Raw genomic sequence first — 54,649 nt, 5'->3', positions numbered from 1 at the left:
GTAGAACTCACAGAGAAAAAGCCTAAAAGAAGCCTGCAAAGCAATAAATATTTGCATGTGATTTTAGGTTACTTTGCGTGTGAGACCGGAAACACGTTGGAGTGGGTGAAGCAACAGTATTATAAAAAGCTTGTTAATCCATCCATTTTCATTCGTGAGAGAGACGACAAGTATTTGGGACGGATAAAGATATTGCGCAGCTCTGCTGATTTAGATAGTGCAGAAATGAGTACAAGTATTACCCGTTTTCGTAATTGGGCAAGTGCTGAATGCGGAATATATTTACCTTCTGCTGATGAAGATAGATTGATTCAACTAATGGAAATAGAGATTGGACGAAATAAAGATTATTTATAATGGCAGAAATATGGAAAGATGTTGTCGGATATGAAGGTTTATATCAAGTATCAGACAGGGGTAGAATTAAATCTATATGCAGTTACGTAAGACTACAAAATGGTGAATTAATGAAGAAAAAGCCGCATATCCTTAAACTACAAGATAGATGTGGATATAAATGTGTAAACCTATTCAAAGGCGGACGCTCACATACACTTAACATTCATCGTTTAGTAGCAGAGGCTTTTTTACCCAATCCTCATAGGTATTCAGTTGTAAATCATAAAGATGAAAACAAAAGCAATAACAGCTTGTCTAATTTGGAATGGTGTACTCACGCTTATAATTTGAGTTATGGTACTGCCCAAAGAAGAAGGGCCGTATCTCAAGGTAAAGTAGTTATTCAATTAGATAAGAATGGAGCTTTTATAAAGCGACATTTGACATTAATGGACGCTTGTAGAGATACCGGCATAAATTTTCAAAATATCTCACAATGTTGTAACAACAAAAGAAAAACAGCAGGTGGATATTGTTGGAAATTTGAGGAACAGCAGGAAATACAAAGAAATCAAGAATTTATTTAGTTATGATAGAAACAAGAAAAACAGAAATCAGGTATGTGACATCTGACCCGAAAAAGATGCTCAACATGTACCTTGCAAAACGTGTCCTCAAAACATGGGAGGAATCTTTCATTGATGAAGATACAGGTGAAACAGTAACCATCGAACGGAATGAAATTCTTTTTGACCGTGGCACGCTGATAGACCAAGACACTTTGGCGAAAATTCGTTTCAGTATGGAAGCTGACGGCATTAAGGAAGTGGAAGTCAGCAACCAGAACCGCTTGGCATTCGAGAACGAGAACAAATTCTTATATCCCTATCTTGCACAGGCACAAATAGGGGACAAGAAACATAAGTTCCTGCTGTATGCCACCGGATTGGAAAATTCTTGTAGTATCTTGAAAGATTACATCGAACTAAACTATATGTTCGGATTCACCTTGACAATGGTCAAGGAGTTCGATTCTTGCGTGATTCTTACTGACAATTTGAAAGAACGCAAGGTAGATGATGCCACCCTCGAAGAATTAAAAGATACATTCCTTTTAAACGATTCTGTAACGGAAGAAGATGAAGAAGAGGGAGATTCCAAGCCCAATGAAAAGAAATTCTATCAGATTGAGACGAAAATCACATTCACGGATGGGGAGAATGAAGACGAGAGAGTTCAGACTTTTGTCGTGAACACCTTCAACGTTGACAGAGCAATGATGCTTATTATCCACTATCTCAAAAACAAAGAGGAAGAATGTGAGAAACAAGCCAAAGAAAAGGGACATGAGTTCAGAAAGAGGGAAATCCATACAGCCATTGAATCTGCTAAACCTATCCCGGTCGGGCGTTTTATTCCGAAAGAGTTTTCAATGGCTTATATGGAATAACTTTGTTAACCTGCCTGCTCGGTCTGTGAAGATATGGCAGGCGAACATGGAGAAGTGACGGAATTGGTAGACGTTAATCAAGATGTGAGGTGCAAAATTCCAGGATAACCGTTAATAACCAAGCCGGCAACCTGCGAGACATCTTAGGTAGAATGATTTAAAATCATATAACCGCAAAAACACCACTCGTCCCGGTTCGAGCCCGGGCTCTCCACATAAATGTGAGCCACACATAAATGGCAAGGGTTAGTAAATAATGGTTGTGCCCCGGAGAATACGCTTCGGGGCTTTTAATGGAAAATTATGGATGAATTATTAACTGGTAAGATTTGCCCTTATTGCGGTAGGTCTACTGAATACGTGGATAGTTCTGTAATCTACGGACGCTCCTACGGTATGATTTACCTCTGCCGAGATTGTAGGGCTTATGTCGGAGTACACAAGGGTACAGACCAGGCGTTAGGGCGTTTGGCAAACGCGGAACTAAGGGAAGCCAAGAAAGAAGCCCACTTCTACTTCGACCAGGTAGCTAAGACCAATCTTATCAATAAAATTTGGAAGAAACATATCCCCAACACTTCAAACAGAAACAAAGCCTACCTGTGGCTATCCAATCAACTGGGCATACCACGTGAGCTTTGCCATATCGGAATGTTTGATGTGGAGGATTGTAAACAAGTTGTTGAACTGTGTAAACCAATAATAGAAAACTATGGAAAATAAAGCAGTAGCATTTATAAAATCAAACGAATGGTTTAAGTCCACTATGGTAGAGCATGGAACGCATAACGGATATGTGGCTGTTCCCTCTGCGAACAAATATCATGGAATGTCTTATTTTGATATTGATGATATAAGTGTACATGGAGGTATCACATTTTCAGAACCGGCAATAAGCGGTGAAGAATCTATCGGAAGCAAAAGGAAAATTAATTCCAAGTATGTCGGAAAAAGAAATCCCATATTGGATGATGTGGAATTCATTACCGATAATACGGAAATAGGTGATGACTGGTGGATATTCGGGTTTGACACATTCCATTATGGAGACAATGAATATGACTGGGACAAACAAGCCGTCGTTCAAGAGACAAGGTACTTGATGAAACAATTGGACAAATAGACAATGCCGTACTACATAAAACGAAAGGCTAAGAAGAAAGACAAGCCTTTACCTCTGTTTGATAAAGCAGGGATAACAGTAAAGAAGAAGCCGGATTTGAAAGCTAAGCTCGACAAAGAGTTTTCCCTTTTCATCCGGCTTCGTGATTGTATGCCAAACGGTTCCTTCCGATGTATATCATGTGGACAGATAAAGCCGTTTACACAAGCGGACTGCGGGCACTATTTCAGTCGTACACATTTGGCAACACGGTTTGATGAGAATAATTGCCATGCCGAATGCCGGCACTGCAACAGGTTCAAAGCCGACCATTTGGAAGGCTATCGGGTGAATCTAATTGCTAAAATCGGTCAACAGAAATTTGACTTGCTGAAAGTGAAAGCTGCCGGCACTTCCAAAATGACTGATTTTGAGTACGAACAGCTAATCAAGTATTACAAAACACTTAATAAAAAGTTACGAAAGGAGAAAGGGCTATGAGTTATGTATTACGAGATTACCAACAGAAAGCCTCTGATGCTGCCGTTTCTTTCTTCAATAACAGGGCGAAGAAGACGAATGTTATCATGGTTCTGCCTACGGGGAGTGGAAAAAGTCTTATCATAGCGGATATAGCCGCAAGGCTTGACGGTCATACATTGGTTTTTCAGCCCTCAAAAGAAATTTTAGAACAAAACTTCAAGAAACTCTGTTCATACGGTATTCTTGATTGCAGTATCTATTCAGCATCCTTTAACTCAAAGGAGATAAGCCGGATAACATTTGCCACCATCGGCAGTGTAAAGAATCATCCCGAACTGTTTACCCACTTCAAGAACATCATTGTGGATGAATGTCATCTTGTAAACCCCAAAGAGGGAATGTACAAGGATTTTTTTGATGCAGTGAAGTGTAAGGTTCTTGGACTGACAGCAACGCCATACCGTTTAAGCTCCAGTCGTGATTTCGGCTCCATGCTGAAATTTATCACTCGGACAAAACCTCATGTCTTTTCAGAGGTCATTTACCATGTACAGGTATCAACCCTATTAGATTTGGGATATTTAGCAAAACTAAATTATTATCCAATGAATCCTTCGGGATGGAACGAACTCAATTTGAAAGTAAATACCACTGGTGCCGACTACACGGATAGGTCAGTTCAGAGAGAATATGAACGGATAGACTTTTACGGCTATCTCGTTCATATTGTCCAAAGGCTGATGAATCCCAAAGCCGGAGGAAAACGGAAAGGTATTTTGGTATTTACCCGTTTTCTGAAAGAAGCGGAGCGGCTTACCTGGTCTATACCCGGAGCCGCAATCGTTTCGGGTGACACCCCAAAAGGTGAGCGCGAAAGGATACTTGAAGCGTTCAAGGCTGGTGAAATTTCGGTAGTGGCGAATGTCGGGGTATTAACCACCGGCTTTGACTATCCGGAACTTGATACGGTAGTTATGGCACGTCCTACAATGTCACTTGCCATGTGGTATCAGATAGTCGGTCGTGCCATCCGCCCGCATCCTTCTAAAGAATGTGGATGGATTGTGGATTTATGCGGTAATATCAAACGTTTCGGAGAGGTATCGGACTTACGGTTGTTTGATAGCGGAAATGGGAAATGGGCTGTATTCTCTAACGGAAGGCAATTAACTAACGTGAGATTCTAAGACTATGGACGAAGGATTTTTGAGGCTAAGCCGCAAGTTTTTCTCGAATGAAATGTGGAAAGTAGCCCGTAAGTTTTCGGAATGCGAAGCGTGGCTCGACTTGATTCAGAGCGCACGATTTGAGGCAACCGACAAGGCGTACAGCGAACTTATCGGAGGTCGGGAAATCTCTTATACAAGAGGTCAATATCCAGCATCCGTATCGTTTTTGATGAAGCGTTGGCAATGGTCTGAAAAGAAAGTGCGCTATTTCCTTGCCAAACTTAAAAAAAGAGGTATGATAACGACTTGTAATAAACAAGGTATGACCGTAATTACTTTATGTAACTATGATGAATATAATCCGGTCAAGGGCAGGCAAAGAGACGTAGATAAGGGCATAGACAACAACAAAGAAATCAGCGGATTAAATCATGCTTTGGGCGAACTAAGGGCGGAGTTAAGGGCAACCACAGAAAAAATGGCTCAAAAAATAGAAGAATTGGGGCAAGCTAAGGGCAATAATAAAAAGAAAGATGAAGAAGATAATAATATTCCCCCCACACCCCCCAAGGGGGGAGGCAAGAAAAATAAGCCTAAAGAGATTAATTCAAAAGCCCGTTTGCTATTTGAACAGCATTTTAGGGAAACCTTCGGGGCTGACTACTACTGGACAGCCAAGGATGCCGGGGCTATGTCCCAGCTCTTGAATAAGCTCAAATTCCAAAGAGAACAAAAGAAAATGGACGTTTCCGATGATTCTCTGTTGTATGCCCTTCAATACCTTCTTTCCTCGGTCAAAGAGGGGTGGATATTTGATAATTTCAGCGTAACTAATATCAATTCTAAATTTAATGAAATCGTAGCACAAGCTAAAAATGGAAACAATCGGAAACCTGATACAAAACCAGACGAAAGTTCTGCCGGTATCAAATCAATTGTCTTCGGCAAACAGAGCTAACCATAAGCAATGGAGCAGGGAGCAGGCTGACATGTATTGGCGCAACCAACTCGTAGTTTCCATGAAATCCGTTTCCCCGGCCTTTACAGTTGATGACAGCAACCGCCAACTGCTGAAAGCCCTTTATCAATGGATATGGGGAATGCCGGGAATGCTTGATTTGGATAAGGGCTTGTTATTACATGGCCCTATCGGAGTTGGCAAGTCCACTTTGTTGAAAGGATTACAGAACTATGCAGCAAAAATTGCCCGTTATTGTATTGGCGGTGCGGATGCCGGATTGACCTTTCAGTTCACCAGTGCTGCCGAGATTGCCTTGCTGTTTGCCGAGAAAGGAATTGTCGGGTTAAACCAATACACAGACAGGTCATGTATGCACAATCTTGCCATTGACGAGGTGGGTCGGGAACCTATGGATGCCAAACACTTTGGTACGGGCATCAATGCCATTCAGACCGTCTTGCAACTGCGCTATGAGCAGAGATATTGTTTCTACACCCACATGACTACCAATCTGGACCCGGACAAGGAGTTTTCTCAACGGTATGGGGATTATATTGCCGACCGGGTGAAAGAGATGTTCAATGTAATTAAAATTGAAGGTGAAAGCCGAAGATAATGGCAAAGAAAAAAGATATACCACCTGCACCCGTCCGCTGCCGCCAATGCTCATACTCCAGAGATTTCGTAGATAACTCTTGTTTATGCAAGGCCAAGGACCATAGGGTGTGCGCGTGTGACCGGTACGGGAGGATATGTGACAAATTCAAGAAGAAATAATTTTATGGACATAGAAATTGAGAAGAAAATCGAATTATTGGAGTAGCAGCGTGACAACGCACTGCGCCTCCGATGCCCGTTGGTGGCAGAGAAGTACCAGCGAATGATTGATGAACTTGCAAGAAAAAGCAGAAACAATGAAAACAAAGAATTGAATCATGCCGATAAGTGAAGTGTACAATATGGATTGTATGGAATACATGAAGGATATTCCTGACAAGTTCTTTGATTTAGCTATAGTAGATCCTCCTTATGGAATAAATGCACCCAATATGACGATGGGAACCAACTTGAACCGTAAACATGGTGGCTACAATGGCGAAAGCGTTGCGCAACGGCTGAAAAAGGGAAGATTAAATCAAGGAGCGGGCAAGCTGAAGGATCGGGCTTTGAATACCATGCGATGCGATTGGGATTTTTCCCCACCTTCCGAAAAGTATTTTGACGAGCTGTTCAGAGTCAGTCGTAATCAAGTGATATGGGGAGGCAATTACTTCCCTCTTCCACCTACACGGGGAATATTGTGTTGGGACAAGATGCAACCGTGGGAGAATTTTTCGCAGTTCGAACTTGCATGGACTTCATTTGATTGTCCTGCAGCTATCATCCATCTATCCAATACCGGAGGAGCAAACAAGGAAGCCAAGATTCACCCCCACACAGAAGCCGATAGCGCTTTATCATTGGGCCTTTAAGAAGTTTGTAAAGCCAGGAGATAAGATTCTTGACACCCACTTGGGAAGCGGAAGCTCCCGCATAGTAGCTTATAAGATGGGCATTGATTTCTATGCTACGGAGATCGACAAGGAGTATTTCGAATCGCAGGAAAAGCGATTTCTTAGAGAATGCTTTGGCGAAATAAAAACAGAGAAAGGAACATTAGTACAAACAAATCTATTTTGAAATATAATGACTACCGATACGGCAACCAGGATAATCAGCAAGCATGAGAGCCTTGTAGTCCTATGCACCTACAACATTCTGTTCACGAACGACATCTGTTGCGGGCAGATTATCGAATGCATTTATGCTATGAAACGCACACCCCACTACAAGCAGGCATTCAAACGGTATTTAAACGATGCGGACAGAGCGAGAAGGGAATACGAGCGGACCGTAAACGGTATCATCGGTTCAGACCGCAGTGAATTCTTTGCCGAATGTAATGACAAGTATGTGGAGGAAGTGAACAAGCACGTGGATATACTATACTGGCAGTTCAAGCAGACACTTGATGACAACGGAATATCCCATTCCGCAGAACTTGCAAAGTTCGAACTGGCAAGGACGTTGTGCGACTATGCTTGTGTACAGTTCGAAGAACGGATAGGAGAACTCAAGAGGAAGGATTCAAAGTTCAACGTATTCATGCTGGATTACCTTAAACTGGATAATGTGGCAAGACTGATGAACCTTGCCTCCGACAATCTCAAAATCGGCAGAACGGTGAACATGAACACTGAACGCTGTACTGCAGCATTTGAAGTTCTTGCAAGGGAACTGTCGGATGCAGATAATATCGCCAATACGATAAAGGCTGATTGATTAGACAACAATTAATAATCAGAAGAATGAGTGAAAGATTAACACATGGCTCTCTGTTCAGCGGCATTGGTGGTCCAGAAATAGCTGCTGAAATGATGGGCTGGAAAAACGTGTTCCATTGCGAGATAAACCCGTTCGGGAGAAAGATACTTGATTATTGGTTTCCAAACAGCAAAAGTTATGAAGACATCACGAAAACAGATTTTACAGAGTGGCGGGGAAAAATCAATGTCCTCACTGGAGGTTTCCCCTGCCAGCCCTTCTCTTGTGCCGGACAGCGAAAGGGAGCGGAAGATGACCGCTATCTCTGGCCGGAAATGCTACGAGCGATACGGGAGATTCAGCCCGATTGGGTTGTTGGTGAAAACGTTGCTGGAATCCTCACGATGGTACAGCCAGGCAGTGAAACTCCGTTGGGAAGCGAAGAAACTCTATTCGGAGAAGATAACAGAAAAAGAATATTGCATCGGCAGGAATATGTCGTCGAAACAGTGTGTAACGACCTTGAACGTGAAGGATATTCCGTCCAACCGGTTGTTATTCCGGCTTGTGCCGTCGGAGCACCGCACAGAAGAGACCGCGTCTTCTTTATTGCCCGCCGTGCAGACGCAGGGAATGAAGGTATGCAACGAGAATGGGAAAACAATATTCTATCCGGTGGAACTGCTCCCGACACCGACAGCCATAGATGGAGGGACGAGAAGAATCAACAAGTCACTATCGCCGAACGCAAAGGAACGGCCAACATTGGCACTTTCCGCGAAGATGGGGCTTCTTCCGACTCCCAATGCCAGGGAAGCGGACAAATATACAAAGAAGTACAATCCGAACAGTCAGATGGGCACAGCTTTGACAGCAATGGCAATAAACGGAATGTTGCCTACTCCAGCAGCGAGGGATTATCAACCCTCCGTTTCCCCACAAGCATTGAAAAGAAAAAACGGGAAAACGAGGACGGATGCTCTGTGCAACCTCCCGGTAATGTTAGGAGAACATCATTTGCAGAACGGTGGAAAAACTTCCCAACTCAATCCCCAGTTTGTAGCCGAGATGATGGGGTTTTCACCGGATTGGACGGTATTGCCTTTTCAAAGTGGCGGCAGGAATCGATAAAGGCATACGGCAATGCGATTGTCCCACAAGTAATGTATGAGATATTCCTGGCAATAGAATCTATAGAAAAAGGCAAATAGTATGAACATTCACCAGACAGTTCCCCGTTCGGATTGCACCTCCTTCGCCAAGTGCGGCAAGCACTCACTTGCCTATTGCAGGAGGTACGGTGCGTCCGAATGCGGACCATGTGAAATCGTGAGGAGGAAACCCCGTAACCGGGTGGTGGTTGACGGAGTGGAGCGTAAACTGTGTACCTGCTGTGGAAGAGCACTTCCGTTATCCAGGTTCTTCGATAGGACAGCCCGTCGTAACGGTAAGGAATACCATCTGAAAGCGTCATGGTGCAAGATGTGTATGGCAGAGGTACAGAGCGAGCGGAATAGAAAAAATAATAAAAAATATTGAATTATGAGACCAATAAGGAATATAGAAGACATTGGAAATCTAAAGACAGATGAAAAACTGATTGAATGCCTAAATGGTGAAGTGAATTATTATCGTTTTTTGTGCTTGCATCCGAGAAACGATGAATACGTGATTCTTCTGAACCATTGTGAGGAACCTAAAAGGTTTTATGTTAAAAGCATTATAGACCGATGTTATACGGACTATACAACACGTGATATAGTAACCTATAAGAGGGATTATGCTTTGGAGCAGGTCAAGTTTTGTGAGCAGGCATTATCCGAATTTGATAAGGAGGGTAAGAAATGAAACAGACAGTAGAAGAAGCAGCTAAAGAGTGCAGACGTACAACTGCCCAATCAATGGGTGTATATGCCCAATATCACTCAATAGATGAGTGCCCTAATCATGGGATTACATATGATGAAATTGCAGAAGCTGCATTTATAAAGGGTGCCGAATGGCAGGCAAAGCAATCACCGTGGATAAGCGTTAAGGAACAGTTGCCGGAAGAAAATGAGAATATCATTATCATGTGCAAGCATGGCGCAATATTTAATGGCACATACTGTAATGGAGTATGGTTCTGTATGGACGGTTATATCAATGATGTATACAAAGACAGTCCTATTTATAGTTCAATGAGCAGCATACCTCCATTATGGGAACCAGTAGCTTGGATGCCTATCCCTTCTTTCGATGAGATACTCGAAGCCAACAAGGATGTACTGAAACGGATTAATTAATTATGAGAAAGATTGTACAGTTAGACGAATACGATTATAACAAGCTTGCAGACCTTGCCAAGCTCAATGAGAAAGAAATTGAGAAACACGCCATTGACCTATGGAAAGAAAAAGGCGTGGCAGAAATAACAATCAAGATAGACACTGGAAGAGATTATAATGACTACTGTCGTATTGATTGCTCTACATATCTCTTCTATAAAGATAACAGGTTCTACATTCCAGAGAATGTACGGGAGAGATTTAGGAAAATTGTCAAAGAAAATGTAATGTGGGACATTGAAGAACGGTTTGGAGACTTAAAAGGAGCGATAAACAAATTCAATCGGGAAGCTAAATGGATTGGTTATACAAAATTTGTACTTTATATGATTGCTTTGTCCGGTTGGGCTGTAGCTGCTGTGTTGTTTCTTATGCGTTAACAGTATTTAATATGGAAAGATATAGGATTGTAAGAGAAACAAAATATAGCGGCTGTATTCCAATAACTACGTATTTTGTACAAGTCAGAAAAGAAAGCCGTCTTTCGTATGGGTGGACGAACATTAAAGGCTTTGATACCTATAAGAAAGCGAAAGAGTTGTTGGATATTCTATACGGCAATTGACATGAAAACAGACCTCATTTTCTTTATTGCGATATTCGTCATCGCAGTATTATTCATCGGGCATTTCCGGTTGACATTTTCGCCGTTCAGCATATCACTCCCTTATTGGCATAGAGCTTTAGGGGTTGTCCTTATTGTTGTAGGATGTTTGATTTACAACATAGGTGAACATATGTCCGGCTATAAGAAAGGGTTGGATAACGGTATGGAAATAGTCTTGAAACAATTGAAGAAACGGTATGAACGACCAGGTGATTAATAAAGAAAAGATATTGCCAATGGTTACAAAAAAAGGCTATCTTCCCAGACAGCCAATCTTTTTTATTAACCTTAATCTAATACTATGAAAAACACATTGCAAAGGTACGGATTTGTGGAAGTTATGCAAATTATGAGCCTTTGTTCAGCCATCTTATAACATGGTTTAGCAAGCGGATATGTATGTTAACCATTAACGTAATAGATTTATAAAATTAACAAATAGTCAATGAGTAGAAATGAAAATGTCTGGACTGATGCGAAATGTGCAGCCCTTCGAGTTGAGTTCCTTACCAGTCGTGAGGAACTCTTTTTGTATGCAAAAGCCATCTATTCCGCTATGATATGGGGTAGGGAGGTGAACGAGCAAAATCGGATTATTCAGGAAAAGAATAACTCTGTAAAATAAAAAAAAGGAGAACCAAGCGCACGACCACTCAATCCTCCCTCACACGATTATGATGCAAATATACTATTTACTTTTAAAATAATCGTGTTATGGAACTGGATTTTAACAAAATAATTCGTCTTAAAAAGATTCGTATTGAGAAATCAGAACTTTCAGAGGAAGAAAACGCCTTGACCGCCCCAATTTTGAAAGACAAAAGCCTTATCCATGAAATCTACAAGATATTCGTTGAGTTGCTGAATGAGAGAGGATGTCCACCGAATATTGACAGTGTAACCCAGCGGAAGAAGTTCATTTTCATTATCCTGTATCTGTTTTCTCCAAGCTCGCTTGCCGGTGGAAAAATGACAGCAGGGTTACGACCTGAATTAGCAAGGGTTCTTGGTGTTCAATCAGAATGTACCATTTCCGACAACTGTGCGGATGTCGTGTTTTTGTATCAGAACTATGGGGATTTCAGTGGGGATATAGAGTATCTTTACACCGAAATCGTAAATCGGTTAAGAATCAAAGGGCTAATCAATTAATGAGCCGGAGTTTAGTGCTCCGGCTTTTCTGTTCTCAAATGGTCAACAACACTTTGCAACCTATCTGCATCTTTAGGATTGAAAATAAATTCGTCAAAATCTCCATATGCACTTCGATGACCAAATATGTACTTAACAGCATGGATAATTCGTTTGAGTACATTTCTTTCGGGTTTTAAGTGTACGTTGCAATATACTTCCTTTTCATCCTCAAAATATGACATCACAATCTGATGTTCGATGCTGTTGCATTCACAAATAAAGAGTTCTTTTTTATCCATGGTTGTTTATAACATAGTTGCAACTTGCTTTTCTACGGCTGATTTAATAAAAGCGTTTATTGATATTCCAGCCTGTTGGGCGAGAATGGCAATTTTGCTATGTACCTCTGGGGAAATTCGTATGTTCAGGGAACCAGAATAACTTTTACGCGGTGTAATTCCGGCTTCCTTACAATATGCTATATAATCATCCACAGCTCCTTTAAAATCCTCTTTCAATTCAGATACAGTTTCACCTTCATACGAAATCATTGTATCTTTTGGCAAATCAAGGACTTTTCCAAATAGGCAATTATCTTCATCGCTTATCTCAATACTTCCTATGTAACCTTTGTAAGTCAATGTTTTCATATTAATTTATTTTTAGTCAGAAATTCAAATACTTGTTTCATTACATACCCTTTTACGATACTTCCTGGATGTGGCTTATGCGCAGTGTACGAGCTTTCCCCTTTTGCGAAAATGACACGTGACCCACTTGTTTTTCCTTTGTTATCTATCTTATATCCGAAAATGGAGAACAAGCGTACAAGCTCATCCCAATTAAAATCTTTTGGCTGGCTTTTAAAGCGTTCTATCAACTTCTCTTTTGTACCCATAATTTAATGGTTTATGCAAATGTAACTATTTTACAGTTGCAGAACAAGTGATTTACTGTTTTTCTTCAATCTCAGCCACAATTTTCTTTAGCTCCTCTATCGTATCGGCTTTGTAGAAGTTTTCTTTATACTGGATAAGGGCGGTGAGTTCACTATCTTCTCCTTTACAAGTGGAAGAGTTATTTGTTTCGTCTCGGAAGAAGTCAACTATATTGCAATCAATGGCGTCGGCTATCTCTTTCAACTTTTTGTAGGTGGGATTTCCTTGTAAGGTAAGAGTAAGAGTTACTCTATTTACACCCATCTTTTTTGCTACATCCTGAATGGTGTAGCCCTTTTCTTTAATGATGCTTTTTATATCCATTTCAAATGTATATTATAATAAACGGAACAAATATAATATGATAAAATCAATAATGCAATAAAAGTAGCTGTTTATTGCATCAAGAAGATTGATTTATTAATAAATATGTAATTGTATACCCTTACAATTGTGTTTTTGCTAATGTTTATTAAATAGCTACATTTTTATCTTTATTCTATTTGAAGTGTAATTATAAACCCATACATTTGCATCATCAAACAAGAAGTAATAACAATTAAAAGATATACGATTATGGCAGCATCAGTAATTAAACAAAGAACAATAGAGAAGTTCATCATGTCAGAGTTTGTACAAGGCAATTTGAACACAAAAGAACAAGTAAGCTGTATGCTCATTTTGATTCAAAAGAAGCTGGGTATGTCAGTAGAGCAAGCAAGTGACTTTATGAGAAACACAATTGGTATTAACGCTTAAATATACGATCATGGCAACAAAGAAGATTGATGAAAAGAAAACATTGAAGTATGCAGTAGCATTCTACTTCTGTACATCAGGTAAGATAAACTTCATGTTAGGCAATAAAATGTATCAGCATATAAATACTGTTTATGACCAAAGAGAAGATGGCAGAGGCTTCAATACCTGTGAAGTTGTTTATAACTACAAGGCTCAAAAGTACGAGGTTCTGAATGTAGATACAGAGATAGGCAACAAAGAGATTACGATATTATAAGTTTAACCAGCAGGGTAAAAGCCCTGCGCAATATATAAGATTATGAACGTAAATGAAGTTACAGTAGGTTTGAGATATAGAGTATCAGGTGATTTGTCTAATGGCTGTCATGCAGACGGTACGCCACGCATATCGCACGATGATGTAGTAAGAGTAATCAAGCGAATTACAGATACCCACGTGATTTTAGAGTGTGGACGTATGTTCGTCATTAACGACAATCTTAAAATAGAGAAATTCTAAGTTTAATCCGGTAGCCTTCGGGCTACCACAATATACACGATTATGAAAGCAGATTTAGTTTTAGTTATCAGCCCTGAAGCCCCACTGATGAAACAACTGGGCAAAGTGTTGGGTAAGCTATGTACGCCGTACGACTTCTCTACTATAGAGAGGGGTGAAAAGTACATCACCATACAGCATGATGAAACTGGGCTTGTAGTGGCTTATACGAGTGAAGAAAGATTGAAAGCGAAACTTTAAATATAAATGATTATGAACTCAATAAACGAAAACGGTTGCAGCGTATGCCAGCCCGGTAAAGAGAATTACACTACCTACACAACGAAGTTAGGCAGAAAGAGAATGAGAATGTATCAGTATGACTACCGTACTGAAAGCGGTGAGTTGTTTTCTTGTTGTGCACCTACCTTAGAGCAGTGCAGAGAAAGACGGGACAAATGGCTTAGTTCACAACAATAACCTGATTGTTGTGTATAACGATTGAAGATATTTCGTTATCTTTGGTTGTGGTAGTACCTTTGGGGTACTATCGCGGGGTGTAGCAGTGGTAGCTTTTCACTTTGACTTGGTGAAGGTCGGTTGTTCGATTCAGCCCCCCGCAACTATTGAGTATTAATTAAAAAAATGACACGATTATGAATGCATTAACATTACAGATTAAAAAAGATAGTTTTCAATCTATCTTAAAAGGTGAACAAGACATAGAACATAGATATGTTTACCCCTCAAATGTTACAAGATATGTATATTTTGAACACGATGGCAAAAGATACAAACGGCAAGAAGATATACCAAATGATGATAAGGATGTGGATGTAGTACCAATAAAGTATGACGCTTTGGTTCTTATAAATGGCAGACGAAAAGATGCGCCACGTCTTACGGTGGAGGTTAAGAGTGCTGAATTTATCATTTTTACAGATGAAGATGGTAACGACCAAGTATTTGAAGAAAACGGCAAAGAATATCTTGTTTGCCAAGTATGGTATCATTTGGGTAAGATACTTAGTACAGATAATGTTTGATTGTTTAATTTTAAAATTTATTAGCTGAGTCGGTAGTACAAGGAGAAGAATTAACAGAACAATGGGACCGCGCCGTAATATGAACGGTGCAGGGGCTGGTGGTAGATTGGTTGCCAGACGTGGCGGTGAAGCTGGTACAACGCAGTTAGGAAATAGAGACCAAAGACGGTATGACTTACGTGTTGCCTTTGGGGTTCGTGGAGCAAATGGTTCAAATGGTTAGCCTATGAACAAGTATGCCCTTACAATGCAGATAATACGCAGTGTTCGTGATAAAACGGACACTGCTGTGTTGTTTTATTCAGCCGGTGGTAAAGACGGTATAGCTTTATTGGATATGCTTGCAGGTGTATTTGATAAGGTTATATGCTATTATATGTACCTCATACCAAATTTAGACCATGTGCAGCCTTATATCAAATGGGCAGAAAATCATTACAAAAATGTAGAAGTACGCAAAATTAGACATTTTCAGCGTGACTATTACGATTTCTGGGGCTTTTTTCGTGAACCAGATAGTTCTATAAAGCCGAGAAAGATTGGTGAAATAGAACAATTTGTAAGAGAAGAGACAGGCGTCATGTACGGATTCAGCGGAATGAAAGGCGTAGATGGCTATATGAAACGGATGCGTTTAAAGAAGTTTGCTAAAACCGGCTATGTAACAGATAAAGGCATGGTTTATCCTCTTGCATTGTGGACAAACAAAGAAGTGCTTCAATATATTAGGCAAAGTGGATTGATACAACCTTTTATCTATGATGCAAACGCTATAAGTCAAGGATTTACTATTGATTTAAATACGATGCTATTAATGCGTAGTAAATATCCCAATGATTATAAACGCATTTTGAAAGAGTTCCCATATTCCGAAAAATTAATATTCGATTATGAAAGAGAACAAAATAACTCAACCGGAAAGTAGAGAAATACAGCGGAGTGATATAAACTTCGCTAACTACAATCCTCGCAAAATAACACAAGAAGCAAGAAAGAACCTGAAAGCAAACCTAAAGCGTGTAGGGTTGCTTGGTGGTATTGTATGGAATGAGGTTACTGGCAACCTTGTTTCTGGTCATCAACGTATTTCAGTGATAGATGAAGTAAATAAATACAATCCGGACACGAGAACTAATGATTATTTGATTCGTGTTGAAGTAGTTCACATGGACGAAAAAACTGAAAAAGAGCAGAATATCTTTATGAATAACAGAAGCGTACAAGGCGATTTTGATTCAGATATGTTAAAAGATATGCTTGATGGAATTGATTATAGCCTTGCCGGACTGAATGACTTCGATTTGAATATGCTTGGAATTGGTGACTTGGACTTTTCTATTAACGATGATATTTGGAGAAAGGAAGATATATTGGACGATTCGTTATCAGCCATAGATGAAGCTACTAAAGAAGGTAAAGAGAATAAAGACATTAACCGTTCCAATAATTTTTATGAGGATTCAAAAGAAAATCAAATTGTACGTCACAATGAAGTGCAAAAGATAAAAGACAGAATTAGCAACCAAAATAGCTTTGAAAAGGATAACGGAATGTTAAGCTATGTCGTGCTGTCTTTTAATAGCCCAACAGAAAGGGCTAATTTCATGAAGATGTTCGGTTATGGATTTGAAGAACGATACATTGATGGAAAAGAATTTATGGATAGAATAGAATTTGGGGTAGAATAATGGCGAACGAACAGAATTTAACGCAGAAAGGCAAACGCATTAGCACAGAGAGAGCGCAGGAACTCGCAAGACTTTCGGCTGAATCGAGAAGACAGAAAAAGGAACTTGTGAAAACCGCAAGAGAGTTTGCCATTGCTGCGTTGAATGCTGAAACTACAGATGATAAAGGTCGGAAATACATTGTAAAGGATGCCATGATAAAAAAACTCATAGCGAAAGCTGTGGGTGATGCAGATTTGAACGCTATAAGGTATTTATTAGAACTTATCGGTGAATCTCCTGCTGATGAAAACCAAAAGATTGCAAATGCTGATATTCCAACAGACATAGAGCATGGCATCAACATTGATTCCTGGATTAAAGACAAGCTAAAATGATAGTACCCCAAGAAATTTACCATCCATTATACGAGGATAATGAAAAATTTATAATTCTTATCACTGGTGGGCGTGGTAGCGGAAAGTCTTTCAATGCTTCTACCTTTATTGAGCGGTTGACTTTTGAAATGACTCCCGTAGAGAAGATAGTTCATCAGATTCTTTACACCCGTTACACGATGGTTTCTGCCGGTATGTCTATCATCCCCGAAATAATGGAGAAGATAGATTTGGACGGTACCACGAAATATTTCAAGACCACAAAGACGGACATAGTCAATAAGATGACTAAGAGCCGTATCATGTTCCGGGGTATCAAGACTTCTTCCGGGAACCAGACAGCAAAACTGAAATCCATTCAAGGCATTACGACTTTCGTCTGCGATGAAGCGGAAGAGTGGACAAGCGAAGATGAGTTCGACAAGATAATGCTCTCCATCCGTAAGAAAGGGATTCAGAACCGGATTATCATCATTATGAATCCTTGCGATTCCAATCACTTCATCTACAAGAAATACATTGAGAAAACTCACAAGCTGGTAGAGATTGATGGTGTGCAGGTTCAGATTTCCACTCATCCGAATGTGCTCCACATTCATACGACTTACTTTGATAATTTGGAGAATCTTTCACCGGAGTTTCTAAAAGAGGTAGAGGATATAAAGGTGAGTAATCCTGAAAAGTATGGTCATGTGGTTATCGGCCGGTGGGCTGACGTTGCAGAAGGTGCTGTGTTCAAGAAGTGGGGAATTGTGAAAGAGTTCCCGCAGGAATGCAAAAAGGTAGGAATAGGGCAGGACTTCGGCTTTACTAATGATCCTTCCGCTGCTGTAAGATGTGGCATTATTGATAACCGTTTGTATGTTGATGAACTTTTCTATGAAACGGATATGCTTTCGTCGGCTATTGCCAATAGGTTAAAGCCTTTTTCTATGAAAGTTTTTGCCGATTCGCAAGACCCTCGATTGATTCAAGAGATAAAGAACAGAGGCGTGAATATCTATCCGGTAGATAAGTTTCCCGGCTCCATCAAAGCGGGTATTGATAAGATTAAAGACATGGAGTTCTTTGTAACAGAACGCTCTTACAATATTATTACTGAACTTCGGAAATATGTTTGGGATAAAGATAAGGATGGAAACTACATCAATGAGCCAGTAGATGAATATAATCATTTGATGGATGCCATTAGATATTATGTATTGGGTTGTTTGCTTGGACGCATTTTGAAGCCGAAAGATTTAACAGGAATATTCACACATTAAAAATATAAACTATGCCATTGAATTTAGAAGAAATATTAGCATTGCCCGATATCGGGCAGAAGATAAACTACCTGAAGAAAGGTAGGAAGACTGAACTTCCCGACCGTTGCAAACTTTGGGATGATTGGAATCCGGAACGACATGAAATCATGGTTGACAAAAAGAAGTATCCGGACAGAAAAGTACTTGATAAGGAATCCGAAAAAGTTTTCGATGAAAAAACTGGTAAGACTTATGAAATCGAAGCAAAGTATAAGACTGAACCGGTGAACCGTATTTCTATTCCATTGGAACAAGATATAGTGAACATTCAAACTGCTTTCACGGTCGGCACAGAACCGTCTATGGATTGCACTCCGACTGATGATGATGAAAAGAAGCTGCTGGATGCGGTAAAGGCTGTATTTAAATCCAACAAAATCAAATATCAGAACAAGAAGGTTGTCCGTGCCTGGCTCTCCGAACAAGAAGCGGCAGAATATTGGTATGTTACCGATGATGATTCGTTTTGGGCAAAGTTTTGGAAGAAAGTTAAGACTACGTTCGGTGGCAAGGTCAAGCCCACCAAGAAACTGAAAAGCGTGTTATGGTCTCCATTCAGAGGTGATAAGCTATACCCGTTCTTTAACGACGAAGGTAAAATGATTGCTTTCTCACGTGAGTATAAAAAGAAGCTCATGGATGATTCGGAGGTCACCTGCTTTATGACTATCACGGACAAAATGGTTTATCAATGGGATTTGTCTAAAGGGTATGAAGAAAGAACGCCTTTTGCTCATGGATTCCCAAAACTACCGGTTCTCTATGCTTATCGTCCTGAACCTTACTGCAAGAAGATAAAGACCTTCCGGGTCCGGTTGGAGAAACTATTATCCAATTATGCTGATTGTATCGACTATCATTTTTTCCCCATTTTGGAATTAATTGGTGAAGTGATAGGGTTCACTGGTAAGACAAAGGATAGAATGGTAAAACTGGAAGGAGAGGGAGCTGGTGCACGATATTTAACATGGAATCAGGTGCCAGATACCGTAAAATTTGAAGCAGAAACACTCACTAATATGGCTTATGATATGTCAAACACTCCAAGAATATCCTTTGAGACGTTGAAGGGGGTAGGCAAAGCATCAGGAACCGCTTTCCGCTTTATGTTCATGGGTGCACATATGGCGGTAGAAAATCACGGTGAGGTTATCGGTGAGTTCTTGCAGCGGAGAGTAAATTTCATTGTTTCCGCTTTAGGCTCTATCAATCCAACCGAGTTTAGCAAGGCATCGCAGACCATTGACATAGAAACAGAACTGGTTCCATATATGATTGATGATTTGAATGATAAGGTGACTACTGCCGTTTCCGCTGTCAGTGGTGGAATTTGGTCAACACGTGAAGGTATCATGTTTGCCGGAAATGCTGATAGGGTAGAAGAGGAGCTTACAGAAATCAAGGAGGAACAAGGGGCAAAGAATGAGCAAATCGGAAATAAGGAACAGAAAAACGCTTCTTAGTCAGAAAAATTACGGGATTTATAATTTTTTGATAGGGAAAATAGGATAGTTAGTGGTGACTCTTTGGAGTTGCCGCTATTTTTTTGCTCTTTAAATTGTAAATATTAGAATATAATTTTGAATCATAGAATTATATATGTATTTTTGTCACACGATAATTGAGTAACCAATGAGAATATTTACCGAACAAGCATTAAAAGAATATGCAGAGAACCATCCCGATTCAAAGGTCGCTTTGCAAGAATGGACTACCATTGTGAAAAGAAGTAAGTGGACCTGTTTTGCCGATATTAAGAAAACGTTTAATAGCGTTGATAATGTAGGTAATCAACACTATGTTTTCAACATCAAAGGCAACAACTATCGTTTGGTAGTAGTGATTAAATTCACTATTCAGTTTGTGTATATTCGCTTTATTGGTACTCATAAAGAATATGATAGAATAGATTGCGCTAATATTTAGGATTATGACAAAGATAGAAAATCAAGCCCAATATGAATGGGCGGTGAAAAGAGTAGAGGAACTTCTTCCATTAGTGAAAGATGATACTCCTTTGAATGACCCAAATAGCATAGAATTGGAGCTTCTTTCTAATTTGGTTGCTGATTATTCCGAAGAACATTTTGCATTGGGAGAACCAACACTTGTGGATGTTCTTAAACTTCGTATGTACGAAATGGGGCTTAATCAAAAATCACTTGCAAAGTTAGTTGGTGTCAGCCCATCACGATTAAGTGATTATATATCTGGTAAATGTGAACCAACCTTGAAAGTTGCTCGTGAGATAAGCCGGAAGCTAAATATTGATGCAAATATAGTGTTGGGAGTATAAGTATAAGTTTTTGTCGTGATATATTTTAGGCGTGATTCATTCGGTTTCACGCCTTTTTTTATACCATTTTACGACAATCGTTTTATTGTCGTGTATCACCTATCTGATTATTTCTCACCCTCTTTATAAATAGCGAAATTTACCGTAGAAATTTATAAATCAAATTCATACGGTATGACAATCTTAGAACAAATCTTAGCAGGACTACAACAGAAATTCTCTGGGGTGGACACTGCTATCTTAACCCGAATTGCCACTAAAAAGGCAGAGGGTGTAACGGACGAGACAAAGGTAAACTCCATTGTTGAGGGTATCAGCTTTTCGGACGTGCTTAATTCCTATGGTGATTTCCGTGCAGGACAAGCGCAAACTTCGTCAATTGCGAACTATGAGAAAAGGCATGGACTGAAAGACGGAAAGCCAATCGAGACTACCAATACTACCACAACCATCAAAACGGAAGAGAATAAAGACGATGTGCCTGCATGGGCGCAAGCCTTAATTGATTCCAACAAGAGCCTTTCTGACAAGCTAACACAGTTTGAAACGGAGAAGGCTCAGGCAACACGTAGCCAGCAGATTTTGGCAAAGGCTAAGGAGTATGGTATTCCCGAAAACTACGCCAAGCGATGCGCCATCAAAGACGATGAGGACTTGGATACTTATTTCAAGGACTTGAAACAGGAGTTCGCAAATGACGGCTTCAAAGGCGTGACCCCTCCCGAATCAGCGGAAGCGAAGATTGAGAAAGAATCTGAATCTATCGCTAAGATGATTGATGAGGGAACGAAAACTATTGTTGAACAAAACAAGAATTAATTATGTCAGCAGGATTTAAGTATGACTTGGTTCCGCCCGTTGAGCAAGAGGAACGCTACGATGTCCAGACCGGTATTCGTAGACGTGGTCCGTTCAAACTCGACACGCAGAACCTGGTAGTGGGAAGTTTTCTTCCCGGATTTACACCGATTTGTGCGGACTTGAAAAACAAGTTCGCTTATGCGGTAATCAATGTGGAAGTAGTGGAAGCATACGCAACCGGTGATACTGCATTGTCCATTAAGGTAGCCAAGAACTCTTTGGCATACGCGGGTATGTTCATCGGAAGTGGTACGAAAGGTGCGGAAGTAACGGCTATTGACAAGACCAACAAAGTGTATGATGTATTGACTATCAAGGCTGCTTTTGGTGAGGACATAGCCAGAGATACGGTACTCTTTGAGGCGGTTGCGGTTGATGGCTTGAAGCAGAAGCCCGTGGCTAATTCGGCTCTGTTTAACCGTACAAAGGTTGAGGACGGAATCACATTGGTTTCATTGCTTCGTACAGCCGCAGAAATTGAACCCTCAAAATTGGTTATGCCGTTCTCCGAGAACGATAAAGCCAACATGAAGGGATGGTTTGAATTTAACGAGTAAGGAGGTAGGATATGTTTTTAACGATTCAAACATTATTCGATGACGCGAACATTGTTTCCGCTATCATCAGACGTGTGAACCAGACACGCAAGGACACAATCTATTGGCAACAGTATCTTACTTTCCGCAGAGTAACTACTCGTGTGTTCAAGGATTATATCGGTTCTGTAACCGGAGTAATGGCAGGTTCCATTAATTCGCGTTTTGGAGAGAAACCCATCCGTGAACGTCGGAACATCGGTTCCGGATATGGTGAGATTGCCTATTTGGGTGATGCTTATCAGATGTCTATTGACCGTCTTTCCGAATTGCAGGATTTGATTGACAAGTTCAATGCAGCTAAACCGGCAGACCAAAAGGCTGCAATGGAAGAGATTGTAAATTTCCTAGCGGATGATTACCGTCAGATTACCCTTGCTGCTCACAAGCGTATGGATATTATTCTTGGTGCATTGCTTATGACTGGTGAAGCTACAGTTTACAACAAGGATGCCGCAATCACTTCCGGTCAGACCAATAATAAACTGCTGGAGATTACCCTTCCGTTCAACTTTATCAAGCCGACAAGTGGAGATGTGGTTGTGGACGGAAAGAATATGTTCATCTCTTATTTGAGAGAGAAACTCCATTCCTTGGCACCGGACTATGGCGTTTATGCCAAGATGGTTATGACTCGTGCATCTTTCAACAAGTTCGTGCTTGGTTCATCCGAATTTGGTGAACAGTACAAGATGATTCTTGGTACTAATGAGATGAAGTTGAGTACGGGACTGGTTTCCTCTTCTTTGGCTTCCGAAGTGTTCACCGGCATCGGTTTGCCGCGTATTGAAATCAAGGAGGACTACGTGAAAGACCAGACGGGAAAGAATGTGCAGATTTACGCGGATAACCGTATTACTCTGTTACCTTCTGACAACATTGGTTATATGCGCCATCATACCCCGTATGAAGCGACAGACCCAGTACAAGGACGTACTTATATCCCGTCAGAGGGGCAGATGCTTATCTCTAACTACCGTGACAAAAACGGTCGCTACATGGAATATACGGCAGAGTGGATTCCGCAGATTTCCAATCCAGATTTGATAACCAATTTCGATTTGAGCGAAATTGCATCCATCCAATCAGCATAAGGGGGGGGTAGGATATGAAAGTAAAGGTTATATCAGTTTTCCGCGACAAGTTCACCGGAAAGTATTATACTCCCGGTGAAGTGATTGAAGTCGGTGAGGAAGCCCGTGTGCTGGATATGGAAAGCCGCAGACTTGCTGAACGGATTGAGGCAAAAAATACCGAAGTGAAACCCCCTGAAGAAAAGAAGGAGGTGAAAATCTCCCTCTTTGAAAAGGAGTTTGAGAAGAAGGCTTTGGTTGACGCTTTGAAGTCTATCGGTGCGCAGGCTTCCGGCAATATGAAAGAGGAAACTCTTTTGGCTAAGGTTGCAGAACTGGATGAAGAATCAACAGCCAAACTGAAAGAAGCATTAGGTATCGAGTAAAAGGATAGGGTAGTGCTTCTACCCTTCCATTGTCTAATTTTATAAATCAGAAAAGAAATGAAGAATTTTATTTTTGCCATGTGTGGCTTTTTAATGATGTCTTTGGTTTCGTTGAGCGTGCAGGCATCAAGTGTGGAATCTCCTAAGTGTGAATACGTGAATCCATCGGTTGATGTTGGTCTGCCGGATATTCAGTTTATCACTTTGGAAACGGTTCCGGCTGATTGTGTTGTACTGACCATGACACCCCCCGTCTTCTTGGTTGCAAATAACCCGGCTATGATGTGTTCGATGAAAGAGGAAGCGGCTATTCAAGGGATACGAATTAATGTTCCCAAATGTCCGTTCAGATACATCTATAAATCTAAACATTGTACGCATTATAGCTATACCGCATATAGTAAACTGATTACACCATATTGAATGATAGCAGCCATGAGTAACAAGGAGTTTGTACTAAGCGTATTTGATAAGAACACCCCGTCTAATCTTGTAGTTGAAAATATACTTTCAAGAACGGGATTGGATGGTGAAGAACCTTTTGCCGAGGAAAATCGGGCAAGATTAGAGGTCGCTTGTGCAAAGCAAATTCCGTGGATGATACAAAATCCATCTTCGGTCAGCGAAAGCGGATTTTCTGTGTCTTGGTCTAATTATGTTGATAGCCTAATGAAATTGTACTCATGGCTGTGCAAACAGTACGGTTTGAAAGACGAACTGAGTAACAAACCTAAAGTGACTTTCTTATGATATTCGCTCCCCACATATTGCAGGTTAAGGTTATCACCCCGATGGATAAGGATGAGTTCGGCAGACCTATTCCCAGCACAGGTGGTGAGAGCTGGCAGGATATATGCAGATGCCGTTGTGATGATGTGAGTGCGGAAAAGAAAGTATCTATCAATGGTGCTTTGTATGATTTCAAGTACAAGGTAGTCTTTGACAAGCCGTCAAAGGTTGAAGCAGGTGCAGAGGTTCGTTGTTTGAATGCCGATGGAAGCATAAGAGGTGAAGGAGTTGCTAAAAGCCCTTTGGAAACAAACTATTTTTCCTATAGAGTAATATGGTTGGAATAGATGCAGACTTTTCGGATGTTGACCAGTTCTTTGAGGACGGAACAAGCGAAGTCGTTGCTGGCATGAAAGAAGAGGGAGAGGCATTTGTTGAAGATGCAAAAGCTACCGGAAACTATCAAGACCACACAAAACATTTGAGAGAATCGAATGATTATGAGGTTAATGAAGATGGCTTAATTCTGAAAAACGAAGCTGATTATGCTTCATTCGTGGAATCCAAAGGATTTGAAGTTGCAGGAAGTGCAGCGATAAGGACAGAAAAAAGATTGAAAGATAGATTTGAACGATGATAGTAACCACCGACATAGGAAACATCCTCTACCGGGACTGCAAGATTTTCGGAATAGACATAGTACCAGCAGGAGAAACGCTGACGGGTGAATTGAAGTCCGAAAGGATTGTCATCCACACGAAGAAACAACAGCCGGGAACTTATTGGAAGAAATCTTTCGCAGAAGTGAATCTATGTGTACCCAATTTAAGCGAGAATGAAGCGAACACAATCCGGCTTAACGAACTTGAAAGAAAGACTGGCAAGCTGTTTGATGATGTAGTAAGCACCTATGATGGTATGACATATCGTTACTCTATTGATTCTATCGGTACAGAAGCGGACACAGCTTTGAAGTGTCATTATGTGAATGTGAGAATTTTGTTTAATGTATTAAATGTAAAATGATATGATTACAGCAGTAGAAATTGACGAACTGTATTATGCAGAACCGATTAAAACGGTTACTACTCCAGCTGCCGGATTAACAGGCGCAGAAGTAGCCACCATCTTGAAAAACGCAGCAACGAAGCGGGTCAAGAATGTGCATGGTGACACGTATCAATACGAAGAAGCAGAGGCAAGTGTAACTCGTTACAAAAACGCTTTGACTGGTGAGTACTACCGGGAAACGTCTGAACCGGGTGAGGTGAAAATCAACTTCACCATTGGTGAGTATGATTATGCTACAAAGGCTGATTTACAAGGTGGTAAAGCCACAGAAAAGAATTGGGAAAGAGGCAAGTATAAGCCTATTCATAAATGTGTGATTGGTAAAACCAAAGACGGAGTTTATGTTGTGTTTCCGAAAGCGGCTATCAATGCCCGTGGCTCTAATACCGATAAGGCTGTCGGATTGGCTGTTTCGGCCGTTCCCCTTTCCACAGGTGTAGATGGATTGGCTTCCGAAAAGTGGTTTGACGAATCGGAAGTTGTAGTGCCGGAAGGTTGATAATTTTTCAGTAAAAGGATTGTTTTCAGATGGCGGTGGGTGGTTGCTCACCGCCTTTTTAATTTAATGTTATGAATAATCAAGCAGCAAAAACGGTTTCTGATGCCCTATTAGGGCTGGATTTTAAAAATGTAGGGATAGGTGGAATCGTTTATACCATTAAACCTCCTACAATTAAAATTATCTGTCGTGCCATTCATCATTTTTCCGATATCGCCCTGAGAGGAGATAATATCATGGAGGCTATTAAAGAGCTTCCTGAAGCTACTGAAGATATGCTGAAAGGTATTTCATGCTTCATCTGCGGGAATGATAGTTTGGTCAAAGAATTGGAGAACGGCACTTTTGAAGAAGTCAAAGATGCCTTGGAAGTCTGTTTCTCTATGATGGATATATCGGCTTTTCAGTGTGTCAGCTCGATGAGGAACGTGTCGATGCTGGCAGCAAGACCGAAACAGTAGGAAACACAACGTTCTTCGGGCAGATAGCCCATTTGATTGACACGCTGCATTTGAGTTATACAGAAGTGTTTGAGGTTATCCCTTATAGGAATCTGTTGATGATGCAACGGGATAAACTTCATAGTGTCAGTGGTCAAAAGGTGAATAGAATCAGTGGTAAGGAATTGGCTAATCGTAGGAAAAAGAAATAGATATGGCGAAATTATATTTTAAGGTGGGTAGTGACTGGGAAGAAGTTGTAAGGCTTCGTAATGAAATTGCGAAGTTAAAACAAGAGTTAATGAGCATGGATGGCACACGGTCTCCTGCCGCTTTTAAGGCTTTGAATGCCCAACTTGCTGCATCCAACCAAAGATTGGATGAGTTGGTGACTAATGCAGCTAAAGCTGGAGCAGAGATGGAAACGGGATTCAAAAGGAAAATCTTCGATGCTTCTCAGGTAGTGAATGGATTCACAGAGAAGATTCTTGCTCAAAAAGCGGTAGTTAAGGATATTGAAGCGGATGTAAAACGACTTGGGGATGCTTATCGTATAGCATTGAAAAGGAATCCGTTATCAGCAAATAGTAAGTTAGAAGAATACAATGCTGCCCACAAAGCTCTTGATGAGGAAAAGGCGGCTTTATTTGGACTTACCCAACAACAAGCCGAAGCGCGTCTTTCCGTAAAGAAACTCCGGGATGAATACGCCCTTTACAATGATAGTGCTAAGGAAATCGTAGAAAGTAATAATGGTATCGCTATTTCTTGGAAAAAAGCATTGGCGGTTATTGGTGGTGCTGGAGTATTAAAGGCATTAGGTTCTGAAATGATTCGTGTTCGTGGCGAATTTCAATCCATGCAGACCGCTATTGAGACTATGGTTGGAAAGGATATGGTGGGGCGACTGATTCCGCAAATCAAGGAACTGGCTAGGATTTCTCCACTTACCATGTCAGATATGGTTGGAGCAGAAAAGATGATGCTTGGATTTAACATACAAGCAGAAGACACTATCAAATACTTGAAAGCCATTAGTGATATTTCTATGGGAGAATCCGGTAAGTTTAATTCGCTGACTTTGGCATTTTCACAGATGTCAGCAGCAGGTAAACTTATGGGGCAGGATTTGAATCAAATGATAAACGCTGGATTCAACCCGTTACAGATTATCTCCGAAAAGACCGGAAAATCTATCGCAACTTTGAAAGATGAAATGTCCAAAGGTGCTGTTTCCGCTGAAATGGTTCAACAGGCATTCATTGATGCAACTTCCGCAGGTGGTAAGTTCTATAATATGTCTGAGAATGCTTCAAAGACTATCAATGGTCAGTTGTCTATGATGCAGGATGCTTTGAATTCCGTGTTTAACGAATTGGGAACTAAGTCGGAAAGTGTTATCATGGACGGTATTCAAATGACAACTTCGTTGATTCAGAATTATGAAACAGTAGGGAAGGTCTTGGCTGGATTAGTGGTTACTTATGGTACATACCGGACCGCAGTGATGCTTGTTACTGCTGCTGAAAGTAAGCATACCCTTGTGGAGATTGGACTTACCAATGCCCGTTTATTGGCACGAAAAGCGCAGTTAGCTTTAAACGCTGCAATGCTTACTAATCCTTATGTTTTGTTGGCTACTGCCGTTATTGGGCTTGGTGCTGCAATGTGGGCTTTCCACGATTCGACAACCGCGGTGGAGAAAGCGCAAAAAAGATTTGACGAGCAAAAGAAACAGTCTATTAAAAAAGAGCAAGAACATAAACAAAGGCTTGAAGAATTGATTTCTACCCTTCAAAATGAATATACCTCTTCTATGGATAGGGTGAAGGCAATGGATGCAATAAAGAATGAATATCCCGCTCTCTTCCAAAAATACATAGATGAAAAAGGACATATTAGAGACTTGATAGCTTTATGGAAAGAATACAATGAGGAAGCTGGAAAGAGGAACGTAGAAGAGAATAAAATTAATTACAACAACTCTAAAAAACTAATTGGTGAATACGAACAGGTTATCGGATTATGGAAAAGGTTCGGAGAAGACCCGAATTTTCATAAAAACAGTTTGAATGAATCAGAGAAAGAACTTGCTGACAAATATAGGAATGAAACTTTATCTACTTTGAAATCAAAGTTGGATGAAGAAAAAAACATTTTCACAAGTTATCAAAAAGAAGTCCGCTCAGATGAACTCGCTCAATGGCAACTTGATTTAAAGAAAAATACTGATATTCAGATAAAGTCAGAACTGAATGAAATGAAGCGCCTTCAACAAGCAAGAAAGAATAATAAGTGGTATTCTTTGAATGTAGGCATTGGTTCTTTGAAAGGTGCGACTACTGAATCTGAATTGCAAAGTAGAATAGATATACTTGAATCGGAGTTAAAGTCACGTAAAACCTCAACCTACCAGCAAGACCTTGCGAAAGCCAAATCCGATTGGGAAAAGGCAAAGAAAGGTTATGAAGTTCTTTTAAAAGACCAACAAGCAACATCGGAACAGGTAAAAAAGGCCCGTGAAGATATGCTATCAAAAGAGAAAGCCTATAAAGATTTAGGTGGCATCACTGGAAGCTCGTTGACTAAGCAGGAAAATCAAGCCAAGAAAGCAGCCGCCAAGCAACTCAAACAGCAAGAACTGCTTACCGAACAACTCTTTTCCATTCGTCGGAAAAACCAGCAGGATGAAATCAACCTCATGGAGGATGGCACTGAAAAGAAGCTGGCTCAGATTGACTTGGACTATCAAAAAGAACTGGATGCTATTAAAAAACAGCGCAAGGATTGGGAAACGGAGCAAGGTGGAAAACTGACAGATAAACAAGAGGAGAAACTTGGCACATGGGCTTCTAATGCCGCTAAAAAAAGAGAAAGCGATATTGATTCAACAAGTAAAGCCAAACTTGAAGCCGACAAAAAAGCATGGCAGGAATACTTCATTGAGTACGGAAACTATCAGGAAAAGCGCAAAAATCTTATTCAGAAGTACAATGACGAGATAGCCAAACTGCAAACCGACAGCCCGGAGTACTCTTCCAAGGTAGCCCAAAAGAACAAGGCTCTTGAACAGCTTGATGAACAGTTCGGCCACTCCACAAAGGCGATGGCAGACCTCTTTGAAGATGCCGGCAATAAGTCCGTTTCCGCTATTCAGTCCATCATTGACAAATACGAAATCCTTATTAAATACATGTCCGGTACTGATAAAGACATTTCTATTGCTGATTTGAAAGGAATAGGCTTTACCGATAAAGACATTGAAAGGATAGAAAAAGGGGAAATATCCATCAAGGATGTTACAGACGCAATCAAAGGGTTAAAGGATGAACTTAAAGGAAAATCACCGTGGCAGGCTTTCGTCTCTGACTTGAAGAAAGGGATAGAAGCCATAAAAAAGGGTGGCAACGATTCCAAAAAAATCAGTCAAGGCATCACCGATGTAGGAAATACTGTGACGTCTTTTGCTCCTGCATTGAATGAGTTCGGCTCAAGTATCGCCGACATATTCGGATTTGACGATAGCAAGATAACAAGTGCCATTGATGCGCTTGGCGGCTTAGGACAAACGGCATCCGGGTTCGGGCAAATCATGTCGGGTGATATTGTCGGAGGCGCAATGAGTGCGGTTTCTGGAATTTCCTCTGTAGTGTCCGCGTTGGACGGGATGTTCGGTGCCGATTATTCCCACTATAATGAGATGGTTGAGGAATATAACAAACTCAATGAGATATGGGATGAGCTGATAGACAAGAAACTGGAATATATCGGCATTTCCTACGGTATGGAAGCGGATAAGGTCGGAGAAGAGGCGCTTGGCCTTGTTGAAAAGCAGATTGAGGCATATCGCCTGCTGGGAAAAGAGCGTCTTAATTCCGGTGCATCTGCCGGTTCCCATTCCATTGGCAAGCGGATGGCAAAGAACACCTCGTCAAGCGACTGGCAGGACATTGCCGACGCACTCGACATGTCAGTCAATGCCGCCAAAGAGCTTATCGGGACCGGAAGAATGACCGGACTGTTTGACCTCACTGTTGAGCAATTGGAGAAACTTAAATCCGAAGCTCCTGCCTTCTGGGCGAAGATGGACGGTGACGTGCAAGAATATTTGAACGGCATTATAGATGGAGAGGAAAGGATTGAGGATATTCAGAACCAGATTAGTGAACAACTGACACAGACAACGTTCGATAGCGTTTTCGACAGTTTTGTGGATACCCTCATGGATATGGGCAGTTCCGCGAAAGACTTTTCTGACAGTTTCAGCGGATATATGCAGCGTGCCGTGCTTACCACAATGGTAGGCAACAAATTTACCGAGGACCTTCAAACGTGGTACGATGCCTTTGCCCAGGCCAATAAAGACCAAGGAGGCATTACGAAGGAGGAGATGGAGGCTCTTCGGAAGCAGTATGACGCAATTGCCGGTTCCGCACTTGCCGAACGTGACAAGCTTGCGGAAATTTTCGGATGGACCAAAGAGGATACCGACAGTAGCACGGATAACTATGAGGATTTCATCGGTAGTATGCAGAGTTCTCTTACTTCCCTTGATGTGACGGCCAAGGATGTTTCTGATAATATCTATGATTACTTCCGTCAGGCAATGATTAACGCTCTGTATGAAAAGGAGTACAAGAGCAAGATGGAAGAGTTGTACAAGACCTTTGAGGGGCTTTCCAAAGACGGATTGTCCGAGAGTGACATGGCACAACTCGGCTCTCAGATTGACCAATACATTGAGCAGATGATGAAGGGCGTAGAGGACGTTAATAGTTTGTTTGCTGACAAGCTGAAGAACGCCGAAGACTTGCAGTCGTTTGTTGATAGCGTCAAGTCTGCCATGTCCTCTGTCGAAGCCACTGCCGAGGATGTGACAGACAACATCTTTGAGTACATCCGTCAGCAGATGGTTGATAAGATGTTCACTGATAGCTTCCAACCGCAGATAGAGGAGTTATACAAGAAGGTTCAGGAAGCCATGTCTGACGGTGACATAACCGGCGCTGAAAAGGATGCGTTAAGAAACGAAGCGGAGAAGTTGGCTAACGACATTACGGCCGCTAAGGATATTCTGAGTGATACTCTTGGCATTACTGAGAGCAACCTAAAGAAAGAACTTGAGGAGGAATTCAAATCATTCTCCGATGGGATATTAAGTTCCTTGTATGATACGGAAGTTACTGCTGAGACTGTTGCCAAGAATATCTCCGATTCCATGCGGAAAGAGCTTATTGAGGCAATGTACCTTGAACAGTACGAACCGCGTATCAAGGCCATCTGGGAAAAATGGAAGGAATACTCAGAGGATGGACTTGTAACCGATGAAGAGCGTACAAACATCAAGAATGACATTGACGGGTTGAGCAAGGAGGTCGCCGATGCTGCCGGGGAAATCAGTGACGCGTGGAAAGACTCTGGAGAGGAGGTAAGGAAAGCGTTCAACTCTTTCTCCGACAGTATCAAGAGTGTGCTCTATGACGCAGAAGCTACCGCCGAGGACATAGCCGACAATATCTATCAATATATGCGCAATGCCTTGGTGGATTCCATGTTTACTGCCCAGCTCCAGCCTCAGATTCAGGCCTGGTATGACAAATATACGGAATTTATGAAAGACGGTGCCATTGATACGGCCGAGCGCAAGACTCTGGACGAGATGATAGCCGAAATTCAGAAAGCCGGTGTCGACATTGTGGATGCGGCTAACAAGCTTTTCCCCACTCTTGATACGGGAGCCATCAACCGTGCGGAAGAAGCCGCCCAGGAAGCGGAGAACGCCCGTAATGAAGCTGAGCAGGAATGGGAGTCGTTCTCTGATGGTATTCTGAATTCCTTGTGCGATATAGAGGCCACAGCGGAGGATATTTCCGATGACATGAGCGAATACATGCGCAAGGCTTTGATTAAGGCCATGTATGTGGAGAACTTCAAACCGCAGATGCAGAAGTGGTACAATGAGTGGAAAAAGGCCATGGGAGATGACGACTTGACTTCCGAAGAAAAGCAGCTCCTCGACTCCATGAAACAGACGATGGTTGACGACATGAAGAAAGAAGTTGATGCCATCAACCAGTTCTTTGGAACCATGTTTTCACAGCAGGCGAGTAGTAAGGGTTTTGAAGCCATGTCACAAGATACCGGCGAAGAACTTAACGGACGTTTTACAGCTTTGCAGGTTGCCGGGGAAGAAATAAAGAACCAGTCCATTCAACAGACCGGTTTACTTTCATCCATCAATGGCAAACTTTCATTGCTCAATCTTAGAAGCGGGGATGTCCCAGCTTTGTTATCTGGAACTCCTAATTTCGCAGATAGAGCCAAAGAGACAATAGCGAGCGGCTATCAGTCGCAGGTACATGTTGTTTTCCCGACAGAGGACATAAAGGCATTGACCGATAAAGTCTCCAATATGGAAAGAATCGTAGATGAAATGAGAACATTCCAAGTAGAAGGTAACATGGACCGTAGAGATATACTTGAAAACTCTGTTATTCTTGCCAAAAATAGTCCGCGAATACTCGATAATACAAATGATATCAAGCAGGATATAAAGAATCTATAATAGTTATGGCAGAATTAATAATAAACGGAAGAGAAGCCCTAAAAGAGTGGGGTGTTAGAATGGGAGATAACTTTCTTGATGTACTGGGAGCACCGGTACCTCTGAAAGAGTTTATAGAGAATAAATCACGCTTGGAACATGGGAAACAAGTTCTTATGGATAACCCCAAGCTTGATGAGCGTGAGTTAACTCTTGTTTTTACAGTAGAAGGTGATTCTCCTGCCGATTATCAGGCAAAGAAAACAGCTTTTTATGAAGAACTTTACAAAGGTAAAATTGATATTCAGATTCCTGAGAACAGTAGTGATATTTATCATTTGCTATATTTAGGAAAGAGCGTTTCTTATGCCCAAAGCTTAGACCGGACATTTGGGAAAATATCAGCCAAATTCTGTGAGTACAATCCATCTAACCGTGTTGTAGGCTAGAAATTTACGACATTAAATTCATTGTCGTGTATGGAAGCTCTAATTTTTAGGGCTTCTTTTTTTTATGTCCGACCTTTGTTTACATGATAGATATTAAGGACATACAAGGCAATACCCGCTTTTCAACTGGTATCAATCCCGGTGCAAAAGGCAAGTTCTCTTTAATGAAAGAGGACTATGTCGTACTACCTTTTAATACTCTGTCCCCAGTCGATTTCCAAGTAGGTGATTACGTTGACTTGCGTGGGGTACTCGATGCCTCCATGGGCGGTAAATTGGCAAAAATCTATCAGATTGTAGATATTCCCTATCCGACCTACAAGAACGGAGGCTACTCCTATGAACTTCGTTTTGACGCTTACTATTTCAAGTGGAAAACAAAGATATTCAAGTACACCCCGGAGTACGGAGGACTGGAAGCGTCCTGGTCCCTTACCGCTTCACTGGATGTCCAGATGGGTGTATTCCTTCGCAATTTGAAAGCTCTTGGTTATAAATATGAGGGAAAAGACTTCGTGTTTTCCATTGACGATAGTGTCGAGAACTCCTCCAAATTGATGACCTATGACAATACCAACCTCATTGATGCTATGTTCAGCATGGCTGATAACTGGGGTTGTGATTGTTGGGTAACGGACCATGTCATCAACTTCGGACGCTGTGAGTTCTCCGACGCTGTTAAGATAGAACTGGATAAGGAAGCCAAGGACATGAGCCGGAGTGACAGCAAGGGTACTTATGCCACAAGAATCTATGCGTTCGGTTCAACAAGAAACATCCCTACCAACTATCGCCCGGTAGACCAGACCACTGTTGTCAACGGTATCGTTCAGAAGCGCCTTATGCTTCCGGCAGGCACTCCATACGTAGACGCCCGCGAGGGGTTGAGCGATTTGGAAGCTATCGAAGCAGTTGTTGTATTCGACGACATATATCCGAAACGGGTAGGGGAGATTACCGATGTAAGCTCTTATGAAAGTGAGGTGAACAACGAGGATGGCACGAATACTAAAGCTACCTTCTACCGTTTTACTGATACCGGAATAAGCTTCTCGAAGGAATACATTCTTGAGGGTCAGGAACTCAAAATCAAGTTCGAGTCCGGCAAGCTCAACGGCATGGAGTTCGGCGTAGCTTTTAATCCTCTTGGTTTGACCGAAAAGAACGACGACGGCACATGGAATCCTGATGCCCAGCTTTGGGAGATTGTACAGAATGAAGACTACGGCCGTTCCTTGCCGGATGAAGTGTTGTTCCCTTCAAAAGGTGACAAGTATGTACTGTCTGGTTGGAATGCCGAGAAGATAACCGAACTTGGGTTGGTTGCTACTGCCGAGCAGGAACTGCTTGAAGCCGCCAGGAAGTACGTGGCAAAGACCTGCATCGACGACGGCACCTATACGGCTACGCTCAACTCCATCTGGGTGCACAAAGACCAAATAAATCACAGCTTTGACATAGGACAGCGCATCAACCTTGTCAATCCTGCCTACTTCAAGGACGGGCGCTTGTCCCGTGTCATCGGCTTTGAAATCAACCTCGACAAGCCTTACGATTCCCCGCAGTATACGATTGGCGAAAGCACCGCCTATTCCCGCCTTTCCGATATTGAAACGCAAGTCGAAGAGTTGACTTTTAAGGGACAGACCTTCACCGGTTCGGGAGGAAGCAACATCTATGTCATCAAGACCAACGACGCTACGGCCGCAAGCAACTTCAATGTATTCTCTGCTTTACGTACCCTAAGAATGTTCTTGAGAAAGGATGCAAGCGACGTAGCGGAGGAGGTTATCACATTCTTAAAAGGCCTTTTGATAGGCAAGAATGGCAGTGGTATTACCGTCCGTGAAGACGGTACTTCCCAAGCTGTCGTTGACCGTCTGTATGTGAAGATAAAGGCCGTCTTTGAAGAACTGCAGGTTAAGAAAGCCACCCATGTAGGCGGTGAACAGATAATCACCCATGCCGGTATGAAGTGCATCCGCGTGGAGGAACTGGAAGATGCCTACCGCTGCTATTTCCTTGCCGAGCAGGAAGGTGAAGCGATAGCAAACGAATTTAGTGTAGGCTCGCTGGCGCAAGCAAAGGAGTGCAACATCGTCGAAGGGACTACCCTGAACGCCTCCAACCGCTACTATTGGCGTGAGGTCATGGCTGTGGGACGTGACTATATTGACTTATCCAAGGCCATCTGTGATGAAGGTAGTGATATCCCCCAAGCAGGTGACGATATTATAGGATTGGGCCACCGTACAGATGTAGACCTTCAAAGCGCAATCGTGCTATCGTCTACCAACGAGACATCCCCGTCTATAACTTTCTACACCGGCATTGACGACTTCAACCTAACGGGGAAAGATGTAATCTCCTTCGGTGTTGACAAATCCACCGGGCATGCCTACATGAAAGTGTACGGTACTTCCTATATCGGCGCCCGTGATGAGAGCACTTACATCAAGTACACACCGGAAGGTGGCGTAGAAATCAAAGGGCGATTCCTTACTATGGCCGGTGAGGACATCCTGACAATGTTCACTGTCATTGAAGGACTTATCAAGTCTGAAATCTCATCCGTGCGTGATGAAATCAATGCCCTGAACAATTACCTTAACAATGCGTCTTTTGCCGCTGACATGCAGTACTGGACCGGTAGCAGCAACATACGCATCTTCCGAGCTGGCGGCCGGCTGCTGTACTTCAACAGTAACTTCTATGCGAACAAGGAATCTTTCGCCGATATAGTAAGCGAACGCGCAAAGAATGTGCTGCGCCTTAAGAACAGCTATATCGAGCAGGCCAATTCAGACTTTTACCGTCATCCGGATTTTGAGACCTTCGACGAACTCAAGCGCCCCCGGCAGTTCACTATCTCTTTCAAGTATCTGGTGAAGCGCCCCGGCACTCTTGCCTTCCATTTCAAGAACGAGAAGGAAGAAGGTTTTGAGGAATACACCCCGATTTCCTTTTCTAAGGACTTGTATCCCGGTACCGAATTCAAGCAGATGGAGATAACCGGCAAGTGGAACGGTACCGGTAATTTCTATATGTCCTTTACCGGTGACATGTACTTGTATGCACTTACGCTAACCGATGATGCTCTTGCTGACTTGCGCGAGGAATTCAATATGCGTTTTGAACTTACAGACAAGAAGATTCAGGCGAACCTTGACGAAATCAGAAGCACGGCAGGCAAGCTTGAAGAGTATCACAGTGAATTCCTGCTTACCGCGCGCAACCTTGAAGCGAAGTTCACGGAGGACCTGACGAATACTGAGAGTCGTATAACGCAAGAATACACCTCTGCTATCGACATCTCCGCCCGTGGTCTGAAAGCAGAATTCACGTCCGGTCTTGCAGACCTTGAGACGGGAATCACCGAAGCATACAAGTCTGCCATCGGCATATCGGCCCGCGAGCTTCGTGCAGACTTCAGTGCGTCTGTCTCTGACCTGGATGGCAGGATGTCCGCCCATGCAGGCGGCTTCCATGTGACGGCCGAGAAGATAGAAAGCATGGTGAGTGCCACAAACAGCCTGAAGGGTACCGTGGAACAGCATACCTCAGCCATCAGCCAGACAGCCAGCCGTATAGACCAGTTCGTGCAGAAGATAACCTTCGATTCCAAAGGCAACATAACCAATATCAACAAAGCCGGTCTAGTTACAGAAGGCAATATTGCCACCATGTTTGCGGAAAAGGTCGACCCCAACGGTGATATCGTTAGGCGTGCTCAAATCAGCTCCTTCATAACGCAGGATGAAGCGGGGGATATCATATCCAATGCCACGATTCAGGCCGACCGGATAAACTTTACTGGCAAGACCATTATCAACGGGCGGTTTGTGGTCGATGCGGGCGGTAACCTTTTCCTCAATGACATTACCGCGAACAACCTTACTTTGAAAGGCAATATTTCAGGAATTGACGCCATACTTAATGATGTCGTGGCCAACAACCTGACATTGACGGGAATCATATCGGGCACCGATGCCATACTGAATGATATTACGGCCAGTAATCTCATATTGAAGGGTGACATATCCGGTGCGGATGCTGCCCTGAATGACATTACTGCCAATAACCTCACCTTGAAAGGGAGCATAACGGGCCGTGATGCCGTGTTGAACGACATTACCGCGAACAACCTTATTCTGAAAGGCAATATCTCCGGTACGAATGCCGTCCTTAACGACATTACTGCTAATGGTACGATAAACGCCTCCGGCGGCCGGATAGGTGACTATCTGTACCTGCACGGTAATGGCATATCCACCAATCCTAAAGCGTTCGTGACCGACCTTACCGACGGAACCACGCAGTTCGAGCTCAGCAAGAGCTACTATCTGCATGCGATAGTGTCGGACGGTGGAGTCAATACCGTCCAGATAAGGCCCTACCATTATAGTGCCGATGAAGCGGGATATGCGAGTTCCAAAGGGATAGTCACCATATCGGCAACCATCCCGGGACGCAACAGGGCACTGCATGTATCTGCCGGTGAGAGTTATTTCGGTGGCGACGTGATGGTAAGCAGAATGTACGCACCGTCCGGTATCCTGGATATAACTGGACAGGTGAGGACGCAGGGAGTCTACCGGAATACCGATATTGTCTTCTCTTCCACCACACGCTACAGTATTCGGCCCATCGACCATACCTTACTGTTTTTCGGCAACTGTGCCATAACCCTCCCTTCCTCTGCTGACGGGCATGAAATATGGGTGATGCCAAATGGAAATACCATCAGTTTTTCAGCTGGAACATTCGCCAATGCCTCAAGCCGTACAAATATCAAGGGATATGAATGGCATGTAATGAAGAGGGTTTCGGGGAACTGGTATCTGTCTTGGATGAATATCTAACAACCAATTTAAATATATTGAATATGAAAATCAACTTTAAGAAAATCGAGGCGCAGACCTCCTTCGAAGGCGGTAGACAGACCTTCGACACTGCAGAGACCGTCGGCAACGAGATGATGTACAACGGCAGCATTCTGCTGGATATCGGCTTTGAGGAACTGGCCAAGGAAATATACTACTCGACCGATGCGGTGGAGGTTCCGGAGCGATACTGCAAGGCCCTTGAACTTGTGGTGAAGAACTCCCGGCTCATAGCCGCGGTGAAACGTGCCATAATTAACCGTCTTAACTCGGTCAACCCTTAAAACTACATGGTATGGTATTGGATTCAAACCAGTTCAACCAACTTGTCGAGGAGGTCAGGAAAGCCCTCTTGGCAGATTCCCAGGGTGTCGGTGATATTGAGATAGTCAATTCTCTGGATGACATTGTGAGCCTGCCTGCACTTCGCCTTTCCGGTATGGAGGAGTCGGTCGTCGAAGCTCCCCTAGAGCTGTTGTCCGCTCCCGCCAGGGAAGCTGCCGAAGAGCTACGTAAGGCCGAGGAGGGACGTGTCTCTGCGGAAAACCTGCGTAAGGATGCGGAATCAAAGCGTGCCTCTGCTGAAAGTGCTCGCATATCGGCTGAATCCACGCGTATCAATTCGGAGAAAGACCGTGTGGCGGCTGAAGGTACTCGGAAGACAGCCGAGACAGAGCGGGGCAGGGCTGAAACTATAAGGCAGACTTCCGAAACTACCCGTATCACAGCAGAATCCGGACGTGCAGATGCAGAATCCGAGCGTGTCAGTGCCGAGGACGGACGTAAAGCTGCCGAGACTACCCGGGGTACTGCCGAGTCCGGACGCCAGGAAGCCGAAGCGGGCCGTGCCAACGCCGAAAAAGACCGTGTTACAGCAGAAAGTTCCCGTGTGACGGCTGAAAACAAGCGTGTTACTTCCGAGACTGTCCGCATTACAGCTGAGGATGCGCGTAAAAGTGCAGAGACAAGCCGCCAGATAGCCGAGACAGGACGCGTAAATGCTGAAAGCGACCGTGCCACTGCGGAAACTGCCCGTGTTACTGAATTTGCTACCCTCAAGAAAAATACGGAAACGGCCACTGCGAGTGCTACTGATACGGCAGAACATCCTACCTATATCGGTGCAGACCATTATGTATACCAATGGGATAAGGGCACTAAAAAGTACGTTAAGACGGATATCTATGTGAAAGGCAAGCCGGGAGATACATTCACCCTTCTTGGACGTTACGATACGCTTGATGCCTTAAAGACTGCTGTACCTGACGGGTCAAACATCACTGGTTTCTATTCCGTTGGAACTGCATTGCCTTATACATATTATGCCTGGTATAACGGTGATTGGCAAAGTCAAGGACAATTGCAAGGAGAAAAGGGCGATAAAGGCGAGAAGGGAGATACAGGAGCGCAAGGTCCAAAAGGCGCTACCGGTGCGACGGGCCCGCAAGGCGAGAAGGGGGCAACCGGTGCAATCGGGCCACAGGGAATACAAGGTCCCAAGGGTGATAAAGGAGATACCGGTGCAAAAGGCGCCCAAGGTGTTCAAGGTCCTGCCGGTGCAGCAGGTACAAATGCCGCCATCACTGGTGCCACTGCTACGGTAGACGCCAACATCGGTACGCCCTCCGTGACCGTTTCTCTCGGTGGTACCGCATTGGCCAGAACCTTTTCCTTTGCTTTCAAGAATCTCAAGGGGGCTGTCGGGGCTACTGGAGCTAAAGGTGCGACGGGCCCTGCCGGAGCGAGTGCAAGCATCACCGGTGCCACTGCTACGGTAGACGCCAATGTCGGCACTCCATCAGTGACCGTTACCCCTGGAGGAACAGTTCAGGCCCGTACCTTTGCCTTTGCTTTCAAGAACTTGAAGGGCGCGACGGGTGCAACCGGGCCTCAAGGCCCTGCCGGAGCTAAAGGGGCAACCGGGCCACAAGGCCCGCAAGGTGTCGGTGACCCGACAGTTACCGGTGTGAATACGGTCACGACACTGGCCTCCCTGCCAATTTCCAAGAGAAGTATCACTGCAAGGTTGGGTTCTGCCACGAACATCAGCCTTGCTTCCGGAATGTCAGTGGGCAATGACTTGTATATCCGCTGCGTCGCATCGGCGGCATTCACACAGCCGATACCCAATACCGGCGCGTTCACTTCGATGTCCGGTACTTCAATCAGTGTTTCCGCTGGAGATATCTTTGAGATTAGTATCTGGTGCTATGCAGCCGGCGCCTATTCAATATCCGTAAAAACAAGGGACTAAGGTTTATGAGTGTATTAAAAAGACGAAGCAATAATATAAAGGACGGTCAGTATGTGATTGCATTCTCCGACAGTAAAGCCTTAATAGATATTTCCAAGGATTGTGGAATGACATGGACCAGAAGACAACCTTCCGACCTTCCTAATGTAAACGAATACTTTTTCAGCAACGATAGAACGAGGATTGCCATGTCCGGAGACGGCAGGCATATCTATTGCTCGTGCTATATGGCAAATGTGGGATTATTGCGTTCTACGGATTTTCTGGAGACGGCAGAACCTTTCAAGCCTGATAATTGCTATTCCGTGTACTCGATAGCCTGCAACGGCAGGGGGAATCTGGTCGCTATTGTGTGTCGGAATAGCAATAACAAATATGATTTGATGCTTTCCGGGGATTATGGGAAGACATGGCGGGTCTCCAATGGATTAAAAGACAATACCGTGCCTCTCATGGGGGTGGAAATGTCCCATTCCGGCAGATACGTAGTGGCATATGCGTCAAATTCTCCCTATTATACTACCCATGAGCTGTTTATATCTTCCGATTATGGAGAAACTTTCAGCAGTGAAATGTTCAGGGGGCCTATCACAAAGATTGCCATTTCCGGTGACGGCAAATACATGTTGTGTTGCTGCAACAGGGAGAGTTCATCAAAGTTATACTATGCCTATTATTCCGGGGATTATGGGAAGACGTGGACTAAAATTGCCGATTCGAGTTTCTCTGCCCGTACATTGGCTGTATCCTATGACGGGAAATATATGGTTATAGAGGGAGGGTACTCTTATTCCGGTGCACGTATATCCGCCGATTACGGAAAAACCTGGGCATTGAAGCATTCCGTTATTGGCAATAGCTTTGCTTTGGGGCTTTCGTCTGACGGAAAGTATGCGATAGCACAGGAAAGTTCTTCTCCGTATCGTATGTTCAAATCTTCGGATTATCTGGGCTCATTTACTGAAATAAATACGGCACCGCTTACATCATTAGGTATTAGAGCGAATTACCGGTTTATCATAATGAATAAAAATAGGCTTTAACAACAATGCAATATATACATATTTATTCCGAGGAGAAAGTTGTCCGTCTTGATTTTGAACTGGACGAAAACTATGAAGTGGGTACAACCTATGAGGATTACCTGGATGGAGCCTGGGTACCGTTGAATGCGGAACAGGAAGCATTTTACGAAGCCCATCCGGCAGCGTCTGCAAAGGAAATTCTCGAATGTGAATTAACCCCTCCCTATGAACCGACTTTGGAGGGTGTGAAGAGCGCGAAGGTCAATGAAATTGCTGTTTACGACGGGTCTGATGCCGTGAATTCCTTTACGCTTGGCGGCAAGCGGATGTGGCTTGACAAGGATACGCGGGTAGGACTGGTAAACTCAATCACTATTGAGCAGGCTGCGGGCAAGGAGACAACCGTGCTGTGGTATGATGCCGTGAAGTATGTAATCCCCATTCCTCTTGCCTTGCAGATGCTGGCCGCACTGGAACTGTATGCCCTGGAATGCTATAATGCCACGCAGGAACATCTGGCCGCGGTTATGGGACTTGCTACGAAAGAGGAGGTCGGAGCGTATGATTACACTTCCGGTTATCCTGAAAAATTAGTGTTCAACCTTTAAATTGATAGCTTATGATTTACTTATGTTTTATGTCGCTGTTTTTGCTCACTATGTACATAATGTATGCGGTGAGAGTGTGCGGAGTGCCTTGGAGCTTGTCTGATACCTACTATCAGTTGAAGAAGCGGAATCGTCCGGCATGGCTGTTCCAGATAGCTATGATTGTTCCTGCCATGCTGCTTATGCCGGTGTGGATTGAATGCTCATCGGAGAACCTGCAATGTTTGGCATTTCTTGCTTGCGGTGGGCTGATGTTCGTCGGGACAGCCCCGCTGTTCAAGGAGGAATTTCAGAGCAAAGTACATTATGCAGGGACAGTAATAGCCGGATTAGCTACAATTCTTTGGGTTTGTCTCTCCGGTATGTGGTACTTGCCTGCGGTTGCTTTCCCGATAGCCGTTGTTATCATGTTGAGATACCGGAAATGGCTGTTCTGGGCGGAGATGGCAGCGTTTGCTTGTGCTTATGTGGGGGTGCTTATAATTTGTATCGATTGTTAAACCGGGAGAAATGGAAATGAATGATTGGATTATGTTGGTGACCGCACTCGGTGGCATCGAGGGCATCAAGCAGCTTGTTAAGTGGTGGATGTCGCGCAAGACCAATGCGCGTATTGAGGATGCCCATGCGGATGTTGAGGAGTTCAAGGCTTTACGGGAGTACAACGAGTTCCTGCAGAAGCAGCTTTCGGAGAAGGAACAGCGGTTTGTGGAGCAGACTGACCGGCTCCGTAAGGTGCAGGATGAATTGTTTACACTGAAGGAGACTAATTCTGACCTGAAACTGGAACTGGCGCTTAAACGGTGTGAGAGAAAGAAATGCGGTGACAGAGAACCGCAAAACGGATATTAATTAAAGATTAGAAGAGGAGGAAAAGAAATGAGTGTACCAAGAGGATTGAGAAACAACAATCCCGGCAACATCCGTCTGAGCAAGGACAAATGGCAGGGATTGAGAGAGAGACAGGAAGATAAAGAATTCTTCCAGTTCGTCAGCATTGAATGGGGCTACCGTGCGTTGATGCGCACGTTGCAGAACTACCGGTGGAAACACGGGATGAAAACCATTAGTGATTTTATAACCCGATGGGCACCGCATAAGGAAAACGATACCGGAGCTTATATCCGCAAAGTATGCCGTGAAATGGAGGTGCCAAACACCTATATCCCGGACATTGAGGACAAGGCAACGGTGTGCGCTTTTGCCGCTGCCATCTCGTTGGTAGAAAACGGCATCCCGGCTGTGATGGAGGACGTAGAGAAAGGATGGAAACTGTTATGAAACGGTTGCCTTGGATATTGGTTGCGCTGCTGGCGGTTGCTTGTGTGGCGGCTTGGCTTCGCCCGCATGAGCAGCCTCCGGCTGAAGTTCGTGTAGAAACGAAGATAAAGACGGTTGTCAGGGTAGATACGATGCTTATCTCTGCGCCGATGGCTGTGTTCTGGCGTTTCGTGCCGGATGATACGACACGGATAGGTGATACCTTGCTTCATCGCCGACAAGTAGTGTATTCAGACAGCTCGTATCGGGCTGTGGTGAGCGGATATGTAGACCCTCGGCTGGATAGTTTACAGGTATTTCCTAAGACGGTGTATCAGACGGTGACGAATGATATATACCATCCAGTCGCCATCAAGTCGAAGAAGAAGCGGTGGGGATTTGGCTTGCAGGCTGGGTATGGCCCGGGTGGATGGTATGTCGGTGCCGGAGTGAGTTATAATTTGTGGCAATGGTAAGATGATATAAAAAAGACTATTTTATTCATTTCTTTTTGTTTGTGTATTCAATTAATTTTGTATTACTTTGTAGTTGTTTCATTATAAATAGATATCACATGGCTTTTTTACAAGATGTATTTAAGGATTCTGGAGTTCCAACATATACTTTTGTCGAACCCAATGAATATATTAAAATTGTTGTGACTTTGAGTACTAAAGGTAGATGTTTAGTTGTAGAAGGTCCTTCTGGTATCGGTAAGACTACTTGTGTTTTAAAAGCGCTTGAATACTTAGGTATGGGAGATTCAATCCAATTGTTAACTCCTCGGAAAAAGAAAGATATATTATCAATAGAAAAAATATTGGATAATAATGAGAATATTGGAACTGTCATAATTGATGATTTTCATTTGTTATCCATAGAAAATAAGAATAGATTATCAGACTTAATGAAAACTATTGCAGATGAAGATAGAGAAGATGTAAAACTTGTCTTAATTGGAATCAATAGAGCAGGCGATAGTTTGGTTAGTTTGGCTCCCGATTTAAATAATAGAATTACAACTGTTAAGTTTGAAGTGAATCCAGATTCTAAAATATTAGAACTAATTGAAAAGGGAGAAGTGGCTCTTAATGCTAGAATAAAATATAGAGAACAAATTGTAAGAAGGTCGAATGGAAGTTTTCATATAGCTCAACTTATCTGTAAGGAACTTTGTATTATCGAAAGAGTTATAATGACGCAGGATAATAAAAAGGAGCTAAATACTGATATAAATTATGTTGTTGATAAGATAATGACTGATTTATCTCGAGTTTTTGAAGTAAAGGCTAGAGAGTTTGCAATTGGTTCTAGATTACGAAGTAGTGGTCGGGCACCTTATTTTCATCTCCTTTATTGGCTTTCTGAGTCTAAAGATTGGACAATTAGAATGGCTGATATTTATTTAAAATATCCTACTCATAAAGCTAGTATTTCTCAAGTAGCAGATAAGGGCTTTTTGTATAAGCTAATCAATAACAGTGAGAACATAAAGTCCGTTATTCATTATGATGAATATTCAAAAGTATTAACTGTTGAAGACCCTAAATTCATGTTTTATTTGCAAAATCTGGACTGGACAGATTTTGTTAAACGAATAGGCTTTAGTAAAATCAATTTTGATAAAAAATACGATTTTGCTTTATCTTTTGCTGGAGAAGTACGAAGTATTGCAGCTGAATTGGCTATATTATTATTTGAGGAACATGAGTGTTCTGTTTTTTATGATTTTAATGAGCAGCACAAAATTATTGGAGAAGATTTAACTGATTATTTTGAACCAATATATAAGTCTGATGCTGAGTTTATTATTGTTTTTCTAGATAGGAATTATCCTCGGAAACTATGGACTAATTTTGAATCGGACAAGTTCAAGGAAAGGTTCGGTGAGCATGCTGTGATTCCTATAATTTTTAAAGGATGTGAGCCTACTCAGTTCGACAAGTTGGCTAACATTGGCTATCTTTCATTTGATCCAGAAAAAGAGCAGAGTGAGCAAATAAAAAGTATTGCAGATATAATTGTTAAAAAATTAGATGAAAAAAGAAGAAATGAACCATCCTGATTCTTTTTACAACCCGGCCATTGATAGATTGTATCGGTTGAAGGAAGTAATAGAAGGGGCGGCTGAATAAGCTGCCTTTATATTCATAAGCAACAATTCATATCTATTGTGTGTGACATATCCCGGCTTTCGTCGGGATTTTTTTCATTTGGGCCCTTCCTTTTATAAAAATTCCCTCAAGTCACGTAGGGAATTTCAGAAAAGCAGTTGTCTTTATTGTAGAATCCGGTATATAGTGTTAGTATAGTCCTTCTTTCAGCCATTGCAGTTTCTTTATACTGGATTTACAGAATGTTCCAACATTGTGTGCTCTAATTGATTGTATATATTGAAAGGAACATGCTGGACCTCAGCTTTTATGCGGCTGAGGTTTTGTCGAAGATAAAAGGACGTTGTTGAACGTACGATGGAAATATGTGTTTAACCCAATTATTAGTTATGAAAAAAGTATTTTATATGGTAATTGCATTTGCTATGGCTTTAGCCGGGTTATTTATGCTTATGTTTATGTCATTTGATTAGTGAATGTCTGTTTGTTGACTGTTTTATAGAAGGGGCAGCTTATTCAGCTGCCTTGTTCCATTTCCCAGGAATTAAGTAATCCATATTGTGTAATTATTCCCCATGTGTGGTACTCAGTTCCACATATTTCCACACATAATTATTCCTTCTTGTTTTTATAATATGCTGATGTATAATGTATTATGTGCTGATGTACATCATGGCATATCGTTTGTCCTATAGTTAATACAAAAACTATATTTATTTACTTAAAACTTACGATTATGAAAAAAGTATTGGTAGCATTAGCAATGGTTATGGGATTAGGCAGTTCAGTAGCATTTGCTTACGTGGTTTCTGGAACACAGTCTGTAGAGCAAACTCAGCAAAATCCTCAGGATGAGTTCACAAAAGTGGAAGTAAAAGACTTGCCTCAGGCAGTTATGAATGTCTTGGCTAAGGACTATGAGGGGGCTGTAATAAAGGAGGCTTTCATTTCCGAGAAAGAAACCGGTAAGATTTATAAGGTTGTGTTGACCATCACCAAGGAAAATCAATCCACTGAAGAAGTGACGGTACTTCTGAATGAAAAAGGAGAAACTGTAGAATGAATGGAAACTCTGTAGTGGTTCGGCATCCATCTACAGAGATGATTTGAGATACTTTTATGTCTATCTCGTTAATACGAAAGGGGCGGCTGAATAGTCGCTCTTTTTGTTTATATTGTAATAATAGTTCGTTTCTTTTTCGTCAGAAATTCCTATTATAGAGGGTTTTTATACAAATAATGTTTATATTTGTATTCTAATCCCTATTGTATTATGAATGACAAACAACAACTTCTAATTGATTGTATTTCCCTTCTTCCCGTTATAGGCATTCTGGTTTTGATAACTGTTGCCAATGACCAGCTTGTTACTATGGTTGCTGCCTATGTGCTTTGCGGAGAACTCTTATGCGTATTGGTTAGCAGGATATTAAATTTGTACTATATTGATGTGGCTTTTGTTTGGTTGGGTGGGATTATGCTTTGGTTGTGGTATTGGCTCTGGTTGGAGTTAAGCCATGTAGTGATGGAGATTGTGGAAAAGGCAGTTGAATGAATCGCTCCTCTTTCAGTAAAAATCCCCGTAGCGGCTCAACTACGGGGATGGTGTCAAATAACAGAGTATCAATATGAGATACTAAGTGAGCCTATTCCATTACAGATAAATCATCGTCAACTTCATACTGATTACAGCCAAAAGCCGCACACATTAAAATAAAACGTTCTTTTATACCTAATCCGGTATATCTGTCTACAGCTCCGCTGCCTTTTGCATGAAGTCCTGCTGCGTATTTATCTATCTGAACTTTATTCATTAAATCTACATGAGTTTTACGGGCAAGTTTACTGCTTGCAATCTCATATATGGATTTGTACTCATTTGTTCCCAATGCCGCACTAAACATTGCCACTTTCCGGCTAATCTCACAGTATTCAAGTAGTTTTTTTATTTGATAATTGTACCCGGTTTCACCATTGCCATCAGGATAATAGGGTAACAAAGCATTGCTTGGTAGCCTACCTTTATACTTCATAATAATATTATAAGCAATACGAATGATGGGAGTTTTTATCTCAGTGCGTATAAGTCCATCCTTGTGCGTTTTTTGAGGTAAATAATGAATGTAAGGTATTCCTTCTTCAATGCTGATATTATCAAAAGTGAATCGTCTGAAATCACCTATACGGCAACCGAAACAACATTGAACAACGAATACATCTTTTACTCGCTGCAATGTTTCGGGACATTCTTTGTGGACTACTTCATTGAATTCTGTTTTGGTGAGAAAGAAAGGCTCGTCATATTGTTGCTTCATAATGGACTCTTTTTCTTTTCCTATCTTCCGGAAAGGAGATACGGGAATAACATCATTACTTTCAAGCTCCACCATAAATGCTTGTAATAATAATAGTTTCTCAGCAATTGTATTCTGGCTTCTTTCCTTTGATGGTATATTCCGCTTATTCATTTCTGCGTACAGTTCTGGAAATTTTTCAACCAGAGTGTATTCTTTGCGTAGAAAATCACGAAAATTTAGAATATGTTCCTTATTGAATTCATTGACCGGCAACCCGTCAATGCCATTGATAATGAGGAATCGAGTCAGTTCCCTTATCACTACATCGTAATGTTTCTTTCTGCCAGGACCTATTACACCTGCATTTAGCCATCCGTCAACATAGCGTTGGAACATACTACACATGGATTCCTCTTCACTGCTGATGTTATATTTTTCAGGATGTAAGTGCTGGTCTATTAAGATTTCCAGTTTTTCACTGGTTAATTCTTTGTTGCTCCCATAAATGGATAAAATTAGATTCTTCCGTTCTTCAATAGATGTATTAAATGATGTTCTTATGTCTAACTTTATAATACTTTTAGCCTTATATTTTTCAGTCTTGGCATCCCAAAGAGTAGGAGAGACCATAATATCTGATTTGTGGAATAACTGTACATTGCGTCCATCAGATAATCGAAATCTGATATTTACCTCTTTATCTTTCTTCCCAGTTCTTATAAATGCTTTTACTGTAGTCATATATTCTCTGTTATATCGGTTGTGCAAATATACATAAATTGCACAACTCAGTTCAAACATTGCACAACATAATGCAATGGTATGCAATATAATATTCTTATATAACTCTGATTTTTAATATAATATTATATGTATTGGTTTTATAGTATTTTATATTCCGAATCGCAACGGAATCACAACGATAAGGCAAGTAGTCGATAAAAAGGCTGCTTGCCTTTCGTCGTTTAGCTGGGTATCAACGATTTACTACCTTGCCAGTTTCGACAGAATTTGTGCAAAAAGTAGGTAACATAGCAGAAACACAGCTTTCCGTAGTTCCACTTTTCCGGTGGGTAGAATAATTTAGAAAACAAAAATGAGTACGGTAAGAGTCATCCAGAACAAGCAGAGATTGACCAAAGAGGGCAATGCTCCGCTATATATAACCTTTTATCTCGGTAAGGAAAAGTTAATGCTTCCTTGCAAAGTGTCTGTACCTGCTGCTAAGTTTGACGAGAAAAGCGGACTCCTCAAAGGAAACAGTAAGGAAGCAAAGGATATAAATCTTATTGTGAGTAACCTGAAAGCACGTGTCAACGATATATTGGTGAAGTTCCGGCTGAGGAACCAGGCTTTGACAAAAGATATTTTCATGCGGGAGTATAACAATCCAAGTGATTATAAGACTTTCCATGATTTCGTGAAAGAATATATGAAAACTTACAGCAGGCGTATAGAGATGGGGACATTTAAACACCATCTAAGTTGCATGAAGAAGTTCAAGGCATATAATGAACTGTTACAGTTCCGGGACCTTACTCCGGATTATCTGACTGACTACCTGATTTACATGAAAAAGGAGCTTGGAAATACGGAGATAACCGCACAACGTAATATGTCCACCATCAAGATATATGTCACTGCAGCCTACAGAAAGGGCTATATAGAAGAAAATCCTTTCCAGGAATTCCATATCAAAAGAATAAAAAGCGATGTGGACTATCTGACAGAGGAGGAGCTGATGCAGTTTGTGCAATTATACTATCAAAGAACATTGCCGGAAAAGCTTCAGCTGACCTTGGCCTTCTTCCTTTTCATGTGTTTCACGAGCATGCACATTACGGATGCACGTATGTTCTGTATCGAGCAGGTAAACAATGATGTGCTGACTTACTACCGTGTGAAGAACCGGAACTGTAAACCGGAACCGATAAAGATTCCGATGCCGGTACCTGCGGAAAAACTTCTGGAAGAATGGGCAGAGGGTAGGGAAGAAGGACGTCTGTTCAGGAACGTTCAATGTGACCAGGTCGTTAACCGACAGTTGAAGGCCATTGCCAGGGAACTGGGGATTAACAAAAAAATATCGGCCAAGACAGGAAGACATACGTTTGCAACTATTTATCTCCGGAAAACAAAAGACTTATCCAGCCTGCAAAAATTGCTTGGACATAGCAATATCCGGGAAACGATGATTTATGCGCACGTCATGGATGAGAGCAAGCGGGAAGGCATGCAATGTTTCAATAGCTTCACCCTATAATAGGGGCCAAAAGCCGTACAATCGTGCGGATGATTCATAATGTTTTATTTATCAAATAAATGCGACTGCACCGATTTGTACAAGTTCGTACAAAATGAGGTGCAGCCGCACGAATTTATGCTCTCTCGTACATCACCCAGTAGGGTTGTCCTGCCAAATATTCTACATGGTACCCTGCATCAGCCAGTTGTTTGGCCAGCGCCATCGGAGCGACATCGACAATGTTCGACAGCTCATATACCAGTTCAGCGGTGGTCTTGTAACATTTCTGTGAAGTGGTACCGATGGGTGAATAGTTCTGGCCGATGAAGTTTGCTATGGCTTTCTGCCGCTCGGCTTGTTGCTTCTCCAATTCGTCTTGTTTGTCCGGTTCTTCGTCGTTTTGATAAGAACGGAATCCTATAGGCTTTTTCATTGGGCACCTCCTTTCTGATTAGGGATAAGGCTTAAAAATTCGGTACGGGCATTATGTAATGTTGCTAAAACATCCAAAAATGTTTTTGAATTGTCATAGAAATAACCACTGTATTCAAGAAGAAAGCCGATACTATCATCCAACAATTCTGCAAGAGATGCTGCTCGATTATTTTGTTTCTGTTTTTGAAATTAATTCAAGAATATGCTTCAGTCTTTCATCTTTACACATAGCTATTCGTATTTAAAATGAATAATGTGTCAAAGATACAACAAGAGAATGAAAAGTACAATCATTTTCTATAAGAAATATGCTTGAATTCTGTCTGATAACATAAGGCTGCAAACATCAAACACTCAAAACAATTCATGTTCCTTCTGTTGAACTTGTAACAGAACTCATTCAAATAACTTTGCAAGAACTCTGACTTGACATCATGGTAAATGTCAAGCAACAACCTCTTTGCATTGCTTATCACAATATGAACCCAAGGCAATACCTTACCAACTTCCTTGGGTTCAATCACTTGTGACACATGTTCATTAACAAGGTTCTTGAAATGAACATAAGAAGAGGAAGCATCCGTAATCAAAGAGGATTCCTTCTTTATGTTGTCAACCACCTCAACATCAATCGTGGATGCTTTCAAGTTAGGGATGACAACCATCTTGATATGTCCCACCTGTTTCTTTATGTTCATCTTACTGCCTTCCACTGGTGTGCTCTCAGCCATCACAAGAACCTTCGCTTTCTTTTGACTGCCACGACCTGCTTTCAAAGGTTTGTCCTTCTCGGTTTCATCCCTTTGTGTGGAAAAGAAACCTTCGTCCAATTCGATTGAACCGCAAAGCTGATATTCAGCATCCCTTTGTCCCATTACATTGCGTAACTTGTGCATAAGTTCCCAAATAGGTTGATAACGATTGTGCCCCAATTGCCTTTGCATTTCCAATGCAGAGAATGACTTCTTTGTAGATGTAAGAAGGTGCATTGCAATGTACCAATATATAATAGGAAGTTTTGTTCCATGCATTACAGTTCCCGAAGTAAGTGTGGTTCTGTGCCCACACTTCTTGCATTGCCATTCATTCCTATTCTTTTTCCAATAGTGATGAACACAACCACACTTCGAACAAACGATTCCTTGTTTTTCTCTTTGTTCTTTGAGGTGTTGTCTGCAACTCTCTTCGTTTGGGAACTGTTTTGTAAAGCTAATCAGGTTCATATATTTCTCTGTTATTATTTGATTACAGAGCAAATATACGACCTGATTGTTAGTGTTCCAGCATTTCTGCTTAAAGTCTAGGTAAGGTTAACTGTGTCTAGCATTCTCTAGCACTTTCCCCTTGCAAGAATGGGATTTTCTTGTTATCTTATAGTTTGGGGAATTATGCGGATAGTCATTTAAAAGATTTAATAGACGACTGCCTTGCCGGGAACGAACGTAAACGGGCCATGGGTCTTAAGAAGCAATGCATGCGGGGTAAAGACATTTACGAGCTGTTGCTTGAAAAAGGCTTCCAAATCAGCTATCCGAGTGTTTGTAAATATATCGCTTCTTTTGCCAAACACAAGGAAGAAGCGGAGTCTAAGGAAGCTTTCGTTAGAGGCTATTATCCTCCGGGAGAGTCCTGTGAGTTTGACTGGGGAGAAGTTAAACTTTATCTTGATGGAAAGCTTCAACGTTTATATATCGCTGTATTTACCCTAAGCCATAGCAACGGTCGTTATGCCTGGTTGTTCCGCCATCAGAACACCCTTGCCTTCATGGAAAGCCATCGTAATTTCTTCCGTCAGGTAAAAGGTGTTCCTGCCATGATGGTTTATGATAACATGCGCGTAGCTATCAGGGAGTTCGCCGGAGTGGAAAAGAAACCTACCGATGCGCTGCTTCGCATGAGCAATTTTTACCGTTTTTGCAAAATAAATTCATCGTCTGCGCCTGCACCGGGTAGAAACGATAAATCGTTCCGTTTTTGAAGTTATTTATGTAAACACGGCAAAATCAGACTGTCAATCATACTCCAAACGGAAAATTCAACCCATTTCCGGCGTGTGTCGGTTGCAAGTATGATTACCGGGTATGATGGCTTATACAAGGTTAAAGTTCAGTGCTTTTCCTCCGTTATATATCAAGTAGTCGAAGTTCTCTCCCTACTTTTGCCCGTATGAAAGCCATTTTCCTATTATCCATGTTTTCTGTGTGTCTTTCTGCAAAAGCGCAGTTCCACACCGTTGCCAAGCATCAGCCGGTCTGTCACATAGACACAAAAAAAGACCTTTCCAAAGCGGAAAAGGTCTCCAATCCAAATAAGGAATCTGTCGCTACGGCAGGAAAATTCCCTGCCTATGAGCATAGCGAGTGGATACGGCGATACATGAGCGTGTCCTATCCGTTGAAACACATTATTGTCACCACCCTACGGTCTCCGTACCGATTCCTTCAGTAAGAAGCGCAGCCGGCACAACGGAATAGACCTGCGTGCCAAAGGCGAAGAAGCCTATGCCATGCTGTCAGGCGTGGTGGGCAGGGTGGGGCAGGACAAACGCTCGGGCAAGTTCGTCACTCTCCGTCACGGCGACTATACCGTCAGCTATTGCCACCTTTCCCAAGTATTGGTTCGGCAAGGAACTTCCGTCATGCCTGGCGAGGTGATTGCCATTACCGGCAACACAGGGCACAGTACCGGCCCTCATCTACACCTCACTTGCAAATATAAGAATCGTTATGTCAACCCGGATATTCTTTTGCAGTTCATCCGTGAAACGAAGAAGGAAGCGGTAACACAATTGGTAACCATTCTATTCTCCGCCTTGACACACATCGCAACCCAGCATATCTTTGCGCCATAACCAATTAGCAACAATGATTATGGCAAAAGAAAAAGTAAACTACCAGGAGGTGTACGACCTCTATCAGCTGTGCTGCGAAACCAAAGACCTTCGCGAGTTCTGTGCGGATTATGGAGTGAGTCACGACAAGTTCATGAACTGGCAGCGCCACCAGCTGTGGAGCGAAAAGTTGGGGAAGAGGGTCCGGGTGGAACAGCCCAAGGTAGCCAAGGTGCAGATAACCGGCAATCCCTGCAACAGTCCAACCGTGAAAATGGAAGTGAGACGGCCCGAAGGTGAAGCTCCGATAAGATGGGTAAAATTACAATTGGCATCAGGCGCAACGCTGTTCCTGAGAAACACCACAGTTCTTGACTTGAGCTTGTTGCTTAATAAAATGATAGGATGACATGCTGGGACTGAGTGCTAACCTGAACTATTACCTGTTCAACGGTAATGTTGATCTGCGGAAAGGTATTTTCCGATTATGTGAGAGTATAAGGGAAGAGATGTCACTTGACCCGAGCGATGCCTCCAACGTCTATATGTTCATGTCCCGTAACCGGAAGGTTGTGAAGATACTTCATTATGAACGCGGTTTTTATGTGCTTTACGAGAAACGTCCTGTCATGGGAAAGTTCAAGAAACCGGTATTTGATGAGGTCTCCAAATGCTACCGGATACAATGGTCAGACATGGCCTATCTTACGGAAAGTATTGTAGTTGACAAGATGTACGTTAGTTCAAAAGATTAATATTAGCGTATTGATTATCAGTAAAATAATATAAAAATAAACGATAAGAAGCTTGCGTAACTGCCTGATTTTTCGTACCTTTATATCATGATTGATGAAAGGGCATACGAGTTACTTTGCTGCCAGTTGGGTCTGGCGAATGAGGAAAAGGCAGGGCTTCGCAAACAGGTAAACGGACTGATTGCGAGGCTTAAGGCCATTGAAGATTCCAATAAAGAGAACTCCAAGGCTCTGGGTGATACAATTAGAAACTGTTTAAAAATTACACAATAATTTTGTTAAGCATGATTTTGCAGAAAGCAAGTTGAACCATAGCCTCTGCAGTATCAGCATGGAACTCGTAGTCTATCGTCAGCCTTCTGAAGTTTTCCAGCCATGCGAATGCTCTTTCAACAATCCATCGTTTCGGAATGACCTTGAACTTTGACGGGCATTCATCAGGTCTGAGAACAACTTCAAGTTCCCATTTAAATTTGTCAAATACCCAATCTGCAAGGCTTCCTCTATAGCCACCATCTGCAAGGATT

Annotated in this window: 72 protein-coding genes, 1 tRNA gene and 1 pseudogene (1 of these 74 cut by a window edge); 66 read left to right on the top strand and 8 right to left on the bottom strand. The window is 42.2% G+C overall.

Features of this window, described 5'->3' with window-relative positions; genetic code table 11:
• From M1B78_RS02690 to M1B78_RS02595, 20 genes are all read left to right on the top strand, one after another.
• A protein-coding gene (locus M1B78_RS02690) for a hypothetical protein (protein WP_227201700.1) crosses the window boundary here: on the top strand, nt 1-357 show its 3' portion. It extends 57 nt beyond the left edge of the window; 357 of the gene's 414 nt are visible here — the last part of the coding sequence; the start codon falls outside the window, past its left edge; it ends in the stop codon at nt 355-357.
• Nucleotides 357-926, top strand: a complete 570-nt coding sequence (locus M1B78_RS02685) for an NUMOD4 domain-containing protein (RefSeq protein WP_119962228.1) — start codon at nt 357-359, stop codon at nt 924-926. Before M1B78_RS02690 ends, M1B78_RS02685 begins: the two co-directional genes overlap by 1 nt.
• Before the next feature lie 2 nt (nt 927-928).
• Nucleotides 929-1,789 (top strand): RNA polymerase subunit sigma, encoded by an 861-nt coding sequence (locus tag M1B78_RS02680; protein ID WP_257939824.1) that lies wholly within the window; start codon nt 929-931, stop codon nt 1,787-1,789.
• 303 nt (nt 1,790-2,092) lie between these two features.
• Nucleotides 2,093-2,512, top strand: coding sequence for a zinc-finger-containing protein (locus M1B78_RS02675; protein ID WP_117696862.1), 420 nt, complete (start codon nt 2,093-2,095; stop codon nt 2,510-2,512).
• Entirely contained in the window at nt 2,502-2,912 is a 411-nt protein-coding gene (locus tag M1B78_RS02670) for a hypothetical protein (RefSeq protein WP_118936947.1), read from the top strand. Before M1B78_RS02675 ends, M1B78_RS02670 begins: the two co-directional genes overlap by 11 nt.
• Nucleotides 2,913-2,915: 3 nt before the next feature.
• On the top strand, nt 2,916-3,392 hold the full coding sequence (locus tag M1B78_RS02665) for a recombination protein NinG (RefSeq protein ID WP_117696865.1): 477 nt from the start codon (nt 2,916-2,918) through the stop codon (nt 3,390-3,392).
• Nucleotides 3,389-4,561: a DEAD/DEAH box helicase gene (locus M1B78_RS02660; RefSeq protein WP_257939823.1), complete on the top strand. Its 1,173-nt coding sequence runs from the start codon at nt 3,389-3,391 to the stop codon at nt 4,559-4,561. Before M1B78_RS02665 ends, M1B78_RS02660 begins: the two co-directional genes overlap by 4 nt.
• A 4-nt stretch (nt 4,562-4,565) precedes the next feature.
• On the top strand, nt 4,566-5,501 hold the full coding sequence (locus M1B78_RS02655; RefSeq protein ID WP_229095771.1) for a hypothetical protein: 936 nt from the start codon (nt 4,566-4,568) through the stop codon (nt 5,499-5,501).
• Nucleotides 5,419-6,120 carry an ATP-binding protein gene (locus M1B78_RS02650; protein WP_136009939.1) on the top strand — a complete coding sequence of 234 codons (702 nt, stop codon included), beginning with the start codon at nt 5,419-5,421 and terminating at the stop codon, nt 6,118-6,120. Before M1B78_RS02655 ends, M1B78_RS02650 begins: the two co-directional genes overlap by 83 nt.
• A gap of 319 nt (nt 6,121-6,439) precedes the next feature.
• Complete coding sequence (locus M1B78_RS02645; protein WP_257939822.1) at nt 6,440-6,976, top strand: hypothetical protein; 537 nt, start codon at nt 6,440-6,442, stop codon at nt 6,974-6,976.
• Nucleotides 6,867-7,184: a site-specific DNA-methyltransferase gene (locus tag M1B78_RS02640; protein WP_257939821.1), complete on the top strand. Its 318-nt coding sequence runs from the start codon at nt 6,867-6,869 to the stop codon at nt 7,182-7,184. The genes M1B78_RS02645 and M1B78_RS02640 overlap by 110 nt, the downstream gene beginning before the upstream one ends.
• A 6-nt stretch (nt 7,185-7,190) precedes the next feature.
• Entirely contained in the window at nt 7,191-7,826 is a 636-nt protein-coding gene (locus tag M1B78_RS02635; protein WP_257939820.1) for a hypothetical protein, read from the top strand.
• A 26-nt stretch (nt 7,827-7,852) separates the two neighbouring features.
• Nucleotides 7,853-9,019 carry a DNA (cytosine-5-)-methyltransferase gene (dcm, locus tag M1B78_RS02630; RefSeq protein WP_257939819.1) on the top strand — a complete coding sequence of 389 codons (1,167 nt, stop codon included), beginning with the start codon at nt 7,853-7,855 and terminating at the stop codon, nt 9,017-9,019.
• A 1-nt stretch (nt 9,020) separates the two neighbouring features.
• The gene (locus M1B78_RS02625; RefSeq protein ID WP_257939818.1) at nt 9,021-9,347 is read left to right on the top strand and encodes a hypothetical protein; all 327 of its coding nucleotides are present in this window, start codon (nt 9,021-9,023) and stop codon (nt 9,345-9,347) included.
• A 3-nt stretch (nt 9,348-9,350) separates the two neighbouring features.
• Complete coding sequence (locus M1B78_RS02620) at nt 9,351-9,656, top strand: hypothetical protein (protein ID WP_257939817.1); 306 nt, start codon at nt 9,351-9,353, stop codon at nt 9,654-9,656.
• Entirely contained in the window at nt 9,653-10,093 is a 441-nt protein-coding gene (locus M1B78_RS02615) for a DUF551 domain-containing protein (RefSeq protein ID WP_225982713.1), read from the top strand. Before M1B78_RS02620 ends, M1B78_RS02615 begins: the two co-directional genes overlap by 4 nt.
• A gap of 2 nt (nt 10,094-10,095) precedes the next feature.
• The gene (locus M1B78_RS02610; RefSeq protein ID WP_061412713.1) at nt 10,096-10,515 is read left to right on the top strand and encodes a hypothetical protein; all 420 of its coding nucleotides are present in this window, start codon (nt 10,096-10,098) and stop codon (nt 10,513-10,515) included.
• A 186-nt stretch (nt 10,516-10,701) separates the two neighbouring features.
• The gene (locus tag M1B78_RS02605) at nt 10,702-10,959 is read left to right on the top strand and encodes a hypothetical protein (RefSeq protein ID WP_061412776.1); all 258 of its coding nucleotides are present in this window, start codon (nt 10,702-10,704) and stop codon (nt 10,957-10,959) included.
• Between the two features lie 228 nt (nt 10,960-11,187).
• Nucleotides 11,188-11,367, top strand: coding sequence for a hypothetical protein (locus M1B78_RS02600; RefSeq protein ID WP_061412716.1), 180 nt, complete (start codon nt 11,188-11,190; stop codon nt 11,365-11,367).
• A gap of 89 nt (nt 11,368-11,456) precedes the next feature.
• Nucleotides 11,457-11,894 carry a hypothetical protein gene (locus tag M1B78_RS02595; RefSeq protein WP_061412719.1) on the top strand — a complete coding sequence of 146 codons (438 nt, stop codon included), beginning with the start codon at nt 11,457-11,459 and terminating at the stop codon, nt 11,892-11,894.
• 11 nt (nt 11,895-11,905) lie between these two features.
• On the opposite strand, the gene M1B78_RS02590 is transcribed toward M1B78_RS02595, so the two are convergent.
• The 4 genes from M1B78_RS02590 to M1B78_RS02575 are packed head-to-tail and all read right to left on the bottom strand — an operon-like array spanning nt 11,906 to nt 13,138.
• Nucleotides 11,906-12,175, bottom strand: coding sequence for a hypothetical protein (locus M1B78_RS02590; RefSeq protein WP_061412722.1), 270 nt, complete (start codon nt 12,173-12,175; stop codon nt 11,906-11,908).
• 6 nt (nt 12,176-12,181) lie between these two features.
• Nucleotides 12,182-12,526: a type II toxin-antitoxin system HicB family antitoxin gene (locus tag M1B78_RS02585; RefSeq protein WP_061412725.1), complete on the bottom strand. Its 345-nt coding sequence runs from the start codon at nt 12,524-12,526 to the stop codon at nt 12,182-12,184.
• Nucleotides 12,523-12,774 carry a type II toxin-antitoxin system HicA family toxin gene (locus M1B78_RS02580; protein ID WP_061412731.1) on the bottom strand — a complete coding sequence of 84 codons (252 nt, stop codon included), beginning with the start codon at nt 12,772-12,774 and terminating at the stop codon, nt 12,523-12,525. The genes M1B78_RS02585 and M1B78_RS02580 overlap by 4 nt, the downstream gene beginning before the upstream one ends.
• A gap of 52 nt (nt 12,775-12,826) precedes the next feature.
• Nucleotides 12,827-13,138, bottom strand: a complete 312-nt coding sequence (locus M1B78_RS02575) for a helix-turn-helix domain-containing protein (RefSeq protein WP_081106202.1) — start codon at nt 13,136-13,138, stop codon at nt 12,827-12,829.
• A 252-nt stretch (nt 13,139-13,390) separates the two neighbouring features.
• On the opposite strand from M1B78_RS02575, the gene M1B78_RS02570 reads away from it, so the two are divergent.
• The 40 genes and pseudogenes from M1B78_RS02570 (at nt 13,391) to M1B78_RS02375 (ending at nt 47,115) form a co-directional block, all read left to right on the top strand.
• Complete coding sequence (locus tag M1B78_RS02570; RefSeq protein ID WP_061412734.1) at nt 13,391-13,573, top strand: hypothetical protein; 183 nt, start codon at nt 13,391-13,393, stop codon at nt 13,571-13,573.
• Nucleotides 13,574-13,583: 10 nt separating this feature from the next.
• A complete protein-coding gene (locus tag M1B78_RS02565) occupies nt 13,584-13,832 on the top strand; it encodes a hypothetical protein (protein WP_061412738.1) in 249 nt (82 codons plus the stop codon).
• Nucleotides 13,833-13,901: 69 nt separating this feature from the next.
• The gene (locus M1B78_RS02560; protein ID WP_225982714.1) at nt 13,902-14,075 is read left to right on the top strand and encodes a hypothetical protein; all 174 of its coding nucleotides are present in this window, start codon (nt 13,902-13,904) and stop codon (nt 14,073-14,075) included.
• 42 nt (nt 14,076-14,117) lie between these two features.
• Nucleotides 14,118-14,315 (top strand): hypothetical protein, encoded by a 198-nt coding sequence (locus M1B78_RS02555; protein ID WP_061412741.1) that lies wholly within the window; start codon nt 14,118-14,120, stop codon nt 14,313-14,315.
• A gap of 12 nt (nt 14,316-14,327) precedes the next feature.
• Nucleotides 14,328-14,534: a DUF3873 family protein gene (locus M1B78_RS02550; RefSeq protein ID WP_081106205.1), complete on the top strand. Its 207-nt coding sequence runs from the start codon at nt 14,328-14,330 to the stop codon at nt 14,532-14,534.
• A 71-nt stretch (nt 14,535-14,605) separates the two neighbouring features.
• Nucleotides 14,606-14,677, top strand: a tRNA-Val gene (locus M1B78_RS02545).
• Between the two features lie 33 nt (nt 14,678-14,710).
• Nucleotides 14,711-15,100 (top strand): hypothetical protein, encoded by a 390-nt coding sequence (locus tag M1B78_RS02540; RefSeq protein WP_061412744.1) that lies wholly within the window; start codon nt 14,711-14,713, stop codon nt 15,098-15,100.
• A gap of 226 nt (nt 15,101-15,326) precedes the next feature.
• Entirely contained in the window at nt 15,327-16,025 is a 699-nt protein-coding gene (locus M1B78_RS02535; protein WP_061412747.1) for a phosphoadenosine phosphosulfate reductase family protein, read from the top strand.
• A complete protein-coding gene (locus M1B78_RS02530; RefSeq protein WP_061412749.1) occupies nt 15,991-16,788 on the top strand; it encodes a hypothetical protein in 798 nt (265 codons plus the stop codon). Before M1B78_RS02535 ends, M1B78_RS02530 begins: the two co-directional genes overlap by 35 nt.
• A complete protein-coding gene (locus tag M1B78_RS02525; protein ID WP_061412752.1) occupies nt 16,788-17,165 on the top strand; it encodes a hypothetical protein in 378 nt (125 codons plus the stop codon). The genes M1B78_RS02530 and M1B78_RS02525 overlap by 1 nt, the downstream gene beginning before the upstream one ends.
• Nucleotides 17,162-18,430 (top strand): PBSX family phage terminase large subunit, encoded by a 1,269-nt coding sequence (locus tag M1B78_RS02520; protein ID WP_257939815.1) that lies wholly within the window; start codon nt 17,162-17,164, stop codon nt 18,428-18,430. The genes M1B78_RS02525 and M1B78_RS02520 overlap by 4 nt, the downstream gene beginning before the upstream one ends.
• 11 nt (nt 18,431-18,441) lie before the next feature.
• The gene (locus tag M1B78_RS02515; RefSeq protein WP_257939814.1) at nt 18,442-19,935 is read left to right on the top strand and encodes a phage portal protein; all 1,494 of its coding nucleotides are present in this window, start codon (nt 18,442-18,444) and stop codon (nt 19,933-19,935) included.
• A gap of 169 nt (nt 19,936-20,104) precedes the next feature.
• Complete coding sequence (locus M1B78_RS02510) at nt 20,105-20,398, top strand: type II toxin-antitoxin system HigB family toxin (RefSeq protein ID WP_005847000.1); 294 nt, start codon at nt 20,105-20,107, stop codon at nt 20,396-20,398.
• A gap of 4 nt (nt 20,399-20,402) precedes the next feature.
• Nucleotides 20,403-20,768 (top strand): helix-turn-helix domain-containing protein, encoded by a 366-nt coding sequence (locus M1B78_RS02505; protein WP_005847002.1) that lies wholly within the window; start codon nt 20,403-20,405, stop codon nt 20,766-20,768.
• Between the two features lie 174 nt (nt 20,769-20,942).
• Nucleotides 20,943-21,587, top strand: coding sequence for a hypothetical protein (locus M1B78_RS02500; RefSeq protein ID WP_257939811.1), 645 nt, complete (start codon nt 20,943-20,945; stop codon nt 21,585-21,587).
• 2 nt (nt 21,588-21,589) lie between these two features.
• Nucleotides 21,590-22,186: a head fiber protein gene (locus M1B78_RS02495; protein WP_257939810.1), complete on the top strand. Its 597-nt coding sequence runs from the start codon at nt 21,590-21,592 to the stop codon at nt 22,184-22,186.
• Between the two features lie 11 nt (nt 22,187-22,197).
• The gene (locus tag M1B78_RS02490) at nt 22,198-23,319 is read left to right on the top strand and encodes a hypothetical protein (protein ID WP_176468608.1); all 1,122 of its coding nucleotides are present in this window, start codon (nt 22,198-22,200) and stop codon (nt 23,317-23,319) included.
• Nucleotides 23,320-23,333: 14 nt separating this feature from the next.
• Nucleotides 23,334-23,684 (top strand): hypothetical protein, encoded by a 351-nt coding sequence (locus tag M1B78_RS02485; protein WP_118357982.1) that lies wholly within the window; start codon nt 23,334-23,336, stop codon nt 23,682-23,684.
• 57 nt (nt 23,685-23,741) lie between these two features.
• Nucleotides 23,742-24,107: a hypothetical protein gene (locus M1B78_RS02480; RefSeq protein ID WP_118357981.1), complete on the top strand. Its 366-nt coding sequence runs from the start codon at nt 23,742-23,744 to the stop codon at nt 24,105-24,107.
• Entirely contained in the window at nt 24,108-24,434 is a 327-nt protein-coding gene (locus M1B78_RS02475) for a DUF6706 family protein (protein ID WP_118357980.1), read from the top strand.
• On the top strand, nt 24,431-24,760 hold the full coding sequence (locus M1B78_RS02470; RefSeq protein WP_257939809.1) for a hypothetical protein: 330 nt from the start codon (nt 24,431-24,433) through the stop codon (nt 24,758-24,760). The genes M1B78_RS02475 and M1B78_RS02470 overlap by 4 nt, the downstream gene beginning before the upstream one ends.
• On the top strand, nt 24,748-25,050 hold the full coding sequence (locus tag M1B78_RS02465; protein WP_005837061.1) for a hypothetical protein: 303 nt from the start codon (nt 24,748-24,750) through the stop codon (nt 25,048-25,050). The genes M1B78_RS02470 and M1B78_RS02465 overlap by 13 nt, the downstream gene beginning before the upstream one ends.
• On the top strand, nt 25,047-25,439 hold the full coding sequence (locus M1B78_RS02460) for a hypothetical protein (RefSeq protein ID WP_257939808.1): 393 nt from the start codon (nt 25,047-25,049) through the stop codon (nt 25,437-25,439). Before M1B78_RS02465 ends, M1B78_RS02460 begins: the two co-directional genes overlap by 4 nt.
• Nucleotide 25,440: 1 nt before the next feature.
• Entirely contained in the window at nt 25,441-25,983 is a 543-nt protein-coding gene (locus M1B78_RS02455) for a hypothetical protein (protein ID WP_005837065.1), read from the top strand.
• A gap of 71 nt (nt 25,984-26,054) precedes the next feature.
• The gene (locus M1B78_RS02450) at nt 26,055-26,444 is read left to right on the top strand and encodes a hypothetical protein (protein WP_257939807.1); all 390 of its coding nucleotides are present in this window, start codon (nt 26,055-26,057) and stop codon (nt 26,442-26,444) included.
• Nucleotides 26,390-26,635 carry a hypothetical protein gene (locus M1B78_RS02445; protein ID WP_257939806.1) on the top strand — a complete coding sequence of 82 codons (246 nt, stop codon included), beginning with the start codon at nt 26,390-26,392 and terminating at the stop codon, nt 26,633-26,635. The genes M1B78_RS02450 and M1B78_RS02445 overlap by 55 nt, the downstream gene beginning before the upstream one ends.
• A 2-nt stretch (nt 26,636-26,637) precedes the next feature.
• Nucleotides 26,638-29,742, top strand: a pseudogene (locus M1B78_RS18835) (tape measure protein); the annotation flags it as partial.
• A gap of 3,251 nt (nt 29,743-32,993) precedes the next feature.
• Entirely contained in the window at nt 32,994-33,416 is a 423-nt protein-coding gene (locus M1B78_RS02435; RefSeq protein ID WP_005837071.1) for a hypothetical protein, read from the top strand.
• Between the two features lie 83 nt (nt 33,417-33,499).
• Complete coding sequence (locus tag M1B78_RS02430; RefSeq protein ID WP_257939804.1) at nt 33,500-38,278, top strand: hypothetical protein; 4,779 nt, start codon at nt 33,500-33,502, stop codon at nt 38,276-38,278.
• The gene (locus M1B78_RS02425; RefSeq protein WP_257939803.1) at nt 38,221-38,583 is read left to right on the top strand and encodes a hypothetical protein; all 363 of its coding nucleotides are present in this window, start codon (nt 38,221-38,223) and stop codon (nt 38,581-38,583) included. Before M1B78_RS02430 ends, M1B78_RS02425 begins: the two co-directional genes overlap by 58 nt.
• A gap of 11 nt (nt 38,584-38,594) precedes the next feature.
• A complete protein-coding gene (locus tag M1B78_RS02420; RefSeq protein WP_257939802.1) occupies nt 38,595-40,553 on the top strand; it encodes a hypothetical protein in 1,959 nt (652 codons plus the stop codon).
• A 5-nt stretch (nt 40,554-40,558) separates the two neighbouring features.
• Entirely contained in the window at nt 40,559-41,596 is a 1,038-nt protein-coding gene (locus M1B78_RS02415; protein WP_257939801.1) for a sialidase family protein, read from the top strand.
• A 5-nt stretch (nt 41,597-41,601) separates the two neighbouring features.
• The gene (locus M1B78_RS02410; protein ID WP_257939800.1) at nt 41,602-42,186 is read left to right on the top strand and encodes a DUF4376 domain-containing protein; all 585 of its coding nucleotides are present in this window, start codon (nt 41,602-41,604) and stop codon (nt 42,184-42,186) included.
• Nucleotides 42,187-42,197: 11 nt separating this feature from the next.
• Entirely contained in the window at nt 42,198-42,686 is a 489-nt protein-coding gene (locus tag M1B78_RS02405) for a hypothetical protein (RefSeq protein ID WP_257939799.1), read from the top strand.
• Nucleotides 42,687-42,696: 10 nt separating this feature from the next.
• Complete coding sequence (locus M1B78_RS02400; protein WP_061412130.1) at nt 42,697-43,038, top strand: hypothetical protein; 342 nt, start codon at nt 42,697-42,699, stop codon at nt 43,036-43,038.
• Between the two features lie 27 nt (nt 43,039-43,065).
• Entirely contained in the window at nt 43,066-43,467 is a 402-nt protein-coding gene (locus M1B78_RS02395; protein ID WP_005825591.1) for a hypothetical protein, read from the top strand.
• Nucleotides 43,464-43,922: a DUF6808 domain-containing protein gene (locus M1B78_RS02390; protein WP_008664639.1), complete on the top strand. Its 459-nt coding sequence runs from the start codon at nt 43,464-43,466 to the stop codon at nt 43,920-43,922. Before M1B78_RS02395 ends, M1B78_RS02390 begins: the two co-directional genes overlap by 4 nt.
• Before the next feature lie 98 nt (nt 43,923-44,020).
• Nucleotides 44,021-45,511, top strand: coding sequence for a TIR domain-containing protein (locus M1B78_RS02385; RefSeq protein WP_257939798.1), 1,491 nt, complete (start codon nt 44,021-44,023; stop codon nt 45,509-45,511).
• 785 nt (nt 45,512-46,296) lie between these two features.
• The gene (locus tag M1B78_RS02380) at nt 46,297-46,623 is read left to right on the top strand and encodes a hypothetical protein (RefSeq protein WP_008664637.1); all 327 of its coding nucleotides are present in this window, start codon (nt 46,297-46,299) and stop codon (nt 46,621-46,623) included.
• Between the two features lie 210 nt (nt 46,624-46,833).
• Nucleotides 46,834-47,115: a hypothetical protein gene (locus M1B78_RS02375; RefSeq protein WP_257939797.1), complete on the top strand. Its 282-nt coding sequence runs from the start codon at nt 46,834-46,836 to the stop codon at nt 47,113-47,115.
• A gap of 91 nt (nt 47,116-47,206) precedes the next feature.
• Here M1B78_RS02375 and M1B78_RS02370 read toward each other — a convergent pair whose 3' ends face one another.
• On the bottom strand, nt 47,207-48,598 hold the full coding sequence (locus M1B78_RS02370; RefSeq protein ID WP_005825581.1) for a hypothetical protein: 1,392 nt from the start codon (nt 48,596-48,598) through the stop codon (nt 47,207-47,209).
• Nucleotides 48,599-48,953: 355 nt separating this feature from the next.
• Between M1B78_RS02370 and M1B78_RS02365 the strand changes: the two genes are divergently transcribed.
• Nucleotides 48,954-50,120, top strand: a complete 1,167-nt coding sequence (locus M1B78_RS02365; RefSeq protein ID WP_257939796.1) for a site-specific integrase — start codon at nt 48,954-48,956, stop codon at nt 50,118-50,120.
• Nucleotides 50,121-50,235: 115 nt separating this feature from the next.
• On the opposite strand, the gene M1B78_RS02360 is transcribed toward M1B78_RS02365, so the two are convergent.
• Both M1B78_RS02360 and M1B78_RS02355 read right to left on the bottom strand, forming a co-directional pair.
• Nucleotides 50,236-50,535 (bottom strand): hypothetical protein, encoded by a 300-nt coding sequence (locus M1B78_RS02360; protein WP_005829055.1) that lies wholly within the window; start codon nt 50,533-50,535, stop codon nt 50,236-50,238.
• Nucleotides 50,536-50,827: 292 nt separating this feature from the next.
• A complete protein-coding gene (locus tag M1B78_RS02355; protein ID WP_257939795.1) occupies nt 50,828-51,760 on the bottom strand; it encodes an IS1595 family transposase in 933 nt (310 codons plus the stop codon).
• Between the two features lie 230 nt (nt 51,761-51,990).
• Here M1B78_RS02355 and M1B78_RS02350 point away from each other — a divergent pair, with 230 nt between their 5' ends.
• The 5 genes from M1B78_RS02350 to tnpB all read left to right on the top strand — a co-directional run bounded on the left by M1B78_RS02350 (nt 51,991) and on the right by tnpB (nt 54,122).
• Nucleotides 51,991-52,515 carry a hypothetical protein gene (locus M1B78_RS02350; RefSeq protein WP_257939794.1) on the top strand — a complete coding sequence of 175 codons (525 nt, stop codon included), beginning with the start codon at nt 51,991-51,993 and terminating at the stop codon, nt 52,513-52,515.
• A gap of 188 nt (nt 52,516-52,703) precedes the next feature.
• On the top strand, nt 52,704-52,985 hold the full coding sequence (locus tag M1B78_RS02345) for a hypothetical protein (RefSeq protein ID WP_257939793.1): 282 nt from the start codon (nt 52,704-52,706) through the stop codon (nt 52,983-52,985).
• Nucleotides 52,945-53,388: a M23 family metallopeptidase gene (locus tag M1B78_RS02340; protein ID WP_257939792.1), complete on the top strand. Its 444-nt coding sequence runs from the start codon at nt 52,945-52,947 to the stop codon at nt 53,386-53,388. Before M1B78_RS02345 ends, M1B78_RS02340 begins: the two co-directional genes overlap by 41 nt.
• Before the next feature lie 19 nt (nt 53,389-53,407).
• Entirely contained in the window at nt 53,408-53,776 is a 369-nt protein-coding gene (locus tag M1B78_RS02335) for a hypothetical protein (protein ID WP_257939791.1), read from the top strand.
• Nucleotide 53,777: 1 nt separating this feature from the next.
• Complete coding sequence (gene tnpB / locus M1B78_RS02330; RefSeq protein ID WP_065538204.1) at nt 53,778-54,122, top strand: IS66 family insertion sequence element accessory protein TnpB; 345 nt, start codon at nt 53,778-53,780, stop codon at nt 54,120-54,122.
• Nucleotides 54,123-54,384: 262 nt separating this feature from the next.
• Here the strand turns inward: tnpB and M1B78_RS02325 are convergent.
• The coding region (locus M1B78_RS02325) for a transposase (RefSeq protein ID WP_257939790.1) at nt 54,385-54,649 on the bottom strand (265 nt) is incomplete at its 5' end.

The organism is Bacteroides muris (ex Fokt et al. 2023), from assembly GCF_024704895.1.
Lineage (GTDB): Bacteria > Bacteroidota > Bacteroidia > Bacteroidales > Bacteroidaceae > Bacteroides > Bacteroides muris.
This window is presented reverse-complemented; position numbering and strand designations above follow the sequence as displayed.

Excerpts from the sequence above, each read along its gene's own strand:
- M1B78_RS02685 (WP_119962228.1), top strand. The coding sequence starts at position 357 with ATGGCAGAAATATGGAAAGATGTTGTCGGATATGAAGGTTTATATCAA.
- M1B78_RS02680 (WP_257939824.1), top strand. The coding sequence starts at position 929 with ATGATAGAAACAAGAAAAACAGAAATCAGGTATGTGACATCTGACCCG.
- M1B78_RS02675 (WP_117696862.1), top strand. The coding sequence starts at position 2,093 with ATGGATGAATTATTAACTGGTAAGATTTGCCCTTATTGCGGTAGGTCT.
- M1B78_RS02670 (WP_118936947.1), top strand. The coding sequence starts at position 2,502 with ATGGAAAATAAAGCAGTAGCATTTATAAAATCAAACGAATGGTTTAAG.
- M1B78_RS02665 (WP_117696865.1), top strand. The coding sequence starts at position 2,916 with ATGCCGTACTACATAAAACGAAAGGCTAAGAAGAAAGACAAGCCTTTA.
- M1B78_RS02660 (WP_257939823.1), top strand. The coding sequence starts at position 3,389 with ATGAGTTATGTATTACGAGATTACCAACAGAAAGCCTCTGATGCTGCC.
- M1B78_RS02655 (WP_229095771.1), top strand. The coding sequence starts at position 4,566 with ATGGACGAAGGATTTTTGAGGCTAAGCCGCAAGTTTTTCTCGAATGAA.
- M1B78_RS02650 (WP_136009939.1), top strand. The coding sequence starts at position 5,419 with ATGGAAACAATCGGAAACCTGATACAAAACCAGACGAAAGTTCTGCCG.
- M1B78_RS02645 (WP_257939822.1), top strand. The coding sequence starts at position 6,440 with ATGCCGATAAGTGAAGTGTACAATATGGATTGTATGGAATACATGAAG.
- M1B78_RS02635 (WP_257939820.1), top strand. The coding sequence starts at position 7,191 with ATGACTACCGATACGGCAACCAGGATAATCAGCAAGCATGAGAGCCTT.
- dcm (WP_257939819.1), top strand. The coding sequence starts at position 7,853 with ATGAGTGAAAGATTAACACATGGCTCTCTGTTCAGCGGCATTGGTGGT.
- M1B78_RS02625 (WP_257939818.1), top strand. The coding sequence starts at position 9,021 with ATGAACATTCACCAGACAGTTCCCCGTTCGGATTGCACCTCCTTCGCC.
- M1B78_RS02620 (WP_257939817.1), top strand. The coding sequence starts at position 9,351 with ATGAGACCAATAAGGAATATAGAAGACATTGGAAATCTAAAGACAGAT.
- M1B78_RS02615 (WP_225982713.1), top strand. The coding sequence starts at position 9,653 with ATGAAACAGACAGTAGAAGAAGCAGCTAAAGAGTGCAGACGTACAACT.
- M1B78_RS02610 (WP_061412713.1), top strand. The coding sequence starts at position 10,096 with ATGAGAAAGATTGTACAGTTAGACGAATACGATTATAACAAGCTTGCA.
- M1B78_RS02605 (WP_061412776.1), top strand. The coding sequence starts at position 10,702 with ATGAAAACAGACCTCATTTTCTTTATTGCGATATTCGTCATCGCAGTA.
- M1B78_RS02600 (WP_061412716.1), top strand. The coding sequence starts at position 11,188 with ATGAGTAGAAATGAAAATGTCTGGACTGATGCGAAATGTGCAGCCCTT.
- M1B78_RS02595 (WP_061412719.1), top strand. The coding sequence starts at position 11,457 with ATGGAACTGGATTTTAACAAAATAATTCGTCTTAAAAAGATTCGTATT.
- M1B78_RS02590 (WP_061412722.1), bottom strand. The coding sequence starts at position 12,175 with ATGGATAAAAAAGAACTCTTTATTTGTGAATGCAACAGCATCGAACAT.
- M1B78_RS02585 (WP_061412725.1), bottom strand. The coding sequence starts at position 12,526 with ATGAAAACATTGACTTACAAAGGTTACATAGGAAGTATTGAGATAAGC.
- M1B78_RS02580 (WP_061412731.1), bottom strand. The coding sequence starts at position 12,774 with ATGGGTACAAAAGAGAAGTTGATAGAACGCTTTAAAAGCCAGCCAAAA.
- M1B78_RS02575 (WP_081106202.1), bottom strand. The coding sequence starts at position 13,138 with ATGGATATAAAAAGCATCATTAAAGAAAAGGGCTACACCATTCAGGAT.
- M1B78_RS02570 (WP_061412734.1), top strand. The coding sequence starts at position 13,391 with ATGGCAGCATCAGTAATTAAACAAAGAACAATAGAGAAGTTCATCATG.
- M1B78_RS02565 (WP_061412738.1), top strand. The coding sequence starts at position 13,584 with ATGGCAACAAAGAAGATTGATGAAAAGAAAACATTGAAGTATGCAGTA.
- M1B78_RS02555 (WP_061412741.1), top strand. The coding sequence starts at position 14,118 with ATGAAAGCAGATTTAGTTTTAGTTATCAGCCCTGAAGCCCCACTGATG.
- M1B78_RS02550 (WP_081106205.1), top strand. The coding sequence starts at position 14,328 with ATGAACTCAATAAACGAAAACGGTTGCAGCGTATGCCAGCCCGGTAAA.
- M1B78_RS02540 (WP_061412744.1), top strand. The coding sequence starts at position 14,711 with ATGAATGCATTAACATTACAGATTAAAAAAGATAGTTTTCAATCTATC.
- M1B78_RS02535 (WP_061412747.1), top strand. The coding sequence starts at position 15,327 with ATGAACAAGTATGCCCTTACAATGCAGATAATACGCAGTGTTCGTGAT.
- M1B78_RS02530 (WP_061412749.1), top strand. The coding sequence starts at position 15,991 with ATGAAAGAGAACAAAATAACTCAACCGGAAAGTAGAGAAATACAGCGG.
- M1B78_RS02525 (WP_061412752.1), top strand. The coding sequence starts at position 16,788 with ATGGCGAACGAACAGAATTTAACGCAGAAAGGCAAACGCATTAGCACA.
- M1B78_RS02520 (WP_257939815.1), top strand. The coding sequence starts at position 17,162 with ATGATAGTACCCCAAGAAATTTACCATCCATTATACGAGGATAATGAA.
- M1B78_RS02515 (WP_257939814.1), top strand. The coding sequence starts at position 18,442 with ATGCCATTGAATTTAGAAGAAATATTAGCATTGCCCGATATCGGGCAG.
- M1B78_RS02510 (WP_005847000.1), top strand. The coding sequence starts at position 20,105 with ATGAGAATATTTACCGAACAAGCATTAAAAGAATATGCAGAGAACCAT.
- M1B78_RS02505 (WP_005847002.1), top strand. The coding sequence starts at position 20,403 with ATGACAAAGATAGAAAATCAAGCCCAATATGAATGGGCGGTGAAAAGA.
- M1B78_RS02500 (WP_257939811.1), top strand. The coding sequence starts at position 20,943 with ATGACAATCTTAGAACAAATCTTAGCAGGACTACAACAGAAATTCTCT.
- M1B78_RS02495 (WP_257939810.1), top strand. The coding sequence starts at position 21,590 with ATGTCAGCAGGATTTAAGTATGACTTGGTTCCGCCCGTTGAGCAAGAG.
- M1B78_RS02490 (WP_176468608.1), top strand. The coding sequence starts at position 22,198 with ATGTTTTTAACGATTCAAACATTATTCGATGACGCGAACATTGTTTCC.
- M1B78_RS02485 (WP_118357982.1), top strand. The coding sequence starts at position 23,334 with ATGAAAGTAAAGGTTATATCAGTTTTCCGCGACAAGTTCACCGGAAAG.
- M1B78_RS02480 (WP_118357981.1), top strand. The coding sequence starts at position 23,742 with ATGAAGAATTTTATTTTTGCCATGTGTGGCTTTTTAATGATGTCTTTG.
- M1B78_RS02475 (WP_118357980.1), top strand. The coding sequence starts at position 24,108 with ATGATAGCAGCCATGAGTAACAAGGAGTTTGTACTAAGCGTATTTGAT.
- M1B78_RS02470 (WP_257939809.1), top strand. The coding sequence starts at position 24,431 with ATGATATTCGCTCCCCACATATTGCAGGTTAAGGTTATCACCCCGATG.
- M1B78_RS02465 (WP_005837061.1), top strand. The coding sequence starts at position 24,748 with ATGGTTGGAATAGATGCAGACTTTTCGGATGTTGACCAGTTCTTTGAG.
- M1B78_RS02460 (WP_257939808.1), top strand. The coding sequence starts at position 25,047 with ATGATAGTAACCACCGACATAGGAAACATCCTCTACCGGGACTGCAAG.
- M1B78_RS02455 (WP_005837065.1), top strand. The coding sequence starts at position 25,441 with ATGATTACAGCAGTAGAAATTGACGAACTGTATTATGCAGAACCGATT.
- M1B78_RS02450 (WP_257939807.1), top strand. The coding sequence starts at position 26,055 with ATGAATAATCAAGCAGCAAAAACGGTTTCTGATGCCCTATTAGGGCTG.
- M1B78_RS02435 (WP_005837071.1), top strand. The coding sequence starts at position 32,994 with ATGGCAGAATTAATAATAAACGGAAGAGAAGCCCTAAAAGAGTGGGGT.
- M1B78_RS02430 (WP_257939804.1), top strand. The coding sequence starts at position 33,500 with ATGATAGATATTAAGGACATACAAGGCAATACCCGCTTTTCAACTGGT.
- M1B78_RS02425 (WP_257939803.1), top strand. The coding sequence starts at position 38,221 with ATGGCATGTAATGAAGAGGGTTTCGGGGAACTGGTATCTGTCTTGGAT.
- M1B78_RS02420 (WP_257939802.1), top strand. The coding sequence starts at position 38,595 with ATGGTATTGGATTCAAACCAGTTCAACCAACTTGTCGAGGAGGTCAGG.
- M1B78_RS02415 (WP_257939801.1), top strand. The coding sequence starts at position 40,559 with ATGAGTGTATTAAAAAGACGAAGCAATAATATAAAGGACGGTCAGTAT.
- M1B78_RS02410 (WP_257939800.1), top strand. The coding sequence starts at position 41,602 with ATGCAATATATACATATTTATTCCGAGGAGAAAGTTGTCCGTCTTGAT.
- M1B78_RS02405 (WP_257939799.1), top strand. The coding sequence starts at position 42,198 with ATGATTTACTTATGTTTTATGTCGCTGTTTTTGCTCACTATGTACATA.
- M1B78_RS02400 (WP_061412130.1), top strand. The coding sequence starts at position 42,697 with ATGGAAATGAATGATTGGATTATGTTGGTGACCGCACTCGGTGGCATC.
- M1B78_RS02395 (WP_005825591.1), top strand. The coding sequence starts at position 43,066 with ATGAGTGTACCAAGAGGATTGAGAAACAACAATCCCGGCAACATCCGT.
- M1B78_RS02390 (WP_008664639.1), top strand. The coding sequence starts at position 43,464 with ATGAAACGGTTGCCTTGGATATTGGTTGCGCTGCTGGCGGTTGCTTGT.
- M1B78_RS02385 (WP_257939798.1), top strand. The coding sequence starts at position 44,021 with ATGGCTTTTTTACAAGATGTATTTAAGGATTCTGGAGTTCCAACATAT.
- M1B78_RS02380 (WP_008664637.1), top strand. The coding sequence starts at position 46,297 with ATGAAAAAAGTATTGGTAGCATTAGCAATGGTTATGGGATTAGGCAGT.
- M1B78_RS02375 (WP_257939797.1), top strand. The coding sequence starts at position 46,834 with ATGAATGACAAACAACAACTTCTAATTGATTGTATTTCCCTTCTTCCC.
- M1B78_RS02370 (WP_005825581.1), bottom strand. The coding sequence starts at position 48,598 with ATGACTACAGTAAAAGCATTTATAAGAACTGGGAAGAAAGATAAAGAG.
- M1B78_RS02365 (WP_257939796.1), top strand. The coding sequence starts at position 48,954 with ATGAGTACGGTAAGAGTCATCCAGAACAAGCAGAGATTGACCAAAGAG.
- M1B78_RS02360 (WP_005829055.1), bottom strand. The coding sequence starts at position 50,535 with ATGAAAAAGCCTATAGGATTCCGTTCTTATCAAAACGACGAAGAACCG.
- M1B78_RS02355 (WP_257939795.1), bottom strand. The coding sequence starts at position 51,760 with ATGAACCTGATTAGCTTTACAAAACAGTTCCCAAACGAAGAGAGTTGC.
- M1B78_RS02350 (WP_257939794.1), top strand. The coding sequence starts at position 51,991 with ATGGGTCTTAAGAAGCAATGCATGCGGGGTAAAGACATTTACGAGCTG.
- M1B78_RS02345 (WP_257939793.1), top strand. The coding sequence starts at position 52,704 with ATGAAAGCCATTTTCCTATTATCCATGTTTTCTGTGTGTCTTTCTGCA.
- M1B78_RS02335 (WP_257939791.1), top strand. The coding sequence starts at position 53,408 with ATGGCAAAAGAAAAAGTAAACTACCAGGAGGTGTACGACCTCTATCAG.
- tnpB (WP_065538204.1), top strand. The coding sequence starts at position 53,778 with ATGCTGGGACTGAGTGCTAACCTGAACTATTACCTGTTCAACGGTAAT.